This is a genomic window from Azospira sp. I13, assembly GCF_003112695.1.
Taxonomy (GTDB): Bacteria; Pseudomonadota; Gammaproteobacteria; order Burkholderiales; family Rhodocyclaceae; genus Azospira.
Genome location: NZ_BFBP01000010.1, coordinates 194988 through 252475, shown reverse-complemented (window position 1 = coordinate 252475; position 57488 = coordinate 194988). Strand labels below are relative to the sequence as shown.

The following is a 57488-nucleotide window of genomic DNA, read 5'->3' as shown; positions in this document are numbered from 1 at the left end:
GCTGCCGAACACCTGTTCACCGAGAACGGGTTCGAAGGCACCTCCATGCGCATGATTACCGGCGCCGCCGGGGTGAACCTGGCGGCCGTCAATTACCACTTCGGTTCCAAGGAACAGCTGATTCAGGAAGTGTTTCGCCGTCGCCTCACCTGGCTCAACCAGGAGCGCCTGCGCATTCTCGACGAACTGGAAACGGAAGCCGCCGGCAAGCCCATCAAGCCGTCCCTGATCGTCGATGCCTTCTTCGGCACCCTGATCCGCATGGCCGAACATGAAGAACTGGGCGGGCGCACCTTCCTGCGCCTCATTGGCCGCACCATGACCGAGCCCTCCGGCTTTATCCGCGCCTTCTTCGCTGAGGAATACGCCGCCGTGGTCGATCGTTACAAGCAGGCCCTGTTCAAGGCCCTGCCGGATGTGCCCAAGGCGGAAATCGTCTGGCGCTTCCATTTCATGCTGGGGGCCACCTCCTACGCCATTGCCGGCACGGACGCCCTGCGCATCGTCACCGACTGGGGTATCGAGCCCCAGGAAGCGGAAGAGGGGCTGGACAAGCTGCTGCCTCGCCTCATGACCTTCCTGCTCGGTGGCTTGCGTGCCCAGCTGCCCCAGTTTGTAGAACCACCCTCGAAGTAAATCAGTAAGCCAGTCCGTAGCAACGAACAGCACCTACCGGATAACAACTCGAAGAGCCGACAGAAGATTGGCCAAGAGACCATAAAAGGAGACAGCATCCATGAGCATCATCCCTCTGTTGAGTGTGGCAACACTCTTGACGTTAGCCGTGCTGGTCAGCGTCCGCCCCCTGCGTCGGGCCCTGATCAGCCGGCCTCTTTTTTCCATTTACAAACGCATCCTGCCCCAGATGTCCGATACGGAGCGGGAAGCGCTGGAAGCCGGCAGCGTCTGGTGGGAAGGCGAGCTGTTCCGCGGCAAGCCCGACTGGCAGAAGCTCATGGCCTACCCCCAGCCCAAGCTGACGGCCGAAGAGCAGGCCTTCATGGACAACGAAGTCGATCAGGCCTGCGCCATGACCGACGACTGGAAGGTCTCCCACGAGCTGTATGACCTGCCGCCCGACGTCTGGCAGTACATCAAGGACAAGGGCTTCCTCGGCATGATCATCCCGAAGAAGTACGGCGGCCTGGAGTTTTCCGCCTATGCCCATTCCCAGGTGGTGACCAAGCTGTCCACCCGCTCCTCCGCCCTGGCCGTGTCCGTCATGGTGCCTAACTCCCTCGGCCCGGCCGAGCTGCTGCTGCACTACGGCACCGAGGCTCAGAAGAACCATTACCTGCCGCGCCTCGCCAAGGGTATCGACGTACCCGCCTTCGCCCTCACCAGCCCCTGGGCTGGTTCCGATGCCGCCTCCATCCCCGACTACGGCGTGGTCTGCAAGGGCATGTGGCAAGGCAAGGAAGTGCTGGGCATGAAGGTCACCTGGGATAAGCGCTACATCACCCTAGGCCCGGTATGCACCGTGCTCGGCCTGGCCTTCCGTCTTTTTGACCCCCAGGGCCTGCTGGGCAGCAAGAAGGATATCGGCATTACCTGCGCCCTGGTGCCCAACGACCACCCGGGTGTGGAAATCGGCAACCGCCACTTCCCGCTGAATGCCGCGTTCCACAACGGTCCGACCCGGGGCAAGGAAGTGTTCATGCCCCTGGAGTTCATCATCGGCGGCCCGGCCATGGCCGGCCAGGGCTGGCGCATGCTGATGGAGTGCCTGGCTGCCGGCCGCTCCATCTCCCTGCCGTCCTCCAACACCGGCATGGCCAAGCTCACCGCCCGTGCCGTCGGCGCCTACGCCCGGGTCCGCAGCCAGTTCAAGATGGCCGTGGGCAAGTTCGAAGGCGTGGAAGAGGCCCTCACCCGCATCGGCGCCTATACCTACATGATGGATGCCGCCCGGGTGATGACTGCCGGCGCCGTCGATCTCGGCGAAAAGCCCTCCGTGGTTTCCGCCATCGCCAAGTACCACGTCACCGAACGGGCCCGCAAAGTGGTCAATGACGGCATGGACGTCATCGGCGGCAAGGGCATCTGTCTCGGCCCCTCCAACTTCCTTGGGCGCGCCTATCAGCAGATCCCCATCGGCATCACTGTGGAAGGCGCCAACATCCTCACCCGCAGCCTGATCATCTTCGGCCAGGGCGCCATCCGCTGCCATCCCTTCGTCCTGGCGGAGATGCAGGCCGCCCAGAAGAATGACCTGGTGGGCTTCGACAAGGCGCTGTTTGGCCACATGGGCTTCTCCGTCGGCAACGGCATCCGTGCCCTGCTGATGGGCCTCACCGGTTCCCATTTCGTCTCCGTCGGTGCCGACGTAGCGCCCGAAACCCGGCGCTACTACCAGCAGCTGACCCGCTTCTCCTCTGCCTTCGCCTTCCTCTCCGACGTCTCCATGCTGGTCCTGGGCGGCGGTCTGAAGCGCAAGGAAAAGCTCTCCGCCCGTCTCGGCGACATTCTGGCCCAGATGTACCTGATCTCCGCCACCTTGAAGCGCTACGAGGCTGAAGGTCGCCAGCAGGCCGATGCGCCCCTCATGCACTGGTCCATCTGGGATGCCATGTACCAGGCCCAGCAGGCTTTCGACGGGGTGCTGGCCAACTACCCCAACCGTTTCGTCGCCTGGTGCCTGAAGAAGGTCATCTTCCCCTACGGCCACCCCTATGTGGTGCCCTCCGATGATGTGGGTCATCAGGTCGCCAAGGCCCTGATCTCCCCCAATGCCACCCGGGAGCGCCTCACCAGCGGCTGCTTCGTCGCCAAGACCGAGGATGACGCCGTTGGCGCCATCGAGCTGGCCCTGGCCGCCACCCTGGAGGCCGAGCCCATCGAGGCCAAGATCCGGGAAGCGGAAAAGACCGGCAAGTTCGACGGCAACCCCCTCGCCAACGTGCGGGACGTGGCCCAGGCCGCCATGGAGGCCGGCGTGCTGACGGCGGCGGAATACGCCGTGATCAAGCGCCGCAACGAACTGCGTGACATCGTCATTCGCGTCGATGACTTTGCCCCGGACTTCGGCGTCGCCTCGGCCCTCAACAAGCCGGATGTCCGCAAGGCCGCCTGAAACAACGCAACTGCAACACCCGATCCCGGGGCGCCCCGTTGGGGAAGACCCCGGGACAACAACAAGCAGAAACAGCAACAGACAAAACCAAAGGAGAACAGACATGGCCCAGCAGCAAGCGTTTGAGCCGGTCTATGTGGTGGATGGAGCGCGCACCCCGTTCCTCAAGGCGAAGAATGGCCCCGGGCCTTTCTCGGCGGCGGATCTGGCGGTGCAGGCCGGGCGGGCCTTGCTCGCCCGGCAACCTTTCGCGCCCGACGATCTGGACGAGGTGGTACTGGGCTGTGCCAGCCCCAGCCCGGACGAGGTGAATATCGGCCGCGTCGCCGCCCTGCGCCTGGGCTGTGGCAACAAGGTGACGGGCTGGACGGTGATGCGCAACTGCGCCTCCGGCATGCAGGCCCTGGATTCGGCCATGGCCAACATCCAGTCCGGCCGTTCCGAGCTGGTCCTGGCCGGTGGCGTCGATGCTTTATCCCGGGCGCCCCTGCTGTACAACGACGCCATGGTGCTGTGGTTCGCCGGCATGATGCAGATGAAGACCCTGGGCCAGAAGGCCGGGCACTTCCTCAAGCTGCGCCCCAGCGTACTGCTCAACCCGGTGATCGGCCTGATGAAGGGGCTCACCGACCCGGTGGTGGGCCTGCTCATGGGTCAGACGGCAGAAAACCTGGCCTGGCGCTTCGGCATCAGCCGGGAAGAGATGGATGCCTTCTCTGTGCGCTCCCACCAGCGCGTCATGGCTGCCCGGGCCGCCCAGGCTTTCGGCGAGATCGTGCCCCTGGTGGGCAACGACGGCACCGTCTATGCGGAAGACGACGGCGTGCGGGCCGACGCCAGCATGGATGGCATGAAGAAGCTCAAGCCCTTCTTCGACAAGAAATACGGCCGGGTCACCCCCGCCAACAGTTCCCAGATCACCGACGGCGGCGCCTGGCTGCTGCTGGCTTCCGAAAGCGCCGTCAAGCGCTGGAACCTGCAGCCCCTGGGCCGCATCGTGGACGCCCAATGGGCCGGCCTCGATCCTTCCCAGATGGGCCTCGGGCCGGTCCATGCGGTGACCCCCATCCTGCAGCGCCACGGCTTGGGCCTCAACGATGTGGACCTGATGGAAATCAACGAGGCCTTTGCCGCCCAGGTGCTGGGCTGCCTCAAGGCCTGGGAAGATGAGTCCTACTGCCGCGAGGAGCTGGGCTTGCCCGGCGCCCTGGGCAGTCTGGATCAGGACAGGCTCAACGTGGATGGCGGGGCCGTGGCCCAGGGCCACCCGGTGGGGGCCTCCGGTGCCCGCATCGTGCTGCACCTGTTGCATGCCCTCAAGGCCCGGGGCGGCAAGCGCGGCGTGGCCAGCATCTGCATCGGCGGCGGCCAGGGTGGCGCCATGCTGGTGGAAACCTGCTGAGGCCGCCATGCGCATCGGCATCATTGTCGATTCCTGCTGCGACCTGCCCCGGCAGTTCCTCGACGACCACGAGATCGTCGTCATGCCCATCGCCCTGCGCATCGGCGGCGCCCTGATCCACGACCGGCGGGACCCGGAAGAAACCCATCGCTTCTACGCCACCCATGTGGATCGCAAGAGCGAGGATTTTGCCGAATCCATTCCCTATTCGCCGGCCCAGATCGAACAGGTCTTCCTGGATCGCCTGGTGATCGACTACGACTACGTCTTCGTCCTCACCATCACCAGCGAACGCAGCCCCATCTACGACCACGCCATGCAGGCCTCCCGCTCGGTGCTGACCAAGTACAAGGACCCGCGCCGGGAAATCGGCAAGCCGGGCCGCTTCGGCCTGTGCGTGCTGTCCAGCCGCAACCTGTTCACCGGCCAGGCCGTGCTGGCGGCGGAGGCGGTGCGCCTCATCCGTCTCGGCGGCACGCCTAGCGAGATTGGCAACCGTCTGCGTCTGCTGGCCGACCAGATCCACACCTATCTGGTGCCGGCAGACCTGTTCCATATCTACAAGCGGGCAGTGAAGAAGGGCGATACCAGCATCAACTGGGGTACCTACAAGCTTGGCCAGATGCTGGACATGAAGCCCATTCTCCATTGCCACCAGGATGTCACCCGCTCCATCGCCAAGGTGCGTGGCTTTGAGGCCGGCGTGCAGCGCCTATTCGCCAATGCGGCGCGGCAGGTGCGGGCCGGTCTGGAGTCGCCCCATGTCTGCATCAGCTACGGCGGTGACCCCGACAGTGTGCCCAAGTTGCCCGGCTATGCCGAACTGGCGGCCGCCGTGCGCGAGCAGGGGGTCGAAATCCTGATTTCCATGATGAGCAACACCGCTGCGGTGAATGTGGGCACGGGGGCGGTATCCCTGGCCTTCGCCGCCGGCAGCCATGCCTTTCACTGAAGGTAGACCATGAACATGAATACTTCCGCCGCCACCGCCTTCCAGCACTGGCACCTGACCCGCGAGGCCGACGGCCTGGCCTGGCTGTCCCTGGACAAGGCTGGCGAGAGCGCCAATTCCCTTTCCAAGGCCGTGATGGCCGAACTCTCCGGCGTGCTGGACGTGCTGGACAAGCAGCCGCCCAAGGCCCTGATCATCCGCTCCGCCAAGAGCGCCGGCTTCATCGCCGGGGCCGACATCTCCGAGTTCGACGAACTGGGTGATGCCGCCGCGGCCAAGGCAATGGTCGCCCGGGGCTGGGACCTCTTCAACCGCCTAGCCGGCGTCTCCTACCCGACCCTGGCCCTGGTGCGCGGCCACTGCCTGGGCGGTGGCCTGGAGTTGGCCCTGGCCTGCCGCACCCTGCTGGTGGTGGATGAGCCGGGCACCAAGCTGGGCCTGCCCGAAGTCATGCTGGGCATTTTCCCCGGCTGGGGCGGCATGAAACGTCTGCCCGAGCGGGTTGGCCCCGCCGTGGCCCTGGACCTGATGCTGGCCGGCAAGACCGTGGATGCGAAAAAGGCCAAGCGCCTGGGCCTCGCCGATGAATGTGTGCCGCCCCGGGTGATGGAATCCGCCGCCCGCCAGCTGGCCCTCAACCCGCCGACCCGCAAGCCCCTGCCCTTCATGCAGCGCCTCTTCGCCGGTCCCCTCAAGGGCGTAGTGGCCGGCAAGGCCCGCCAGCAGGTGGCCAAGCGGGCCCGCCCCGAACACTACCCGGCACCCTACGCCATCATCGACCTGTGGGCTCAGTACGGTGGCAACGCCCTGGCCGCGCCGGAGATTACCGACCGCATTGTCCGTTCTTCCACCGCCCGTAATCTGGTGCGGGTGTTCCGCCTGCAGGAACGCCTCAAGGGCTTCGGCAAAGACTGCGACTTCACCGCCAAGCGCGTGCACGTGGTGGGCGCCGGCGTCATGGGGGGGGATATCGCCGCCTGGTGTGCCGGCCGCGGCATGACCGTGACCCTGCAGGACCAGACGGTGGCGCGCATCGCCCCCGCCATCCAGCGGGCCCATGCCGGCTTCGCCAAGCGCATCAAGGACAAGCTGCAGCTGCGGGCCATCATGGACCGGCTCATCCCCGATCCGGAAGGCCATGGCGCCGCCCATGCCGACGTGGTTATCGAGGCCATCTTCGAGAACCTGGAAGCCAAGCACAGCCTGCTCAAGGGCCTGGAGGCCCGCATGAAACCGGAGGCGGTGCTCGCCACCAACACCTCCAGCCTGCGCCTGGAAGATATCCGCACCGTGCTGCAAAAGCCGGAGCGCCTGGTGGGCATCCACTTCTTCAATCCGGTGGCGAAGATGCCGTTGGTTGAGGTGGTCACCGCTGCGGGCGGCGATGCCGAGATGACCCGCAAGGCCTGTGCCTTCGTACGCAGCATCGACAAGCTGCCCCTGCCAGTGCAGAGCGCCCCCGGCTTCCTGGTGAACGCTGTGCTTGGCCCCTATCTGCTGGAAGCCATGCGCTGCGTCGATGAAGGCATCGCGCCGGAAACCGTCGATGAAGCCGCCCTGGCCTTCGGCATGCCCATGGGGCCCATCGAGCTGGCGGATACTGTCGGCCTGGATATCGCCATGGCCGCTGGCAAGGCTCTCGCCGGTAGCGGTGTGGAACCCCCCAAGTGCCTGGTGCAACGCTTCGAGCGGGGCGACCTGGGGCGCAAGAGCGGCAAGGGCTTCTACGCCTACCCGGCTGGCAAGATCCAGAAGGGGGCGGCGGGAGCAGTGCCGGCCGGCCTGGCCGAGCGCCTGGTGGCGCCCCTGCTGAAACGCACGCAACAATTGGTGGACGATGGTGTCGTAGGCGATGCCGAGCTGGCGGACGCCGGCGTAATATTCGGCACGGGTTTCGCCCCCTTCACGGGCGGCCCGCTCAACTACGCCAGGAGCCGACATGTCTGATACCCCCGTCCAACTGCCCGAAAAGCAACCCACCCTGCGCCTGATGACCATGCCCTCGGACATGAATCCGAACGGCGACATCTTCGGCGGCTGGGTCATGTCCCAGGTGGACATTGCCGGCGGCGTTGCCGCCATGCGTCGGGCGCGCGGACGGGTCACCACGGTGGCCGTCAATGCCTTCCAGTTCAAGCAGCCCATTTCCATTGGCGACGTGGTGAGTTTCTACACCGAGGTCGTCAAGGTCGGCAAAACCTCCGTCACCCTCAACGTCGAGGTCTATGCCGAGCGTAACTATTTCAAGCCCATCACCGTCAAGGTGACCGAAGCCACGCTGACCTACGTGGCCATCGATGCCAGCGGCAACAAGCGCGACATGCCGCCGGAGGTTTGAGTACAGGTGTTTTACCCGGGAAGCCCGCTTCCCAACCACAACCACAAAAGAGGAGACATCACCAATGTTGAAAACGACCATGAAGTTGCTGCCGTTGTTGGTCTTGGGGGCCTTGTCCGGCAACGCATCGGCCGCCGGCTTCCAGTTGCTGGAGCAGAACGCCACCGGCCTGGGCAATGCCTACGCCGGTTCCGCTGCCAGCGCTGAAAATGCCTCAGCCCAGTATTTCAATGCCGCCAGTCTGTCCAGCCTGCAGGGCCGGCAGTTCTCCGTCGGCGTGAACTACATCGACCTGAATTCCACCTTCGACAACATCAGTTCCCGGGCACCCGCAGGCCACCCGAATCTGGCGAAGAATGGCGTGGAAGGCGGCGATGCGGCTTTCGTCCCCAACTTCTACCTGTCCCTGCCCCTGACTAAGGACCTGACCTTTGGTCTGGGTGCCAACGCCCCCTTCGGCATGCGCACGGACTGGGCCAAGGGCTGGCAGGGCCAGTATTTCGGCACCCTGACCGACGTCAAGGCCGTCAACCTGAATGCCAATCTGGCTTACCGGGTGAATGACGCCTTCTCCATCGGCGGCGGTATCAATTACCAGAAGTTCGATGCCCAGCTCGAAACAGCCCTGAACGGCGCCCCCTTCGGCTCCCGCGACGGCAATTTCATGGTTTCCGGCAACAGCTGGGCCTGGGGTTACAACCTGGGGGTGTTGTTCCGCCCCACCGCCGCCACCCAGTTGGGCGTGTCCTATCGCTCCGCCATCAAGCATGAGCTGGAAGGCAAGTATGCCGTTTCCGGCTTCACTGGTCCCGGTGCCGGCGTAGCCGTTGCCACCTATGGCTTTGCGGGCACCAGCGGCGCGGGCAAGGTCAATATCAAGCTGCCCGATACCCTGATCTTCAGCGCTACTCACCAGCTCAACAGCCAGTGGGAACTGCTGGGCGACGTCAGCCGCACCAGCTGGTCCGACGTGCCGGAACTGCGGGTGCAGTTCGCCAACGGCTCCGCCGACAAGGTCAGCACCTACAACTGGCGTGATACCTGGCGTGTCGCCGTCGGTGCCAACTACCAGGCCACTGACGCCTGGAAGCTGCGCGTCGGTCTGGCCTTTGACCAGTCCCCGGTGAAGGAAGGCCTGCGCACCCCGCGCCTGCCCGACCAGGACCGTATCTGGTACTCCGTCGGCGCCCAGTACAAGCTGAACAACACCAGCAAGCTGGACTTCGGCTACAGCTACGTGAAGGCCAAGGATGCCCGGGGCAACGAAACCAGCGCCAACCCCGCCGTGACCGGCACCATTCTGGGCGACTACAAGAGCTCCGTGCAGGTGCTGGGCGTCCAGTACTCCATGAGTTTCTGAGTCCGGTCCTCGCGACCACTTCCTCTGTGAGAGATGCCCCGGCTGCGGCCGGGGCTTTTTTTGTCTGGCGATGGCGGATGGGATGGAAAAAGTCATGCACCGCCGTATTGGCTATTGACGGGGGAAGGGGATTGCCTATAATTCAAACGTTCGTTTGAATTAAGTGGCACCCATGTTCTGCACCCATCCTCTCTCAGCGTTGTACCCGGTAGGCGCCGGGCGTGCTGCCGGTCCATTTCTTGAAGGCCCGGTGGAATGCGTTGGGGTCCTCGAAGCCCAGCTCCTGGCCGATGACCGCAATGGGCGTGTCACTGGTGGTGAGGCGGCGGATGGCCGTATCCCGGCGCAGTTCGTCCTTGAGGGCCTGGAAGGTGGTGCCTTCGTCCGCCAGACGGCGGGTGAGGGTGCGCAGGGAATGATGCAGGGCCGCCGCCGCTTCGCCGGCCGCTGTCGGGTGCTCCAGCCGGGGCGCCAGGTATTCCCGCAGCCGCTGGCTCACCGGGTGTTCCTCGAAGGAAACGAAGAGCCAGTCGCCCGGCGCCCGGGCGAGGAAGGTGTTGAGGGACTTGCGGTCCTGGCGGATGGGCGTGGCCAGCTGGCCCGCCTCGAAGTAGAGGGCGGACAGGGGCTGCCCGAAATGCACCGGTCCCGGGTAGAGAAAACCATATTCCGAGGCGTGGCGCGGCCGCGGGTAGGCGCAATCCACCCGGGCCAGCAACATGCGATGGCCGGTCAGCCAGGAGGCGACGCCGTGGATCAGCTTGAGCATGATCTCCTGGCCGAAGGTGTTGGCTGGGGCCGCCGGGGTCTGGGGCACCAGGGCCATGCGGATGAGGCCGTCCTGGCGCGCCAGCTCGATGGCGAAGTCGTCCAGCACCAGATGGAAGAAGCGGGTGAAGCGGAACAGGGCGGTTTGCAGGTTGGCCGATTCCATCAGGCTGAGGCAGAGAAACTTGAAGGCGCCGGCCCGCACTGGGCGGGAAAACATGCCCGGCAGTTCGTCGTCCAGCTCCCGCGCCAGCAACTGGTACAGGGTGGCGAACTGCTCCGTGGTGACCCGGGCCGTTTCGGCGCCCAGCAGCGCCGGGGCAATGCCTGCCCGGACCAGGGCGTCGGCCTGACCCGGGTGATCCAGGGGCGTACCGCCGAGGAGGCTATGTACGAAGGACATGGGGACGGTACTGGCGTCGGTAAACGGCATGGTGTGTTGCAGTGCGGGAGAGTATTTGGCCGATTATGCAAGTATTTCGGCGCAAGGGGCCATCGGGACGGGGTGGGGCTGTTCGTAGAATCAGCGACGAAATCCGGATTGTTGATGGATTCAAGCGGCTTGCCGGTCTATGTCGGTTTTTCCGTCGGGCGGATGAATACGGGCATCTGCCGGCGTAAATCGCATGTTGCCATGGGGCAGAAGTCCCCGGCCGGCAGGCAATAAACAGCACGCCAAACAAAAGCGAGGAGACAACCCCCATGCCCCTGCAAAACATCCCGGTCACGCCTTCGGCCTACAGCTACCCCCTGCTCATCAAGCAGCTCCTGCATACCCCCCTGGCCACGGCGCCCGAGCAGGAAATCGTCTATGCCGACAAGCGGCGCCACACCTACGCCGACATGGCCCGCCGCATCCATCAACTGGGCCACGCCCTGACCCGCCTGGGCGCCCAGGCCGGCGAGACGGTGGCGGTGATGGATTGGGACAGCCACCGCTACTTGGAATGCTTCTTCGCCGTGCCCATGCTGGGTACGGTGTTGCAGACGGTGAATGTCCGTCTATCCCCGGATCAGATCCTGTACACCCTGAACCATGCCCAGGCCACGGTGCTGCTGGTCAACCGGGAATTCCTGCCGGTGCTGGAGCAGATCCGCGGCGAGCTGGCCACGGTGAAGCAGTTCATTCTCCTGGACGACGAGGGGGGCGATCTGCCGGCCGGCTTCGCCGGTGAATACGAAGCCCTGTTGGCCGACTGCCCGGACCATTACGACTTCCCCGATTTCGACGAAAACACCCGGGCCACCACCTTCTACACCACTGGCACCACCGGCCTGCCCAAGGGCGTCTATTTCAGCCACCGCCAGCTGGTGCTGCACACCCTGGCCGTCTGTTCCGCCCTGGCTCTGGCGCCCAAGCAGGGGGGCTTCCACCGGGACGACATCTACATGCCCCTGACCCCCATGTTCCATGTGCACGCCTGGGGCATGCCCTACATCGCCACCCTGGCGGGGGTGAAGCAGGTCTATCCGGGGCGCTACCAGCCCGAGGCTATCCTCAAGCTGATCGAGAAGGAGAAGGTCACTTTCTCCCACTGCGTCCCCACCATCCTGCACATGCTGCTGCTGACGCCCTATGGCAAGCAGGTGGACCTTTCCAAGTGGAAGGTCATCATCGGCGGCTCCGCCCTCACCACGGGCCTGGCCAAGACGGCCCTGGAGCGGGGCATCGACGTCTTCACCGGCTATGGCATGTCCGAGACCTGTCCCATCCTCACCCTGGCCCAGATGGAAGATCCGGCGCTGCTGGCCGATGCCGAGGCCAACGTGGCGGTGCGGGTGAAGACCGGCCGACCCGTGCCCCTGGTGGCCCTGCGCACCGTGGATGCCCAAATGGACGATTGCCCGCGGGACGGCAAGAGTGCCGGCGAGGTGGTGGTGCGTACGCCCTGGCTGACTCAGGGCTATCTGCACAACCCGGAGGCTTCTGAGCATCTGTGGGATGGCGGCTGGCTGCATACCCAGGACATTGGCCACATCGACCCCCAGGGATACCTGCAGGTCACCGACCGCATCAAGGACGTGATCAAGACCGGTGGCGAGTGGGTTTCCTCCCTCGAACTGGAGGACCTCATCGGCCGCCACCCGGCGGTGAGCGAAGTGGCCGTCATCGGCGTGCCCGACGAGAAGTGGGGCGAGCGGCCCCTGGCCCTGGTGGTGCTCAAGCCGGGCTTTGCCGGCCAGGTATCGGTCCAAGACATACAGACCCATGTGAAGGTCTTTGCCGACCAGGGCCATATTTCCAAATACGGCGTGCCCGAGAACGTCCGCTTCGTCGAAAGTCTGGCGCGGACCAGTGTGGGCAAGCTCAACAAGCGCGCCATGCGCGAACAACTAGTGAAGTGAAGGAGACCATAAGACCATGAGTGAGAACAGCAAACTGATCGTCCGTCGGGCCGCCGTGCTCGGCGCGGGCGTGATGGGGGCCCAGATCGCCGCCCACCTCGCCAACGCCGATGTGCCGGTGGTGCTTTTCGACCTGCCGGCCAAGGAAGGTGATCCGAATGGGATCGTGAAGAAGGCCCTGGACGGCTTGAAGAAGCTCGACCCGGCCCCCCTGGCCAGCAAGGAGCGCCTGGCCCATATCGATGCCGCCAACTACGAGCAGCACCTGGCCCTCCTGGGCGAGTGCGACCTGGTGATCGAGGCCATCGCCGAGAAGATGGAGTGGAAGGAAGACCTCTACCGCAAGATCGCGCCCCACCTGAAGGCCGGTGCCATCGTCGCCTCCAACACTTCGGGCCTGTCCATCAACAAGCTGTCGGCCACCGTGCCGGCGGAGAAGCGGGCCAACTTCTGCGGCATCCACTTCTTCAACCCGCCCCGCTACATGCCCCTGGTGGAAATCATCGCCACCACCGATTCCGCTCCGGCCATGCTGGACCGCCTGGAAACCTGGCTGGTCTCCCGCCTCGGCAAGAGCGTGGTGCGGGCCAAGGATACCCCCAACTTCGTCGCCAACCGGGTCGGCGTCTTCTCCATCCTGGCGGTGATGCACCACACCCAGCGTCTGGGCATGGGCTTCGACGAGGTGGATGCCCTGACCGGCCCCAAGATCGGCCGTCCCAAGAGCGCCACCTACCGCACCGCCGACGTGGTGGGCCTGGACACCCTGGCCCACGTGGTCAAGACCATGCAGGACACCCTGCCCGGCGACCCGTGGCACAGCCACTTCCAGGCGCCCGCCTGGCTGGCCGCCCTGATCGAGAAGGGCGCCCTGGGCCAGAAGACCAAGGGCGGCATCTTCCGTAAGCAGGGCAAGGAAATCCAGGTGCTGGACCTGGCCCAGCAGGACTACCGCACCTCCGCCGGCGAAATCGCTCCGGAAGTGGCTGAGATTCTCAAGATCCGCAACCCGGCCGAGAAGTTCGCCGCCCTGCGCGCCTCCGGTCACAAGCAGGCCCAGTTCCTCTGGGCCATCTACCGGGACGTCTTCCACTACTGCGCCTTCCACCTGGAATCCATCGCCGACAACGCCCGGGACGTGGATTTCGCCATGCGCTGGGGCTTCGGCTGGGCCATGGGCCCCTTCGAGACCTGGCAGGCCGCCGGCTGGAAAGCTATCGCCGAAGCGGTGCAGACCGACATCGATGCCGGCCTGTCCATGAGCAAGGCGCCCCTGCCGGCCTGGGTCATGGAGCGTGATGGGGTTCATGCCCCCGCCGGCTCCTGGTCCGCCGCCGAGAAGAGCCTCAAGCCCCGTTCCACCCTGCCGGTGTACGGCCGCCAGCTCTATCCCGAGACCGTGCTGGGCGAAGCCCCCGCCGCCCGGGGCGAGACCGTCTGGGAAAACAGCGGGGTGCGTCTGTGGACCCACGCCCAGGACCCGAAGATCGCCATCCTCTCCATCACCTCCAAGATGCACGCGATCGGCGACGAAGTGCTGGACGGGGTGCTGGAGTCCGTGGCCCGGGCCGAGCGGGAATTCGACGGCCTGGTGGTATGGCACGAAGCCCCCTTCGCCGTCGGCGCCAACCTGCAACAGGTGGGCGAAGCCTGCGCCAAGGGTGAATTCGACCTGCTTGAAAAGACCGTGGCCAAGTTCCAGCATGCCTCCATGGCCTTGAAGCACGCCAACGTGCCCACCGTGGCGGCTGTGCAGGGCATGGCCCTGGGCGGCGGTTGCGAGTTCGTCATGCATGCGGCCCATCGCGTCATGGCCCTGGAAAGCTACGTCGGTCTGGTGGAAGCGGGCGTCGGCCTGATTCCTGCCGGCGGTGGCTGCAAGGAATTCGCCATCCGCGCCGCCCAGTTCGGTGCCCGCCAGGCCGGCGGCGAACTGTTCCCCTTCCTGCAGAACGTCTTCCAGACCATCGCCATGGCCAAGGTGGCCAAGAGCGCCCTGGAGGTGCAGGAGATGGGCTTCGGCAAGGAGTCGGACGACATCGTCTTCAATGCCCAGGAGTTGCTGTTCGTCGCCATCGCCCGCGCCCGGGCCATGGCTGCCGCCGGCTACCGTCCGCCCCTGCGGGCCCGCAACATCCCGGTGGCCGGCCGTCCCGGCATCGCCACCCTGGAGATGATGCTGGTGAACATGAAGGAGGGCGGTTTCATTTCCGCCCACGATTACCGGGTGGCCCGCTCCGCCGCCATCGCCCTGTGCGGCGGCGACGTGGAGCAGGGCAGCCGGGTGGACGACGAATGGCTGCTCACCGTGGAGCGCCGCGAATTCGTCGAACTGCTCAAGACCCCGGAAACCCAGGCCCGCATCAAGCACATGCTTGAGACCGGCAAGCCCCTGCGCAACTAAGGGGAAGGAGACAAACAATGACCAAACAAGTACAAGACGCCTACATCGTCGCCGCCACCCGCCTGCCGGTGGCCAAGCGCAACGGCATGTTCAAGACCACCCGTCCCGACGACATGCTGGCCCACGCCCTCAAGTCCGTCATGGCCCAGGTGCCCCAGCTGGACCCGGCCCTGGTGGAAGACGTGATCGTCGGTTGCGCCATGCCGGAAGCCGAGCAGGGCATGAATGTGGCCCGCATCGGCCTGCTGCTGGCCGGCCTGCCGGACACCGTGCCGGGCATCACCATCAACCGCTTCTGTTCCTCCGGCGTGCAGGCCGTGGCCGATGCCGCCGCCCGCATCCGCCTGGGCGAGGCCGACGTTATGCTGGCCGCCGGCACTGAGACCATGAGCCTGATGTCCCAGATGATGGGCAACAAGGTGTCCCTCAACCCGGCCATTTTCGAGAAGGACGAGAACGTGGCCATCGCCTACGGCATGGGCCTCACCGCCGAGAAGGTGGCCCAGAAGTGGGGTATCAGCCGTGACGACCAGGATGCCTTCGCCGTGGCCTCCCACCAGAAGGCCGTGGCCGCCATCGCCGCCGGCAAGTTCAAGGACGAAATCAGCCCCTACACCGTGCGCGCCCACCTGCCGGACTTGAAGAGCGGCACCGTGCGCATCGTCGAGAAGGTCTGCGACACCGACGAAGGCCCCCGGCTTGATTCCAGCCTGCAGGGCCTGGCCAAGCTGAAGCCCGTGTTCAACGCCCGGGGCAGCGTCACCGCCGGCAACTCCTCCCAGATGTCCGACGGTGCCGGTGCCGTGCTGCTGGTCTCCGAGAAGATCCTCAAGCAGTTCAACCTGCAGCCCCTGGCCCGCTTCGCCGGCTTCTCCGTGGCCGGCGTGCCGCCGGAGATCATGGGTATCGGCCCCATTGCCGCCATTCCCAAGGTCCTGGCCCAGGCCGGCATCAAGCAGGACGACCTGGACTGGATCGAGCTGAATGAGGCTTTCGCCGCCCAGGCCCTGGCGGTGACCCGGGAACTGGGTCTGGACCCGGCCAAGATCAATCCCCAGGGCGGCGCCATCGCCCTCGGCCATCCCCTGGGTGCTACCGGCGCCATCCGCACCGCCACTCTGGTGCACGGCATGCGGCGGGAAAACAAGAAGTGGGGCATGGTCACCATGTGCATCGGCACCGGCATGGGCGCCGCCGGTCTGTTCGAAGCGATGTAAGCTGTTGTACAGCCCCGGCTGGTGCCGGTCTCCCGCGGGAGACTGCGCCGGTCGGGGCTTTTTGCCGTCAACGCCACGGGCTATTGCCCGATGTCGTTGGCGGGTGCCCGTGCGTGGTGCCCGCAGCCGGTGTCATGGCCCTGTCATTGCCCGGCCCTAAAACAGAACCGCGGGACGCTGGCCGTCACCGCTGTCCCTATCCCCAAGGAGAACGCCATGCTGCCCAAATGGTGGAAAAAACTGCCGCCCACCTGGCGCCCCGCCTTCCTGCGCTGGGGCTTCAACTGGTTTCCTGCCTGGCGCGCTACCGGCGGCCGGGTCATCCACGTTTCCGCCGATCTCAAGCGTATCGTGGTCAAGCTGCCTCTCAACCGGGGGACGCGCAATGCCGTCGGCACCATTTTTGGTGGGGCCCTGTTTGCCACCACCGATGGCCTTCATCCCACCTTGCTGGCCCTGCAGCTGGGGCCCGACTACATCATCTGGGACAAGGCCGGCAGCATTCGCTACCGCAAGCCGGGACGGGCGCCCCTGTTCGCCGAGTTCCACATCAACGACGAGGAGGTCGCCGAGGTGCGCAGCATCGTCGCCCGCCTGGGGGAGTGCGAGCGTACCTACCTGGTGGATCTGAAGGATCGGCACGGCGTGTTGCATACCCAGGTGGCGCGGACCGTCTATATCGCCAGCAAGGATTTCTACCGCAGCAAGATGGCGGCCTGAGCCGCCTGGCAACCCGGCTGTTAAGAGTCCCGCCGGGCGGGAGCCCTCTGGCATAATACGTGCCCATGACTGCACAAGCCCTTCCCACACCATGAATTTCGACGCTTGGCTGGCCTCGGCCGGTCTCGGCTGGCGGGAAGCCGTTGTGGGGCTGATCGCCCTGCTCGGGCTGTACATCCTCATCGTCATGCTACGCCTGAAACGCCTGGGCCGGCGCAAGGGCGAGGAGGGGGCCAAGGTGCCTCCTGCCGCCCCCCAGCTCGATACGACGGATGCTGAGGCGGGGGATGAGCATCCTGAGCCCATCTATGCCCGCCCGGAAGAAAAACCCTCCTTCGCCTGGAACGAGCCGCCTGCCGCCAAGGTCTTTGCCGAAGAGCAGTATTTCAAGGCGGTGGAAGTGGAACTGGGCCAGTTGCGGGAAGAAGTTGCTGTGCTGCGCCATGAATTTGCCAAGCTGCGCGAGGAAATGCGCGGCCAGGTCGGCCAGATCAAGGCTTCCCAGAACATGTCGCCCCTCTACAGTGATGCCATGCAGATGGCCATGCTGGGGCACGATGCGGAAACCATTGCCGAGCGTTGCGGCATTGCCCGGGCAGAAGCCGATCTGGTGGTGGCCCTGGCCCGCAATCAGGGGGAGTGAGCGGGCGATGTGCGGACCGAAGAACACCAGGAAAGGGTGACCATGGCAGAAAAGAAAGCGGCGGCCCGACCGGCTGCGGCCAAGGTGGCCTCCAAGCAAAAGGCTGCTGCAGCAACGGATCCCCAGGCGGAAATCAAGCAGCGCCTGGGGCGTCGCATGGCCTTTGCTGGCGTCATGATCGCCGTACTGCTGGCGGCCCTGGCCCTGTTTGACCACCTTTCGAAGCCCCATGAGGAAGAGGAAGTGACGGCGGTGGAGCCGGCTCCTGCCCCCAAGGAAGTGGCTCAGCCGGTGACGCCCGTGGAATCCCTGCCGCCACCGCCGGCTCCGGCGGAGAAAGCTGCGGAAGCGCCGGCCGAGCCGGAGTTGTCTGCCGCGCCGGCGGACAAGGGCAAGCCGGCCCCTGATCTGCCGCCGCCGCCCCAGGTGGCGGCGCAGCCGGCCGCAGCGCCCCGCGCTGCCGCTTCCCGGGCCACGCCCTTTGTGCCTCAGCCGGCCGCCAGCGGGGCCGTGCGCGCTGCCGTGCCGGCCCCCCGTGGGGTGGCGACGGCACCATCGGCTGCGGCACCGGCTGTTGCGCCCTCGCCCGTAACCCATGGAGCGGTGACGCCACCTGCCCATGTGCCAGCGCAGGCTCCGGCCCAGGCGCCGGCCTCGGTACAACCCTTGCCCATTGGTCCCCGTCCTCAGCCCGCGCCGCCCCGGCTGTTCTCGGGCTTTGTCGTGCAGGCGGGGGTTTTCAGCAGTACGGAGCGAGCGGAGGAGCTGCATGCCAAGCTGCAGCTCAACGGTATTGCCTCGAGCATCGAATCCCGGGTCAATGTGGGGCCCTTCAAATCCAGGGAAGAGGCTGAGGCTGCCCGGGCCAAGTTGAAGAGCCTGGGCCTGGAGTCCGTCCTGGTGCCGCCTCCCGGCGTCCGCCGCTGAGCGGCTTGCCGGGCATGGTTTCCGAGTGAGGTAGGAAAGGCGGGGTGTAGTGCCGTTCAGGCGGGCGGCGAGTCCGGCTGTCCAGTGAGGTCGGCCAGGGGCCAGCGCGGCTTGATGGCGATGGCGCCGGCGGGCTTGGCGGGGTTGCCGGCGGCCAGGCGCAGGGCGCCGGCCAGGGCGATCATGGCGCCGTTGTCGGTACAGAATTCCAGTTCCGGGTAATACACCTGCACCCGGGCCTTCACTGCTTTGGCGTTCAGGCGCTGCCGCAGTTCCCGGTTGGCGCCGACGCCACCGGCCACCACCAGTTGCTTCATGCCGGTCTTCTTGATGGCGGCCATGGCTTTGGCCACCAGTACATCGACAATCGCATCCTGCACGGCCCGGGCAACGTCGGCCCGGGTCTGTTCATCCAGTTCCTTGCCCCGCACATGGGTCAGCACCGCCGTCTTGAGGCCGGAGAAGGAAAAGTCCAGATCGCCGGAATGCAGCATGGGGCGGGGGAAGGTGACGGCCTCCGGGCGACCGCTGGCGGCCAGCTGGGCCAGGGCCGGGCCGCCGGGGTAGCCCAGGCCGAGCAGTTTGGCTGTCTTGTCGAAGGCCTCGCCGGCGGCATCGTCCAAGGTTTCGCCCAGCAGTTCGTAGTGGCCGACGCCGCTGACCCGCATGATCTGGGTGTGGCCGCCGGAAACCAGCAGGGCGATGAAGGGGAAGCTGGGCGGCGAAGCCGAGAGCAGCGGCGAAAGCAGGTGCCCTTCCAGGTGGTGCAGCGGCACCGTGGGTTTGCCCAGGGCTGTGGCCAGGCCTTCGGCGAAGGCGGCGCCCACCAGCAGGGCGCCGGCCAGGCCGGGGCCCTGGGTGTAGGCGACGGCATCCACATCGGCCAAGCTCTTGCCACTATCCACCAGGGCCTGGCGGAGGAGCGGCACGACGCGGCGGATGTGGTCCCGGGAGGCGAGTTCGGGGACGACCCCGCCGTACTCCCGATGCATGGCGATCTGGGAGTGCAGGGCGTGGCCGAGGAGGGCGCCGCGACCGTTTTCGCCCATTTCATAGAGGGCGATACCGGTTTCGTCGCAGGAGGATTCGATGCCGAGAACAAGCATGGGCGCCATTCTAACTCAGGGTGACGAGAAAATTCTTGTAAACCCCTTGGTAAACCGTTGACCTTTAGATAGAATTGCCGGCTTTCTCTCACCGTTGTTTGGGACTGAATTCAATGCCTGCTATTCGCGTCAAGGAAAACGAGCCCTTCGAAGTTGCGATTCGCCGCTTCAAGCGCACTGTTGAAAAAACTGGTCTGCTGACCGAACTTCGCGCCCGCGAGTTCTACGAAAAGCCCACCGCCGAGCGCAAGCGCAAGCTGGCTGCTGCGGTCAAGCGTCACCACAAGCGGATCCGCAGCCAGACCCTGCCCCCGAAGCTGTTCTAAGCTTCCCAGGTTTTCCTGACGCTGCAAGAGCCGTCCATCGCCAGGTGGGCGGCTTTTGGTGTTTATGGGCCGGCGCTTTGGTGTCCCTGCCGCTACGGGCGATTCGATACCGCTGAAGTGCCAAGACTTCGCCAAAATTTCTCAGGATCCTTTTCCATGACGCTCAAGGAACGCATCTCCGAAGACATGAAGGCCGCTATGAAGGCCAAGGAAACGGCCCGTCTGGCCGCCATTCGCCTGTTGCTGGCCGCCATCAAGCAAAAAGAGGTGGATGAGCAGGTGGTGCTGGACGATGCCGCTATTGCCGCTGTCATCGACAAGATGCTGAAGCAGCGCAAGGATTCCATCACCCAGTACGAGGCCGCAGGCCGCCAGGACCTGGCTGATGCCGAAAAGGCCGAAGTGACCGTGCTCTCCGCCTACAAGCCGGCCGGCTTGTCCGAGGCCGAAATCGCCGCTGCAGTGGACGCGGCGGTGGCTGAGAGCGGTGCCGCTTCCGCCGCCGACATGGGCAAGGTGATGGCCATCCTCAAGCCCGCCCTGGCTGGCAAGGCCGACATGGCGGAAGTCTCCAAGCTGGTCAAGGCCAAGCTTTCCGCTTGATTCCGGCTGCCTGCCGGCCGTCTGCGCCGTGATTCCCGAGTCCTTCATCCAGGATCTGTTGCATCGGGTCGACATCGTCGACCTGATCGACGGGTATGTGCCGCTGAAGAAGGCGGGGGCCAACTACGCCGCCTGTTGCCCTTTTCACAACGAAAAATCGCCCTCTTTCACTGTCAGCCCGACCAAGCAGTTCTATCACTGCTTCGGCTGCGGCGCCCATGGCACGGCCATTCGCTTTCTCATGGAGTATTCCGGCCAGGGCTTTGTGGATGCGGTAAAGGACCTGGCCGGCCGGATGGGGATGACGGTGCCGGAGGAGGCCGGGCGGCAGCGCCATGATGGGCCGCGCACCACGGAGCTAACCGAGGTCATGGGCAAGGCCGCCCAGTATTTCTTCGACCAGCTCAAGCAGTCGGACAAGGCCAAGGACTATCTCAAGCGGCGCGGCCTCACCGGCGAGATCGCCCTCAAGTTCCGCATCGGTTATGCCCCGGATGGCTGGCAGAACCTGCAGGCTTCCTTCCCCAACTACAACGCTCCCGAATTGCTGACGGCTGGCCTGGTCATCGAGAACGACCAGGGGCGGCGCTATGACCGTTTCCGCGACCGGGTGATGTTCCCCATCATCAACCAAAAGGGGGAGGTCATTGCCTTTGGCGGTCGGGTCATCGACCAGGGGGAGCCAAAGTACCTCAATTCACCGGAAACGCCCCTCTTCGAAAAGGGGCGCGAGCTGTTTGGCCTGCCCCAGGCCCGCCAGGCCCTGCGGGAAAAGAACACGGTGATCGTGGTGGAGGGCTACATGGATGTGGTGGCCCTGGCCCAGCATGGAGTCGGCAATGCGGTGGCGACTCTGGGTACCGCCACCACCGCCACCCACGTGCAGAAACTGCTGCGCCAGGTGGATCGCATTGTCTATTGCTTCGACGGGGATGCGGCCGGCCGCAAGGCCGCCTGGCGTGGGCTGGAGAACAGCCTGGAGACCCTGGCGGACAACAAGAGCATCGGATTTGTCTTTCTGCCGCCGGAGCATGATCCCGACAGCTATGTGCGGGAGTTGGGGCGGGAGGCCTTCGAGAGCATGATCGACCGGGCCATGCCCCTCTCCGACTTCCTGCTCAAGGAATTGGCGAGCCACTGCGATTTGACCACCTCCGAGGGCAAGTCCAAGCTGGTGTACGAGGCCAAGCCCCTGATCCAGCGCCTGTCCACGCCGCTGCTGCGCTTGCAGCTGGTGAAGCGCCTGGCGGAGGCGAGCGGCTTTTCCCAGGGGGAAGTGGAGCGGCTCTGTGATCTCAAGCCGGTGGCCCGGGCGGCTCCGGCTCGGGCGCCGCGGCAGGCGCCCTCCCTGGCCCGCACCCTGCTGCGCCTGGTCTTGCACCGGCCGGACCTGGCATCCCGTCTGCCATTGAACTGGCTGCCGGCGGACAGTGTCGAAACGCGCACCCTCCGTCGGCTTTGCGAGCAGATCGGGCGCGAAGCCTCTCTACCCAGTAGCACCCTGCTGTTAGAGCGGCTGTACGGTAGCGACGACGATGCGGTGCTGAAGGCTGCGGCAGCCAGCCTGCTGCAGCGCCCGCTCGGCGATGAAGAGGCGGAACTGGAGTTTTCCGGCGCCCTGGCTCGACTGGAAGTGAACTGGGTGGAACAGGAGTTCCGACGTTTGCAACAAAAGGCTGCCAGTATTGGTCTGGATGCCGAAGAAAAGCACGAATTCGTGCATCTGTTGCAGGAGCGCGAACGTTTGCGCAAGGCCGGCCTTGCCGCCGGGAGCGGTGATTGATCCCCGGAGCCAAGGCTCGGGGGAAATGAGCCAAGTTGTGGTAGAATAAGCGGTTTTTCCAAGATTATCGGGACACGGTCATGGCAAAGGCAAAAGACGCAGCCAAGGAAATCCTCAAGGCCAAGGCCTCTAAGGCCAAGGAGAAGGCGCTGCTGGAGGCCTCCGGTGCAACTGAGGCGGCGGCTCCGGTGGATGCAGAAACCCGCAAGACGCGCCTCAAGTCGCTGATCAAGCTCGGCAAGGAACGGGGCTTCCTGACCTATGCCGAAATCAACGACCACCTGCCTGACGACGTGGTGGATGCCGAGCAGATCGAATCCATCATCACCACCTTCAACGACATGGGCATCCAGGTCTTCGATGAGGCACCTGCCGCCGAAGACCTGCTCATGTCCGATACCGCCCCTGCGGTTGCCGACGACGAGGAAGTGGAAGAGGAGGCCGAAGCCGCCCTGTCCACCGTGGATTCCGAATTCGGCCGCACCACCGACCCGGTGCGCATGTACATGCGCGAAATGGGTACCGTCGAACTGCTCACCCGCGAAGGCGAAATCGAAATCGCCAAGCGCATCGAAGACGGCCTGAAGCACATGATCCAGGCCATTTCCGCCTGTCCTTCCACCATTGCCGAGATTCTCGAAATGGCCGAGAAGGTGGAAAAGGAAGAGATGCGCATTGATGAGCTGGTGGACGGCCTCATCGACCCCAATGCTGCCGAGGAAGAGCTGGCTGCCGAAGAAGCCGAAGTCGAGAGCGACGAGGAAGAGGACGAAGAAGAGGATGATGACGGTGGTGAAGGTGGTGCCGTTTCCGCCTCCCTGCTGCAGCTCAAGGCCGACGCCCTGGAGCGCTTTGCCGTCATCAAGGGCCTCTATGCCAAGGCTGCCAAGGCCCTGGCCTCCAAGGGTTCCCAGGACAAGACTTACCTCAAGCTGCAACAGCAGATTTCCGCCGAGCTGATGAACATTCGCTTCACCTCCAAGGTGATCGAGCGCTTGTGCGACAGCGTGCGCAGCATGGTCGATTCCGTACGCGAACGGGAGCGCAAGATTCAGGAACTGTGCGTGCGCAAGGTCGGCATGCCGCGTCCCCACTTCATCAAGTCTTTCCCGGGCAATGAAATCAACCTGGAGTGGGTCGAGAAGGAAATCGCTGTGGCCAAGGGGTACGGCCCCATCCTGACTCGCCAGGCACCGAATATTCAGGAAGAGCAGCGCAAACTGCTGGCCCTGCAGGATCACATCGGCATCCCGCTGAAGGACCTCAAGGACATCAACAAGCAGATGTCCACCGGCGAAGCCAAGGCCCGCCGCGCCAAGCGCGAAATGACCGAGGCCAATCTGCGTCTGGTGATCTCCATCGCCAAGAAGTACACCAACCGTGGCCTGCAGTTCCTCGACCTGATCCAGGAAGGCAACATCGGTCTGATGAAGGCGGTGGACAAGTTCGAATACCGCCGTGGCTACAAATTCTCCACCTACGCCACCTGGTGGATCCGTCAGGCCATCACCCGCTCCATCGCTGACCAGGCGCGCACCATCCGTATTCCGGTGCACATGATCGAGACCATCAACAAGATGAACCGGATTTCCCGCCAGATCCTGCAGGAAACCGGTGCCGAGCCCGATCCCGCCACCCTGGCCGTGAAGATGGAAATGCCCGAGGAGAAGATTCGCAAGATCCTGAAGATCTCCAAGGAGCCCATCTCCATGGAAACCCCCATCGGCGACGATGACGACTCCCACCTGGGCGACTTCATCGAGGACACCGCTACCACCGCCCCGGTGGATGCGGCCCTCTACTCCGGCCTGCGGGAAGTGACCAAGGAAATCCTGGATACCCTGACCCCGAGGGAAGCCAAGGTGCTGCGTATGCGCTTCGGCATCGAAATGAATACGGACCACACCCTGGAAGAAGTCGGCAAGCAGTTCGACGTCACCCGGGAACGCATTCGCCAGATCGAGGCCAAGGCCCTGCGCAAGCTGCGCCACCCCTCCCGTTCCGACAAGCTGCGCAGCTTCCTCGACAACAACGGCAGCTAAGGCGTCCGCAGTTATAGCGGGCCTCTAGCTCATGCTTGGTTAGAGCAGCGGACTCATAATCCGTTGGTGCCGGGTTCGACTCCCGGGGGGCCCACCAAACGAACCCCAACCCTTGCCGGTTGGGGTTTTTCTTATAGGCTTGCCATCATGTCCGATACGCTCCGCATTGCCGCCGTTGATTTTCGCGAACCGTCCCAGGCCGAGGCATTCATGGCTCTGCTCGAGCACTACGCGGCTGACCCCATGGGCGGTGGCCAGGGCCTTGCGGCGGAGGTGCGGGCTGCCTTGGTGCCGGCCCTGCAAGAGCTCCCCCATTACCACGGTGCCCTGGCCTGGCTGGGTGAGCGGCCGGTGGGGCTGATCAACTGCTTTAGCGGCTTTTCCACCTTTGCCGCCCGGCCCCTGCTTAATATCCACGACATCGTGGTGTTGCGGGACCTGCGCCAGGGCGGCATCGGCCAGGCACTCCTGGCCTGGGCCGCGCAACGGGCCCGGGAGCTGGGCTGCTGCAAGCTCACCCTGGAAGTGCTTGCCAACAACCGGCGCGCTCTGGCTTCCTACGAGCGGGCCGGCTTTGCCCCCTATGTGCTGGACCCGGCCGCCGGCCAGGCCCTGTTCCTGCAAAAGCTGCTCTAGCCGCTGGATGGTCGGGGCGAGCCCGCCTGGGTCTTACGTTTCCGTGCCGGCCATTGCCCATCCGCCATTGCTGAGCAATCCACGAGAACTATCGCCATGCTCCTGCCTCCCCTGACCGAAGGGCGCCTGCTGCGGCGCTACCAGCGATTCCTGGCCGATGTGGAACTGGCTGATGGCACCACCGTCACCGCCCATTGTCCGAATACCGGATCCATGCAGGGCTGCAAGGATCCCGGTAGCCGGGTCTGGCTGTCGGCCAGCGACAACCCCAAGCGCAAGCTTCCCTGGACCTGGGAAATCGTCGAGGCCGATGGCGTGCTGGTGGGTCTCCATACCGGACGGACCAACGGCCTGGTGCGGGAGGCTATCGAGGCCGGTGCGGTGCCGCAGTTGGCCGGCTATGAACGCTTGCGGGGCGAGGTGCCCTACGGCGGCCCCGATGGCCGGCGCAGCCGCATCGACCTGTTGCTGGAGGCCGACGACCGTCCGCCTTGCTATGTCGAAGTAAAAAACGTCACCGCTGCCGTCGCCGGCGGCCTGGGCTTCTTTCCCGATGCCGTGACCGAGCGGGGCACCAAGCACCTGCGGGAAATGGCCGAGGAAGTCGCCCGGGGGCATCGGGCGGTCCTCTTCTTCTGCGTCCAGCGGGACGATGTGCGGGAAGTGCGGCCGGCAGACCATATCGACCCGGAATATGGTCGTACCCTGCGCCAAGTGCTGGCCGCCGGGGTGGAGGTGCTGGCCTACGGTGCCGAGGTGCTGCCGAGTGGCATCCGCCTGCTGCATCCTTTGCCGGTGGTCTGCCCGGACTGATCGATCCCGGCCTGCCAAGCCAATACCTGCTTGCGCCGGCGCCGGACGTGGGGCGCCCGGTATGGGCTTAGCCCGGGTCCTTTCCCGCCTGGCTGACAATCCACTCCAGCAGGTTGTCCACCACGCCCCAGGCCGCCGCGGCCTGGGGGCCGCTGGCCATGACCACCACGGCCCAGCGTCGCCCCTGTAGATCATTGACATAACCGGCCCAGGCCCGCACGCCCTCGATGGAGCCGGTTTTCAGATGGGCGCGGCCGGCCGCCGTGCCGCTGCCGAAGCGGCGTTTCAGGGTGCCGTCGCGGCCGGCGACGGGCAAGGAGGCAACAAATTCCGGCATCACCGGACTGCGCCAGGCCGTCACCAGCAATTGCAGCAGGCTGCGGGCAGCAATGCGATCGCCACGGGCCAGGCCCGAGCCGTTTTCCACCACCAGCTCCGGGAAGTTCAGGTTCCGCTCCGCCAACAGTCGCTGCAGGCCCCGCCGGGCGCCGGCCGGGGTGGCGCTGCCAGCGCTGTCGTCGAGGGCGAGGAAGAGATGGCGGGCCATCACATTGCTGCTGTACTTGTTGGTATCCCGCACCAGCTCGGCCAGGCTTGGAGATTCCCAGCGGGCCAGCAGGCCGGCATCGGCCGGTACGGCGCCTTCCCTGACCTGGCCGGTGAAACTGCCGCCCAGTTCCCGCCACAGCGGGCGGAAGAGGGCGTTGAGATAGCGGTCACCCGAGAACAGGGCCAGGTGCAGGGGCTTCTCGCCGCAGCTGCGGGGGAAGGTGCCGCCCAGTTCCAGGCGGCCTCGGGGGCCATCGAAGCGTACGCTCAGCTTCTCCCGCCAGTCGCCGCATTCGCCGTTGCCGGCCACGATCTGGTTGCTGACCGTCAGCCCTTCCTGGGGCACTTCCTGGATGAGGCGAACGGTATTGCCCTGCGTATCGGCCAAGAGGGTGAAGCGCAGGGCGCCGTAGTTCACCAGTAGTGCATCCGCATTGGCGTTGTAGGCGCGCAGAGGCTCGTTGTCGAAGGCGGCCGGGTCGAAGGGAGGTAATTGGTAGGCGCGACGATCCGTCACCAGATCACCGTTGATCTGCCGCAGATCCCCCCGCTCCCGCCACTGGCGGAGAAACAGCCAGAAGCGCTCCAGGGTCATGGCCGGGTCGCCGCTGCCGCGCAGGTAGAGGTTGCCCGTCAGTCGGCCGTCGCGGGGCTGCCCGTCGGCCAGGAGGTCGGTCTTCCAGGTGTAGGCGGGCCCTAGTTTTTCCAGGGCAGCGTAAGTGGTCACCAGCTTCATGACGGAAGCCGGATTCTGCGGCCGGCTGGCGTTGTGCAGCAGTCGGGGTGAAGGCGCGTCGACGGCTTGCAGGGCAATGGCTACCTGGCTGGCCGGCAGGCCGGCGCTGCCCAGGGCACGGACGATTTCGGGGGGTAGGGGAGCGCCTTCCCGGGGTAAGCGGTCGGCGGCTGGTGCGGCCAGGGGAAGCAGCGGCAGCAGAAGTGCGAGGAGGCGGCAGAGACGCCGCAGATGACAAGAAAAGAAAACAAAAGTGCGCATAATTAGGCGTTGGAGGCCACAGGTTGCGGGGATAATAGCGCGTTCCGCCGGCTCTCCGCGCGCCCAGTCGTCTGCCCGGCCGATCCCCTTCCATCGTCGAGTCCAGCCCATGCAAGATAAGCGCCGTCACGTTCGCATCCGTTTTGCCAAGCCCTTGCCTGCCTATGTGGGGATCAAGGGACAAAACGTGCGGGCCGAACTGCATAACATTTCCCTCGGCGGCGCCCTGCTCAGCACGGATCTGGCCCTGGCCATGGGGGATCGCTTCGGCATGGAATTCGCCCTGCAGGGCATGGGTATCGATACGGTACCGACGGTGGTCAGCCGGGTCGGGGAGATGGTGGGGATTCGCTTTGACCTCGGTCCGGCGACGGAAATCCAGCTGGAAGGCGCCATTGCGGATTCCCTGCGCAACGGCATTGCTTCCGTGCTCTCCATGCATACCATTGGCGGCCGCAAGGTGATGCGTATCGCCGGCGCCCTCAACCAGTCCCTGCGGAACGACTTCCATCATGCCCTGGACAAGATGGGGGTGGCGGAAATCGATCTTTCCGAAGTCTCCGTCGCCGATGCCGAGGGTCTGGCCCTATGCCGCATGGCAGCAGAGAAGCGCGGGGTTGTCGTCGAACGCCTGTCCCCCGCCATCGCGCTGCTCTGGAAGGCGGCCTGAGGCCTGCCGACTCCCCTGAAGGGGTGCCGTACCGGGGCTTCCCGGTCTAGAATGACGCTTTCATCCCCGGAGCGCCTTCTCCCATGTTTTCCCGTCTATTCCGCGCCCTCAGCGGCGATAACGGCGCCACCGAGACGAACCCGGCCACCGGGGCCGCTGCGTCGGAAATCTCCGATGCCCCCGTAACCCCATCTGCCGCTGTTCCGGCCGCTGGCACGCCGGCTGGAACTACCGTCGGGCGTCCGGCCTTGGCCTCCCATTCCTTTGTCCGCCGGGAACCGGTGGTCAATCGACAGCAACGGGTAGCCGGTTATGAATTTTCCCTCGAGTCCCGCCTGGCGGCCCGTCTGGCCGGCCGTGGGGGGCTCAGTCAGCGCAACCTGCAGGACACCCTGTTTCAGGAACTGGCCAATGCTGCCGGTGAAGGCGGGGTGCTGGGCCAGCGTCAGGCCTTCGTTCCGGTGACGCCGGAAGGTCTCGAATCCGCCTACCTGACCCGCCTGCCGCGCCAAAACACCGTGCTGATGCTGTCCCTGCCGGCGGATGCCGGGGGCGATAGCCTGCCGCCGCCGGCCTTGCTGGCCCGTTTGCGCCAGGAAGGCTTTTCCCTCGGCATGTATGTGCCGCCGGACAAGGCACCCCTGGCCACCCTGCGTCCCCACCTGGATTACGTGGCCATCGACGTCGCGGCCTTCGATGGCGAACGTCTGCGCAATCTGGCCTACGCCCTGAAAACGGTGGATGGCCATACGGTGCAGATCATTGCCGACAACGTGCAGACGGTGGATGAGTTCAATCTCTGTTTCCAGCGCGGCTTCGATTTTTTCCAGGGGCCGGCCGTTTCCCTCAAGGAGGCCTGGGCGCCGACCAAGGGGGCCGCTTCCCGCATGCGCATCGTCCAGCTGCTCAACCAGTTGCGCAACGAGGCGGAAACCCGGGAGTTGGCCGCCTCCCTCAAGCAGGATCCGCTGCTCTCCTTCCGCATCCTGCGCTACATCAATTCACCGGGCATCGGCCTGACCTCGCCGGTGACCTCCATCGAACATGCCCTGGTGGTGCTGGGCCAGGTGCGTTTCTACCGCTGGCTCTCCCTGCTGCTCTTCGCTCCCCAGGGCGGGGGCTTCGGCGAATGGTTGATTGTCGAACTGGCCCTGACCCGGGGGCGCCTCATGGAGCTGCTGGGGGCCGACCGCTTTCCTGTCGTCGAGCATGACGCCCTGTTCCTCTGCGGCGCCTTTTCCCTGCTTGACCGCTTGCTGCAGCAGCCCCTGGCGGAGCTGGTAGGGCAGCTAACCCTGCCGGCGGCTGTGAAAGAGGCACTGCTGACTCGGCAGGGACCCTACGGCCAGTTGCTCGACCTGGCGGAAGCCTGTGAGAGCCTCGATGCCGAGCGTATCGAAGCCGCTGCCGCCAAGGCTGGCTTCGAATCCGATGTTACCAATCGGGCACTGCTGGCCTCCATGGCCTGGGCCCATGAAGTGGGCGAGCTGGGCGGCGAATAAGGTCCGGCCGCATCCGGTGCGGCCCGTCCCATGCAGGCAGGGGCCACGGCATGGCTGTCGTGGTTGTGCTGGTTTGGGTCGTTACGCGCTAGGCCTTGCCGCCAGGCCGGCTGTTCTTGTCCTTCTTTTTCTCCGTCTTCTGTGGCCCCGGGCCTGACCCGGGTGTCTGTCCGCCACCGGTACTGCCAGTAGCACGCCGTAGTTGGCGCACCTTCCCCTACCGAATTCCACAAACCGAGTTTGCCGGGCTTGCCAGATGCTGATCGGTGCCGTCGTCATGGCGGTGGCTGAATTGCACCGGGCTCGCCCAGGCGGGGGCTGGGACTCGGTGCCCACCAAAGAAAAAAGCCCGGGGCATGCCCCGGGCTGTGAAGGTGGGTCGGTTCTTCTGATTAGTGGGAGGAGGCCGCTGCGGCGCCAATGCCGGTTTCGGAGCGGATTTCCTGATCCAGGTAAGCCACACGTTCCTTGGCGGCCTGCTCGCTGCGATCCATCAGGGAGAACAGCCAGATACCGATGAAGCCGGCAGCCATGGAGAACAGGGCGGGAGAGGCGTAGGGGAAGACCTCGGTCTTGTTGCCCAGGATGTCGACCCAGATGGACTTGGAGAGGACGGTCAGGACAACAGCGGTGATCAGGCCCAGGAAGCCGCCGTAGAAGGCGCCCTTGGTGGTGCAATCCTTCCACAGCACGGACATGAAGAGCACCGGGAAGTTGGCGGATGCGGCGATGGCGAAGGCCAGGGACACCATGAAGGCGATGTTCTGCTTTTCGAAGGCGATACCCAGCACCACCGCGATGATGCCCAGGACGATGGTGGTCATCTTGGACACGCGCATTTCCGTGGCGCTATCCACGTTGCCATGACGGAACACGGAAGCGTAGAGGTCATGGGACACGGCGGAAGCACCGGACAGGGTCAGACCGGCAACCACAGCCAGGATGGTGGCGAAGGCCACGGCAGAGATGAAGCCGAGGAACACGTTGCCGCCCACGGCGCTGGCCAGGTGGATAGCCGCCATGTTGCCGCCGCCCTTCAGCACGCCCTTGGCATCCAGGAACTCGGGGTTGGTACCGACGAGCACGATGGCGCCGAAACCGATGATGAAGGTCAGGATGTAGAAGTAACCGATCCAGGTGGTGGCCCAGAACACGGACTTACGAGCTTCCTTGGCATCCGGCACGGTGAAGAAGCGCATCAGGATGTGGGGCAGACCGGCGGTACCGAACATCAGGGCCATACCGAAGGAGATGGCGGAGATGGGGTCCTTGATGAAGGAGCCCGGGCCCATGATGGACTGACCCTTGGCGGCAGCAGCAGCGGCGACCGTCTGGGCAGTGGCATTGGGATCGGTTTCCAGCGCCTTGGCCAGCAGGCCCTTGGCAGCCAGGTCGGTCTTGATGCGCACGGCGTCGGCGAACAGGGCTTCAGGGGAGAAACCGTACTTGGCCAGCACCATGAACACCATGAAGGAAGCGCCGGAGAGCAGCAGCACGGCCTTGATGATCTGCACCCAGGTGGTGGCCGTCATGCCGCCGAAGAGCACGTAGACCATCATCAGGATACCGACCAGTACCACGGCCATCCAGTAGTCGAGGCCGAACAGCAGCTTGATCAGCTGGCCGGCACCCACCATCTGGGCGATCAGGTAGAAGGCCACCACCACCAGGGTACCGGAAGCCGCCAGAGCGCGGATCGGGGTAGCCTGGAAGCGATAGGCAGCCACGTCGGCAAAGGTGAACTTGCCCAGGTTCCGCAGGCGCTCGGCCATGAGGAACATGATGATGGGCCAGCCGACCAGGAAGCCGATGGAGTAGATCAGGCCGTCGTAACCGTTGGCGAACACGGCGGCAGAAATACCCAGGAAGGAAGCGGCAGACATGTAGTCGCCAGCGATGGCCAGGCCATTCTGGAAACCGGTGATGCCGCCGCCGGCGGTGTAGAAGTCGGCTGCGGTCTTGGTCTTGGAGGCCGCCCACTTGGTGATGAACAGGGTGCCAACCACGAAGGCGCCGAACATCAGGATGGCGGTCCAGTTGGTGGCCTGTTTTTCAGCCTGGCCTTCCAGCGCCGCGGCAAACACCGGGGAGCTGAGCAGGCCCAGCACGGCGAGCGCGAGGGAGTGGGTCAGTTTTTTCATTTCTTCATTTCCTCCTGGACGATCTGCTCGGTCAGGGCGTCGAATTCGCCGTTGGCGCGGCGTACGTAGAGGCCGGTGATCGCGATGGTGAACAGGATCAGGCCGACACCGACGGGAATGCCGACAGTCATCACACCGGTTTCCGACAGCTTCTGAGCCAGCAGCGCCTTGTCGAAGGCGATGATGGCGATGTAGCCGTAGTAGGCCAGCAGCATGATGAGGGTCAGCGTCCATCCGAAGACGTTGCGCTTGCTTTTCAGCTCGTGGAATTTCGGGTTGGCCCGAATTCGCTTTGTCAGCTCTTGTTGACTCATTTTTCTCCTCCTAAAAAACCTCCGCGGTCAGCCGAAGGACTGACCATGGGACCGAACTATGTCGTCCGAGACTTACAGTTCCCTTACTTAAGTGAGAAGTTTTTGCGTCGCCGATGTAAAAATTTGCGCGGCTAACTCAATGATTTATTGAGATAAAAAATGCTGCGCTGCGCCATTGGCGGTGGCGTGGTGGCGTGCTTGTTCGCCTTGATTCACAAAATATGAAATCAGTTTCTTATTAGTGAATTTGCGAAAGACATGTTTTTACATGGATTTTTCATAAATCCACGGGGCTGCCCGCCGAGGTGGTGAAACTCGGCGGGGGAGGGGAAGGAGGCGTGGGGGAAGGTGCGGGTGCGGAAAACGAACGATAGGCACGACGGTGCCGGGCGGGTTCAGCCCAGGAGGCGCTGCCGATCCTTGAAAAGCTGACGGGCATCGACGTGGGCGTTATCCAGGGTTCGCAGGCCCGGGTCTTCGTCGTGGGGGCAGAAATACTCCTGATCCTGGGCAGCCATGACCAGGGCGATGGCGTCCTCGTCCTCCAGGTTGTATTTTTCCGTAATCAGTGTTGTCACTTCGTCCAGGTATTCTTCGTAGGTCATGGTCTTGGCAGGCTCGAGGGGGATTTCATCCGTCATGGATGGAGCGCCATATTCTATAACCCATGGCATACTTTGAAACTCGGAAGGTGCAGGATTTTCCATAGTCACCGATCCCCTCCAGCCATCACCAGCAGGTAATAACAACATGGCCGCCCTCGATACTCCCGTCCTGCCTCCTGAGGCGCCCCTGCGCCGGCTTTCCGCCTATCTGCGCGACCACCTGGCCCTCGCCCTGGGCGAAGGCGTCGGCTTTCTGGTGCTGCTGCTGGGGGTCCATCTGACCTCCCATTACAACTACCTGCTGTTTCACAGCATGGCCGAGTTGTTCAGCATCTTCATCGCGGTCACCCTGTTCATCATCGCCCTCAACTGCGGCGCCTCCATCCGCAATCAGTACGTCCTCTTCATCGGCATTGCCTACCTCTTCGTCGGCGCCATCGATCTGCTCCATACCCTCTCCTTCAAGGGTATGCCGATTTTCACGGATTACGATTACTACGCCCCCCAGTTCTGGATCGCCGCCCGCTATATGGAGTCCATCAGCATGCTCATGGGCTTCTGGTTTCTCGGCACCCGTCGCCAGGTGCATGTGCCGCTGGTGCTCACCGTCTATGCCCTGGTGACCACGCTGGTCATTGCCTCGATCCTCTATTTCAAGGTATTTCCCGTCTGTTTCGTTGCGGGGGAGGGGCTGACGCCTTTTAAGGTCTATAGCGAGTATCTGGTCTGTACCCTGCTGCTGGCCGGCGCCGTACTGCTTTACCTACGGCGGCACCTGTTCGACGAACGCGTCTATCACTGCATCCAGTGGTCCCTGGTGTTGATGATCGGCACCGAGCTGTGTTTCACCATGTACGTCAGCGACGCCATGAGTGACGCCTTCAACGAACTGGGGCACATCCTCAAGATTGGCGCCTTTTTCCTCATTTACCGGGCGGTCGTCGTCACCGGCCTGCGGGATCCGATCAACCTGCTCTTCCGCGATCTCAAAATTAGCGAAGCTAGCCTGCGGGAAGCCCAGCAACTGGCTCGCCTGGGGCGCTGGGAATGGATGCCGGGGCCCAACGCTTGGCGCTGGCGTGGCGATGCCTTCAAGTTATTTGGCCTCAATGAATCCGGTTTGCTGGCCTTGCCCGACCTGCTGGCCCTGATCGACCAGGGGGATCGGGCAGCCTTGCAGGCGGCTTTTGACGACTGTCTGCGCAACGGCGGCAGTTTTGAACTGCTGCTGCGCAGCGGCGGGGCATCGGGCGTGCGCTTTGCCCAGATGCGGGGCGAGGCGAGCGTAGACAAGCGGGGCCAGGTGGAACGTATCGTCGGCACCTGGCAGGACGTCACCGAACAGCAGCAGATGCTGGAGGCACTGAAGCAGGCCAAGGCCATGGCGGATACCGCCAATGCGGCGAAGAGTGCCTTCCTGGCCAACATGAGCCACGAAATCCGCACCCCTATGAACGCCATCGTCGGCCTGGCCCACCTGATGCGGCGGGACGCCATCCTGCCACGCCAGTTCGAGCAACTGGACAAGATCTCCGACGCCGCCCAGCACCTGCTGGGGATCATCAACGACATCCTGGATTTTTCCAAGATCGAGGCCGGAAGACTACGCCTGGAAATGGCCGACTTCAGCCTGGAAAGCGTCTTTCACAGCCTCCACTCCATGGTTTGCGACAAGGCCGAGGCCAAAGGTGTGGAAGTCATCAGCCGTATCGACCCCGCCCTGCCGCCCCTGTTGCGGGGTGACCGCATGCGCCTGGGCCAGGTGCTGGTGAATTTTGCCAACAACGCCGTCAAGTTCACCGAGCACGGCGCCATCACCCTGCGGGCCCGCCAGGTCAGTCGTGACGACACTGCGGTGCGGATACGCTTTGAAGTCAGCGACACCGGTGTTGGCCTCAGCCCCGAACAGCAGTCCCGCCTCTTTCAGCCCTTCGAACAGGCCGATGTCTCCACCACCCGGAAGTACGGCGGTACCGGCCTCGGTCTTGCCATCAGCAAGCGCCTGGCCGATCTCATGGGTGGCAGCGTCGGCGTGGAGAGTACCCTGGGCCTGGGAAGTACCTTCTGGCTGGAAGTGAGCTTTGCCCCTGGGGCTGACGAAATCCCGGTTGCCGCCCCCCGCTCCCTGGAGCGGGAGCTGGAAGTGCTGGTGGTGGATGATCTGGAAGAAGCCCGGGAAACCCTGGGTGACATGCTGCGCCCCCTCAACTGCCGGCCCACCCTGGTGGATTCCGGCGCCGCCGCCCTGGCTGCCCTGGAGCAGGCCAGCGCCGCCGGCCGGCCCTATGACCTGGTACTGCTGGATTGGAAAATGCCGGAAATGGACGGTACCGAAGTGGCCCGGGAAATCCGCAAGCGTTACCCGGTGCCACCCCCGGGCATCGTCCTGGTCACCGCCTACGGCCGGGAGTGCCAGGAGGAAATGCTGGCCAAGACCGGCATCGCCTTTGCCCTGCCCAAGCCCGTGACCCCTTCGGCCCTGCTCGACGCCATCGTCGAGAGCGTTACCGGCGAACACCTGCGGCCGACGCTGCGGCCCGCCATCGGCCACGACCTGACGCCCCTGCGGGGCCGCCACGTGCTGCTGGCCGAAGACAATCTGGTGAACCAGGAAGTAGCCCTGGAACTGTTGCGCAACGTCGGCCTGATCGTTGACGTGGCGGATGACGGCCAGGTGGCCGTGGATCTGGCCCGGCAGAATGCCTATGACATCATCCTCATGGATATTCAGATGCCGAGGTTGGACGGTCTGGGCGCCTGCGCCGAGATCCGTCGCCTGCCTGGCCGGCAGAGCGTGCCCATTCTCGCCATGACGGCCAATGCCTACGACGAGGATCGTCAGGCCTGCCTGGCCTCCGGCATGAACGACCACATCGCCAAGCCGGTGGACCCGGAAGGGCTGTTCGCCACTTTGCTGCGCTGGTTGCCCGCCACGCCGGCGGCCGCCCACGCCGCCCCGGTGCCCCCTGTGGCCGGAGAAGGTGGCGACGACGCCGCCCGTCGCGCCCGTCTCGCCGCCATTTCCCAACTGGATGTGGCGGCCGGGCTTAAGGTGGTTTGCGGCAAGTGGCCCACCTACCTTCGGGTGCTCGGCCTCTATGCTGGCAGCCACGGCGATGATGCCGCCCGCCTGCAGGATTTGGTGACCCGGGGACAGTTCCAGGAGGCGCGCCAGTTAGCTCACGCCCTCAAGGGCGCCTCTGCCAATATTGGTGCCACCACCATCCGCCACCACGCCCATGCCATCGAAGTCGCCATGGAGCATGGTCAGGCCGGGGCGGCAGAGTCCGCCCTGACTGCCCTCGCCGCCGATCTGCCATTGCTCGTGACGGGGCTGCGCCAGGCCCTGCAGAGCGCCAGCCCTGGCGATGACGCACAGCCCCTGCAGCCGCCGTCTGCCGATATCCTGCGAGAACTGCAGCAACTGGCCGAGCTCCTCGCCAGCGACGACCTGGAGGCCCGCCGCCTGTTTCGCAACTTGCGTCCTCGGCTGAGCGGCGTCTTCCCCCATGCCGTCCAGGAGTCCCTGGCGGCCGCCATCGAACATTTCGCCTACGGCGACGCCCTGAAACTGTTGAAGCAGCACCATGAGCCCACGTACTGACACCGTTCTCATCGTCGACGATCAAGCCGAAAACCTTGCTATCCTCGGCGACCTGCTCGAGCCCCACTACCGCATCCGCGTCGCCGATTCAGGGGAGCGGGCCCTCAAGGCCGCTGCCTCCGACCCCAGGCCGGACCTCATCCTCCTCGATGTGATGATGCCGGACCTGGACGGCTATGCCGTGCTCTCCCGCCTGCGCGCCAACGCCACCACCCGGGATATCCCGGTGATCTTCGTCACCGCCCGGGATGCGGCCGAGGACGAGGAGCGAGGCTTCGTCCTCGGTGCCGTCGACTACATCGTCAAACCCATCAAGCCCCTGGTGGTGCTCGCCCGGGTGCGCACCCATCTGGAGAACAAGCGGGCCCGGGACTGGCTGGCGGACCAGAACAAGTTCCTCGAGTCGGAAATCGTGCACCGCATGCACGACAACGAGATCGTGCAGAGCGCCAGCCTGGCGGCCCTGGCCATCCTGGCGGAAGTTCGGGATACGGATACGGGCAACCACATCTACCGCACCCAGGGCTATGTGGAGGTGTTGGCCCGGGCCCTGGCCAACCGTCCCGAATACGCCGAGGCCCTGACGGCCGACCAGCTCTCCAAGCTGGTCAAGGCGGCCCCCCTGCACGACCTGGGCAAGGTCGGGGTGCCCGACAAGATCCTGCTCAAGCCCGGCGCCCTGAGCGAGGAAGAATTCGCCGTCATGCGCGGCCACACCATCATCGGCAGCGATGCCATCGCCCGGGCCATGGCCCAGGTACAGGCGGCCGACAGTTCCATCTATCGTAGCGATTCCCGCCCTCTGGCCTTCCTCGAGGTGGCCCGCTGCATTGCCCGTTCCCACCACGAACGCTGGGACGGCCGTGGCTATCCAGATGGCACCGCCGGGCGAGACACCCCTCTGGCGGCCCGCATCATGGCCCTGGCCGATGTCTTCGACGCCCTCATCAGCCGGCGGGTGTACAAGGCTCCCATGCCCATCGAGCAGGCCACCGAGATCATCGTTGCCGAACGGGGCAAGCATTTCGACCCCGACATCGTCGATGCCTTCCTCCAGGAAAAGGAACAGTTCATCCGCATCGCCCAGCGCTTCGCCGATACCTGAGGCGCCGGGTCGGGATGCACCGAAACGGGGCGGCTTCGCCCCGGCTTGCCCCATCTGAATCACGGCGACCTTGCGCGCCGACAGCCTTTCCCCGCATCGGCCTTCCCATCCGCTTCGCCTTTCACCTCCGTCCCACCCTCCCACCGCTACCGCCGGCCTTTCTTGATGCCCGTTACTGAGGGCTGCCGGGAGCCGCGGGCTGCCGATTTTTTCGCCCCGCCACCACGACCACCACCTCCTCGCCTTGCCGTTGCACGGCTCTTGCTTGAAGGCTGTCGGGAGCGCCCCGTCCGGCGGCGCCCCGGCCTACGGGAAGGAAAGGTGCATGAGAACGGCGTTTGGTTATCTGGTGGCGGCACGGCGCTGCGAAATTCGCGAGCTGGAGCAACTCGCCCGTACCTGCGAACTGGTACGGGGCGTCGCCGAGCTGGTGCACCGCCTGCAATGCGAGCGGGGGGCTGCCAACGTCTTTCTCGCCTCCGGCGGCCGCCATTTCGGTGACCTGTGGGAGGCCCGGGCCGCCGATAGCGAGGGCGCCCAGGCCCGGGTGCGCGACTGGCTCGACCGTCTGGAACTGAGCGAGAGCCTGGCGGGCGCCGCCCGATTGTTCAGCCGTATTGCCATGGCCCTGGGCGCCCTTGATGAGCTGCCCGCCATCCGTGCTGCCGTGCGGGGCCAATGCTGCAGCCCTGCCCAGGCGACGGAACGCTACAGCCGTCTGGTGGGCGCCCTGCTGGCCCTGGTCTTCGAAGCGGCGGATATTGCGGCTGATCCCGCCGCCTCCCGGCTGCTGGTGGCCCTCTTCAATCTCATGCAGGGCAAGGAATTCGCCGGCCAGGAGCGGGCGGCGGGCGCTGCCGCCTTCGCCGCCGGCCAGTCCACCGCCGAGACGGTGGCCACCCTGCAACACCTCATCGATTTGCAGGAACAGTGCTTCGCCCGCTTCGCCTCCTTCTGCGACGAGGGGCTGGCGGCCCGCTGGCAGGAAGCCCAGCAGGCCATGCCCATGGCCGAGATTGAGCGTTTGCGGCGCAAGCTCATGCATCTCCAGGGGCACCTCGATGCCGCCCTGGCGGATGACTGGTTCGCCTGCTGTTCCCGCCGCATGGACGACATCCACCGCATCGAGGGCCAGCTCGCCACCCGCCTGCAACAGGCCTGCGAGCGCCAGGTGGCGCGCAAGCAGCTGGAACTGGAGGATCACCAGGCCACCCTGGCCGCCCTGCCGCCCGACATGGCGCCGCCGGCGGCCCTGTCCCTCTTCGTCACCGGCCTGGAGGGCGTGCCCGGCAGCGACGATGAACTGGCTGGCGGCGCCATGGGGCCGCGCCTGGCCCGGGCCATCGTCGAGGCCCTGCAGGCCCAGTCCCGGCATTTGCAGGCGGTCAGCGACGAACTGGCCGCCGCCCGGGCTTCCCTCGATGAACGCAAGCTGGTGGAGCGGGCCAAAGGCCTGCTGATGACCCACCAGGGCCTGGACGAAGGGGCGGCCTACCAGTTACTGCGGCAGCAGGCCATGAACCGCAACTGTCGCCTGGCGGAAGTGGCCCAGGCCGTGCTCGCCATGGCCGACTTCCTCCCCGGCCGGCGCTGAGCCGCAGCGGGGTTTCCTGGTGCAGCCCCGGGGAGCGGCGCACCTTGCTGGTGCCCCGTTGCGGGGCGGGGAGGGCTGGGGGGATTCGGGGGCTTTATGAATTTTCAATGTAATTCAATGGGTTGGCGCAGGTTCGCAAGGTTGGCACGGATTCCGCTATAAGGCAGTCAACGGTCGGGGCAATGGCGCTCCGGCCTTGCAGAACATCATGCAATCGGACAACGGCGTCCGTCGCGCTTCGGGATTTATCCCAGAGGTGCGACGGGCGCCGTTTTTTTTGTTCTCTCGCTTTGTGGAGCCGTCATGAAAAAACCGAAACTCGTGCTCGTCGGCAACGGCATGGCCGGGGTGAGAACCCTCGAGGAATTGCTCAAGCTGGCGCCAGATCTTTACGACATCACCGTCTTCGGCGCCGAACCCCACGGCAACTACAACCGCATCCTGCTCTCGCCGGTGCTGGCCGGGGAAATGACCCTGCCGGAGATCATGCTCAACGACCTGGCCTGGTACCGGGACAACGGCATCACCCTCCACGCCGGCCAGCCGGTGACGCGCATCGACCGGGTGCATCGCCGGGTGATCGCCGCCGACGGCCGGGAGGCGGAATACGACCGCCTGCTGCTGGCCACCGGCGCCGTGCCCTTCATGCCGCCGATCCCCGGCAACGAACTGCCCGGTGTACTCAGCTACCGCGACATTGCCGACACCCAGGCCATGATCGACGCCGCCGGCACCTATCGTCACGCGGTGGTCATCGGCGCCGGCCTGCTCGGCCTGGAGGCCGCCAACGGCCTGATGCTGCGGGGCATGGACGTGACCGTGGTGCACCTGGCCGAGTGGATCATGGAACGCCAGCTCGACCGCACCTCGGCGGAAATGCTGCAAGCCTCCCTCGAAGCCAAGGGCATGAAATTCCTCCTCGGCCGCAGCACCGAGGCCCTACTGCCCGCCGATTCCGGCCGTGTCGGCTCCGCCCGTTTCAAGGACGGCATGGAAATTCCCGCCGACCTGGTGGTGGTGGCCGCCGGCATCCGCCCCAACTACGCCCTGGCCGAGCGCGCCGGCCTGTTCTGCGGCAGCGGCCGGGTGCGCGGCATCCACGTCACCGACACCCTGCAGACCATCACCGACCCCAGCGTCTACGCCGTCGGCGAGTGCGTGGTGCATCGCGGCGTGGCCTACGGCCTGGTGGCGCCCCTGTTCGAGCAGGGCAAGGTGTGCGCCAATCACCTGGCCAACTTCGGTATCGGCCGCTACCAGGGCTCGGTAACGTCCACCAAGCTCAAGGTCACCGGGGTGGATGTCTTCTCCGCCGGCGACTTCAGCGGCGGGCCGGATACCGAGGACATCCTCCTGCACGACCGCCAGGGCGGCGTGTACAAGCGCCTGGTGGTGAAGCAGGACCGTATCGTCGGCGCCGTGCTCTACGGCGACACCAGCGACGGTGCCTGGCACTTCCAGCTGATGAAGGATGGCCAGGACATCCACGAGATCCGCAGCCAGCTGATGTTCGGCCAGAACCACCTGGGAGATGCGGGCCACAAGGGCGAGAACCGGGCCGCGGCGATGCCCGACAGCGCCGAGGTGTGCGGCTGCAACGGCGTGTGCAAGGGCACCATCGTCAAGGCCATCAAGGAAAAGGGCCTATTCACCCTGGACGAGGTGAAGAAGCACACCAAGGCCGCCTCCTCCTGCGGCTCCTGTTCCGGCCTGGTGGAGCAGATCCTGGCCTCCACCGTGGGTGGTGCCTATACCCCGGCGGCGGCCGACAGCAAGCCGGTCTGCGGCTGCACCGAGCATTCCCACAAGGCGGTGCGGGAGGCCATCGCCACCCGCCACCTGACCTGCAAGGAAGCGGTCTTCGCCGCCCTGCAATGGAAGACCTCCAACGGCTGCGAGAAGTGCCGCCCGGCCATCAACTACTACCTCCTTTCGACCTTCCCCCGGGAGGCCCGGGATGATCCCCAGTCCCGCTACATCAACGAGCGGGCCCACGCCAACATTCAGAAGGACGGCACCTATTCCGTGGTGCCCCGCATGTGGGGCGGCCTGACCACGCCGGCGGAGCTGCGGGCCATCGCCGATGCGGCAGAGAAGTTCCAGGTGCCGACGGTGAAGGTCACCGGCGGCCAGCGCATCGACCTGTTGGGGGTGAAGAAGGAAGACCTGCCGGCCATGTGGGCCGACCTCAACGCCGCCGGCATGGTCTCGGGCCACGCCTACGGCAAATCCATCCGCACCGTGAAGACCTGCGTCGGCTCCGAGCACTGCCGCTTCGGCACCCAGCGTTCCATGGACATGGGGGTGCAGCTGGAAAAGATGCTCTTCGACATGTACGCCCCCCACAAGGTGAAGCTGGCCGTCTCCGGCTGCCCGCGCAACTGCGCCGAGGCCGGCATCAAAGACGTGGGCGTGATCGGCGTCGATTCCGGCTACGAGCTGTATGTGGGCGGCAACGGCGGCATCAAGACCGAGGTGGCCCAGTTCCTCTGCAAGGTGAAGAGCGACGCCGAGGTCATGGAATACGCCGGGGCCTTCCTGCAGCTTTACCGGGAGGAGGGCTGGTACCTGGAGCGGACCTGCCATTACCTGGAGCGGGTGGGCCTGGATTACGTGAAGAAGCGCGTGCTGGAAGACCCGGAGGGCCGACGTGCCCTGCACCAGCGCCTGCTCGACGCCCTGGCCGATGCCCGGGACCCCTGGGAAACCTCCCGGGAGGAAGCCCCCTTGCGGCAGTTTATCCCCATCCGGGTCGAGGCCTGAGATTCATCCTGAGGAGAAAAACATCATGAGTACCCCAAACGCTCACCCCACCCCGGCCGCGGCAGACGAGTGGCTGCTGATCTGCCCCCTGGAACACATCCCGCCCCTCGGCTCCCGGGTGGTGCAGCGGCGCAGCGGCGGCGACATCGCCATCTTCCGCAATGCCGAAGACGGCGTCTTCGCCCTTCACGACAAGTGCCCCCACAAGGGCGGGCCGCTGTCCCAGGGCATCGTCCATGGCAACAAGGTCACCTGCCCCCTGCACGGCTGGAATGTCGGCCTGGCCGACGGCCAGGCCCAGGCCCCCGACGTGGGCCATTGCGACAGCTTCCGGGTGAAGGTGGAGAACGGCCAGGTCTTCCTGGCCCTGTGATCCCGCCGCCATTGCCCGCGACCCATTCATTACCAATGCAACGCTGACAGCACAACGCTTTCACTATCAACCTGACAAGGGGAATGTCATGTCCTATCTCGTACCTTCGGAATTCGTCACCAAAATGGTCGATGCCGGTGAGGCCAAAATCTGCATGGCCACCCGGGATGCCCTGATCCGTGCCTACATGGCCGGCGCCATCCTGGCCCTGGCCGCTGTTTTCGCCATCACCGCCTCGGTGCAGACCGGTTCGCCCCTGGTGGGCGCCATCCTCTTCCCGGTGGGCTTCTGCATGCTCTACCTGCTGGGCTTCGACCTGCTCACCGGCGTCTTCGTCCTGACGCCCCTGGCCTTGATCGACAAGCGGCCCGGCGTCACCGTCAAGGCGGTGCTGAAGAACTGGGGCATCGTTTTCCTCGGCAATTTCCTCGGCGCCCTCACCGTGGCGGCGATGATGGCCTTCGTCTTCACCTACGGCTTCTCCACCGCCCCCAACGAAATCGGCACCAAGATCGGCCACATCGGCGAAGCCCGCACCCTGGGCTACGCCAAGTACGGCTTGGCCGGCTGGTTCACCATTTTCCTGCGCGGCATGTTGTGCAACTGGATGGTGTCCACCGGCGTGGTCGGTGCCATGATCTCCACCTCCGTCAGCGGCAAGGTCATCGCCATGTGGATGCCCATCATGCTGTTCTTCGCCATGACCTTCGAGCACTCCGTGGTGAACATGTTCCTCTTCCCCTCGGGCCTGATGATGGGCGGCAACTTCTCCATCGTCGATTACTTCATCTGGAATGAAATCCCCGTGGTCCTCGGCAACCTGGTGGGCGGCCTGGCCTTCACCGGCCTGACCCTCTACACCACCCACGTGAAGACCGCCCCCAAGCGGGTCTTCAACTAATCCCACCCACCCCTCTCGAGGAGCGCGGCCCCGCGCCCGCCACGGCGGGGCGGGGCCGCGGCCATGGACCATGGACAGTCAACTCCGCATCACCGCCGGCCAGTATTCCGACAAGGGGCGCAAGGCCTGCAACCAGGATTTTCACGGCCTCTGCGTGCCCGGCGAGCCCCTGCTGGGAACCAAGGGCATCGCCGTGGCCCTGGCCGACGGCATCAGCAGCAGCGACGTCAGCCAGGTGGCCAGCCAATCCGCCGTCACCGGGTTTTTCGAGGATTACTACGCCACGCCGGATTCCTGGTCGGTGAAGACGGCAGCGGAGCGGGTGCTCAGCGCCACCAACTCCTGGCTCCACGCCCAGACCCAGCAGAGCCGCCACCGCCACGACAAGGATCGGGGCTACGTCTGCACTTTCAGCGCCCTGGTGCTCAAATCCACCACGGCCCATCTCTTCCACGTCGGCGACGCCCGCATCTACCGCTGGCGTGATGGCCAGCTGGAGGCGCTGACGGAGGACCACCGGGTCTGGGTTTCCGCCGAGCAGAGCTACCTGGCCCGGGCCCTGGGCATCGACCGGCGCCTGGAGGTGGATTACCGCAGCCTGCCCCTGGCCGTGGGGGATGTCTTCCTCCTCGCCACCGATGGCGTCTATGAATACCTGGAGGCCCGCGACGTGGCCGCGGCCCTCGAGGCCGCCGGCGACGACCTGGACGGCGCTGCGGCCGCCCTGGCCCGCCAGGCCTATGCCCGGGGCAGTAGCGACAACCTGACCCTGCAGATCGTGCGGCTGGAGCAACTGCCGGCGCCGGAGGCCAACGAGCTATACCGCCAGCTCCAGGCCCTGCCCCTGCCGCCGCCCCTGGAAGCCCGCATGGTCTTCGATGGCTACCGCATTCTGCGGGAGCTGCGGGTAGGCGCCCGCAGCCACATCCACCTGGCAGTGGACGAAGCCAGCGGCGAACGGGTGGTGATCAAGACACCGGCCATGGGCCAGCGCGACGACCCGGCGGTGCTGGAGCGCTTCCTGCTCGAAGAGTGGGTGGCCCGGCGCCTCAACAGCCCCCACGTGCTCAAGCCCCAGGCCCGGCCACGCCCGCGCCAGGCCCTCTACGTGGTCACCGAATACGTGGAGGGCCAGACCCTGGCCCAATGGATGGTGGACCACCCGGCCCCCGACCTGGCCGCCCTGCGGCACTGGCTGGAACAGGCCGCCCGGGGCCTGCGGGCCTTCCACCGGCTGGAAATGGTGCACCAGGACCTGAAGCCGGACAATCTCATGATGGATGCCGCCGGCACCGTGAAAATCATCGACTTCGGCGCCACCCGGGTGGCCGGGGTGGAGGAGCAGGACAGCCCCATCGCCCAGCTCAACCTCCTCGGCACCTCCCAATACGCGGCGCCGGAATACTTCCTCGGCGAGGCCGGCAGCCCCCGGGCCGACATCTATTCCCTCGGTGTCATCGCCTACGAAATGCTCTCCGGCCGGCTACCCTACGGCATGGCCGTGGTTTCGGCCCGCAGCCCCAAGGCCCAGAAGCGCCTGACCTACTGCTCCCTGGTGGCGGCCGGGGTGCCGCCGTGGATCGACGGTGCCATCCGCAAGGCGGTGGCCGTGGACCCGGCCCAGCGTTATGGGGACGTGGATGAATTCATCTACGACCTCAAACGGCCCAACCCCGCGTTGGCGCACACCCGACCGGTGCCCCTGCTGGCCCGCAACCCCTTACGCTTCTGGCAGGGCGTCTCCCTGGTACTGGCGGTCCTGCTGGTGCTGGTCTCGGGCTGGCAGACGGTTCTGCGCTGAGCTTGCGGGTGGGGGGCTGTCGGAGCCAAGACCCTGCCATCCACCCCGTCCGTCTTGCTGAGACCCTGGCTGAGGGTTCGTCCGGCCTGCTTTTCTTAACCGCCGCTAATCCCAGGCCAGGGCGCCGCCGGTCTGGTACTCGGTGACCCGGGTTTCGAAGAAATTTTTCTCCTTGCGCATATTGGCCTGCTCGTCCAGCCAGGGCAGCACGTTCTCGGCCCCCGGGAAGGGCTCCGCCAGGCCCAGCTGGCGGGCGCGGCGGTTGGCGATGAAGCGGAACTGGCCCCGATGCAGGTCGGCGTTGTAGCCCAGGATGGGCTCCCGCAGGATGTAGCCGGCGTAGGCCGCTTCGGCGGCTTCCGCCTCTTCCCACAGGGCCTTCACGGCGGCCGGGTCCAGGGTCAGGTTCTCCTCCTGCAAGAGCTGGCGCACCACCCGGATGCCGAAGGCGCAGTGCAGCACCTCGTCGCGCATGATGTATTGCAGCTGCTCAGCGGTGCCCTTCATCAGGCCCCGGCGCTGCAGGGCGAAGATGGGGGTGAAGCCGTTGTAGAACCAGCAGCCTTCGAAGATGCCGGCGAAGAAGAGGTAGGAGAGGGCGAATTCGTGCAGGTTGTCCCGGTCCGTCAGGTCGAAGTCGGAACGCATCACCCGTTCCAGGCGGCGGTTGGCCAGGGCGATCTTGCCGTGGATTTCCGGCACCACCCGGTAGCGGTTGTAGATTTCCTGCTGGTTGAGGCCGAGGCTTTCGATGCAGTGCTGGTAGGTCCAGGTGTGCAGGGCTTCTTCATAGACCTGGCGCGCCTGGTAGATCTGCAGTTCCGGGGCACTCATCTTCTCCATCACCGCCAGGCCGATGTTGCGCATGGCCAGGATGTCGGAGGTGGTGAGGTAGGCCAGCACGTTTTCGAAGACGTGGCGTTCCGCCGGACTCAATTTGTGGTGGTAATCGTGCACGTCCTGGGCCATGGAAATTTCCAGGGGCGTCCAGTGGTTGCGGTTGGCGTTGAGGAAGAACTCCCAGGCCCAGGGGTACTTGAAGGGCGCCAGCTGGTTGATGTCGGCCTTGCCGTTTACCACCCGCTTGTCTTCCGGGTTGATGGGGGCCAGCGCCGCACCTGCCCGGAGCGGCAAGCTGGGCGCGGCTTGGGCCTGGGGTGCCGCGGAGATCGGCGCCCCGCTTGCCTGTGCAGGCAGTGGGGTGGAAGACTGGCTCTGGGCGGGCGTGGCAGCCGGGGTGGCTGGGGTGTTGAGGGAGGCAGAGGCGGCGAGGGGGGCATCGTCCCAGTCGTCGAAGCGGAGTTGGCTCATTGGCAGGCCTCGCAATCGGGGTTGTCGATGGCGCAGAACTTGGGCTCCGCCACGGGGGCGGCGGCCCGCTCTGCGGGGGAGAGGGGAGCGCCGGTCTTTTCCATGGCGGTGGCGCCCAGGGTGCGCAGGTAGTAGGTGGTCTTCAGGCCCTGGGTCCAGGCCAGCTTGTAGAGTTCGTCCAGCTTCTTGCCGGAGGGGGCGGCCACGTAGAGGTTGAGGGACTGGGCCTGGTCGATCCACTTCTGGCGGCGGGCGGCGGCCCGTACCAGCCAGGTCGGGTCGATCTCGAAGGCGGTGGCGTAGCGGGCCTTGATTTCGTCCGGGATGCGGTCGATGGGGCCCAGGGAACCGTCGAAGTACTTCAGGTCAGAGATCATCACCTCGTCCCACAGGCCCAGGGCCTTGAGGTCCTGCACCAGGGATTCGCTTACCACCGTGAATTCGCCAGAGAGGTTGGATTTGACGTAGAGGTTCTGATACTCCGGCTCGATGGCGGCGGAGACGCCGATGATGTTGGAGATGGTGGCCGTCGGCGCAATGGCGACGCAGTTGGAGTTGCGCATCCCCACCTGGGCGATGCGCTCGCGCAGGGCGTCCCAGTCCAGGGTGGTGCTGCGGTCCACTTCCACATAGCCGCCCCGGGCGTCCTCCAGCAGTTGCAGGGAGTCGATGGGCAGGATGCCTTTATCCCACAGGCTGCCCTTGAAGCTGGAGTAGCGGCCCCGCTCCTCGGCCAGGTCGGTGGAGGCCCAGTAGGCGTGGTAGCAGACGGCTTCCATGGAGCGGTCGGCGAATTCCACGGCAGCCTCGGCGGCGTAGGGCAGGCCCAGGCGGTGCAGGCAGTCGGAGAAGCCCATGATGCCCAGACCCACGGGGCGGTGCCGCACGTTGGCGTTGCGCGCCTTGGGGGTGGCGTAGAAGTTGATGTCCACCACGTTGTCCAGCAGGCGCATGGCGGTGCGGATGGTGCGTTGCAGCTTGGCCTGGTCCAACACCAGTTGGCCGTCCACCCGGATCAGGTGGGCCGGCAGGTTCACCGAGCCCAGGTTGCACACGGCGGTTTCAGTGTCGGAGGTGTTGAGGGTGATCTCGGTGCACAGGTTGGAGCTATGCACCACGCCCACGTGCTGCTGGGGGGAACGCAGGTTGCAGGCATCCTTGAAGGTGATCCAGGGGTGGCCGGTCTCGAACAGCATGGTTAGCATCTTGCGCCACAGCTGCACGGCGGGAATGCGCTTGAAGAGCTTGATCTCACCCCGGTCAGCCTTGGCCTCGTAGGCAGTGTAGGCAGCCGCGAAGTCCTGGCCGAACTTCTCGTGCAGGTCGGGCACGTCGTGGGGGGAGAAGAGGGTCCATTCCTGGTTGGCCATCACCCGCTGCATGAACAGGTCGGGAATCCAGTTGGCCGTGTTCATGTCGTGGGTGCGGCGGCGCTCGTCGCCGGTGTTCTTGCGCAGTTCGAGGAATTCCTCGATGTCCAGGTGCCAGGATTCCAGATAGGCGCAGACGGCGCCCTTGCGCTTGCCGCCCTGGTTCACCGCCACGGCGGTGTCATTCACCACCTTGAGGAAGGGGATGACGCCCTGGCTCTTGCCGTTGGTGCCCTTGATGCGGGCGCCCAGGGAACGCACCGGGGTCCAGTCGTTGCCGAGGCCGCCGGCGTATTTCTGCAGCAGGGCGTTTTCCTTGATGGACTGGTAGATGCCTTCCAGGTCGTCGGAGACGGTGGTGAGGTAGCAGGAGGAGAGCTGGGAGTGCCGGGTGCCGCTGTTGAACAGGGTCGGCGTGCTGCTCATGAAGTCGAAGGAGGAGAGCAGGTGATAGAACTCGATGGCCCGGGCTTCCCGGTCGATCTCGTTGAGGGCCAGGCCCATGGCCACGCGCATGAAGAAGGTCTGGGGCAGCTCGATGCGACGCTCGTCCACGTGCAGGAAGTAGCGGTCGTAGAGGGTCTGCAGGCCCAGGTAGTCGAACTGCAGGTCTCGCCCGGCCTGGAGGGCGGCGGCCAGCTTTTCCAGGTCGTAGTCCTTGAGGCGGGCATCCAGCAGCTCGGCCTCCACGCCGGTGCGGATGAGGCCGGGGAAAGCTTCGGCGTAGCGGGCGGCCATGGCCTCCTGGGTGGCTTCTTCCCCCAGCACTTCCAGGCGCACGCTGTTCAGCAGCAGGCGGGCGGCCACCTTGCTGTAGGCCGGTTCCCGCTCGATCAGGGTGCGGGCGGAGAGCACCAGGGACTGGCGCACGGCGGCGGCGGGAACGCCGTCGTAGAGGTTGTGCAGGGCGTGCTCCAGCACGGTCTCGGCCGACACGTCGGCCAGGCCCAGGCAGGCTTCCCGGCACTGGTTGAGCAGGGCTGCCCGATCCAGGGGATAGCGCTGGTCGCCGTCGATCACGTGCAGCAGGGGGCCATCGACGGCGGCAGGGGCCGCAGCCGCCTGGGCAGCCCGCTCGGCAGCCCGCTTTTCCCGGTACAGCACGTAGGCCCGGGCCACGTCGTGCTCGCCGGAACGCATCAGGGCCAGTTCCACCTGATCCTGGATGTCCTCGATATGCACCGTGCCGCCACCGGGCAGGCGCCGGGTCAGCGCCTGGACGACGCTGGCGGTGAGGCGGGCCACCAGATCCCGCAGGCGGGCCGAGGCGGCGCCCTGGCTGCCGTGCACGGCGAGGAAGGCCTTATTTACGGCGACGGAGATTTTCTCCGCATTGAAAGACACCACCGCACCGTTGCGGCGGATGACTTCCAGGGCGCGGGCCCGGCCGGCCAGCTCGTCTGCATCCGCCGTATCGGGCAGGGCCGTGTCGGGCCTGGCGGCAGGCGGGTGGGCGGCGGTAGCGTGGTGAGGGGTGAAGAGACCGGCTTGCATGTGAGACTCCCGTGGGCAGCGGAACGGGGAGTCGCGGGCAGCGGGCCGGCGGTGCCAGGAGGGCTGGCACCCGGGGCAGGCGGCGGCTCCCGCAGGGGAGGCGCAACGACGCACCGGCGCTATCCACCGAGGAGGCACCCCGCCCCTGGTCAGACAGAAAAATGGCGGCGGCAGGTCTCCTGGCTCGCGGGTCGTCACCGGATATCGGCCTTCCCGGGCCTGGGCCCAGTGGCGTGTGTGATATCCGGCTCGCCGCTTACAGTTGCGGGGGCAGCTCCGGCATACGCAGATCGGGCAAGGCCCTGATGGACCTCGTTCCTGCCTGCACCGGATTCCCTTTTCATCCCGAGGGGGAACCGTCGAAGGCCTGCATGGTAACCACAAGGCCCCGGAGCTGGCAAGCATCAGGGCTACTATAGGTAGTGGGTTATCTGTTGTTTTTGACTATATACGGTGTTTTTTGCCGAACAAAGGCACCGGGAAGCCGCCTTGCCGGCCACACTCCCGGTGCCTTTGCGGGCCGTCTGGTTTAGCCCAGCCGCCGTCCCAGGGGGCGGGCGATCGGCACCGGCCGCCCGTCATAGCCGACGGCCACCATGGTGAAGCGGCCCCGGGTGCACAGGCGGCGCTGGCCCGTGAGCAGGGCTTCGGCATGCATCAGCACCTCCACGGTCATGGCGCTGTTGCCGACGGCCACCACCCGGGCCGCCAGATCGGCGATTTCGCCTTCCAGCACCGGGGCGTGGAAATCCACCCGCTCGGAGGCCGCCATAACCACCGGCAGGCGGCAGTGGCGGCTGGCCGCCACCATGGCCGCCTTGCCGAGCCAGGCCAGGGCCTGGCCGCCGAACAGGGTGCCGTGATGGTTGGTGTGGCCGGGGAAAACCATTTCCACCATGTGGGTGATGTCACCGATGCCGGCGAGAGCGGCAAAGCTCTCGTCATCGGGTGGGGCGATCGTGGCCGGCCCTTCCACCGCTACCAGCACAAAGCGGGCGCTGGCGCTGGTTTCCTTTACGCCGGAGGTGAGGTCCTCCGCCGTCAGGTCCACCTGGACCTCGACGGAGCGCCGGCCCCGGCGCAGCACCTGGCCCGACAGTTCCACCAGCCGCCCCTGGGGAATGGGGTGGTGGAAATCGATACGGCCGCTGCTGGCCGTCACCATGGGGCAGCGGGTCTCCCGCGTGGCGACGAGGAAGGCCAGCTTGTCCATGAGGGCCAGGGCGGCCCCGCCGAAGAGGGTGCCGTGGTGGTTCATCTGCTCGGGGAAAACCACATCCACCATGAGGGTGGGGGCGGTGTTTGAGGGGGAGACGGCCGTCCCCTCGACGGCGGCGTGTTCCATGGCTTCCATACGCATGTACAACTCCTGGGAGTAGGCGGAGCGGGAGCCACGGAGAAGGGCGGATGTCGGCGGACGCAACAAGGCGGCCTCCGGCGGCAGGCAGCCGAGAAGCGAGACAGCGATCGTCAGGGAATGCGCGCATTTACCTTCCTCAGGGGACACCCCGCCCCAATCTGGATTGATATGAAGTAATGCCGCGGCAGGTCTCCTGACTTGCGGGTCGTCACGTTGCGCCAGCCTTCCCGGCAGTATCGCCAGTGGCAAAGAGTGGAGCGCAACGCTCGCCGCTTACAGTTGCGGGGGCAGTTCCGGAATGGAGTCGGGGCGTCGCCGCCTGTTCTCGCACCGGATTCCCTTTTCATCCCCTGGGAAGGGGAACCGAAGCGCCGCCAGTCTAACCCATGGCCGGGGCCAGCGTGAACACCGGCGGGAAGGTTGGCTTTCAGGAAGGATCGTGCGGCCGAAGCCTAGGTCGCCAGCCGGTAGCCGACGCCGGATTCGGTGAGGATGTGGCGCGGCATGGCCGGGTCGTCCTCCAGCTTGCGCCGCAGGCCGGCCATGTACACCCGCAGGTAATGGGCGTGCTCGACGTGGCTGGGCCCCCACACCTCCCGCAGCAGCTGGCGGTGGGTGAGGACCCGGCCGGCGTTGGCCACCAGCTGGGTCAGCAGCCGGTATTCGATGGGGGTCAGATGCACCGCTTCGCCGTGGCGGCTGACCTGGCGCCGGGCCAGGTCCACCTCCACCGGGCCGAAGGCGAACACCGGCGGCATGTCGCCGCCCCGGCCGGCGCGGCGCAGCAGGGCCCGCACCCGGGCCAGCAGCTCGGGAATGCCGAAGGGCTTGGTCAGGTAGTCGTCGCCGCCCGCATCCAGGGCCGCCACCTTGTCGCTCTCGTCGCTGCGGGCCGACAGCACCAGCACCGGCACGCCGGACCAGTTGCGCAGGTCCCGGATCAGGTCCACGCCGTCGCCGTCGGGCAGGCCCAGGTCCAGCACCAGCAGGTCGGGCTTGCGGGTGCCGGCCTCGATCAGGCCCCGGGCGGCGGTGTCCGCTTCCCACACGGTGCAGCCTTCCGACTCCAGGGCAGCGCGGACGAAACGGCGGATCTGGGGCTCGTCCTCGATGATCACCACCACCGGGGCGGGGCGGTCCTGGCTGGGGGCGGAATTCATAGCAACTCCGTCGGCAGGGCCGGGGGCTGGCCCAGGGGCAGGGTGAACACGAAACGGGCGCCGGGGCCATCGCTACGGTTTTCTGCCCACACCTTGCCCTTGTGGGCATCCATGATGGCGCGGACGATGGCCAGACCGAGGCCGACGCCGGGAATGGCCGATTCGTCCTGGCCCCGGGTGAATTTCTCGAACAAGCCCGCCTCCTTGCCCGGCGGCAGGCCTGGCCCGTTGTCGCTGACGCTCACCAGCACCCGCTCCGCCTCCCGGCGGGCGCCGATCTCGATGAGGCTGCCCGGCGGCGTGTACTTGGCGGCATTTTCGATGAGGTTGCAGAACACCCGTTCCATCAGCACGGCGTCGAACTCCAGCAGGGGCAGGTCGGCGGGCAGGTCCACCCGTACCCGGTGTTGGGCCAGGACCGAGGCCCGGGCCTGGAGCGCCGCCCCCACCACTTCCTCCAGGGGCTGCCACTCCTTCTTCAGGGTCACCTGGCCCGACTGCAGCCGGGCCATGTCCAGCAGATTATGCACCAGGGCGCTGGTGCGCATGGCCTCGCCCCGGATGGCCTGGGCCAGCTCGGCTTGGGCCGGCGGCAGGGCGCCGCCCAGGCTGAGGGAGTCGGCCAGCCCCACCAGGGCCGTGAGGGGGGTGCGCAGGTCGTGGGAGAGGGCGGCCAGCAGGCCGTTGCGCAGACGCTCCGACTCCATCTGCACCAGGGCTTCCTGGGCCACCTCGATGTAATGCACCCGCTCCACGGCGATGGCCACCAGGGTGGCGCAGGTCTCCAGCAGCCGCTCCTGTTCCGGCGAAGGCAGCCAGGGCTGTTCCCGGGGCAGCACCGCCAGCACGCCCCGGGTGCGCATCGGCGCCTTCAGGGGCAGGTAGCGCATGGGGGCCGAGGGCAGGGTGTCGGTGGACAGGCCGGCGGCCTCGCCGTGATCCGCCGCCCATTGGGCGATGCCCAGGTCCACCGGCAGGTCGGCCGGCAGCCCTGCGGGCAGGCTCAGGCGCTCCTGCTGGCCGGGCACCAGCAACAGGGCCCGGGCCTGGAAGCCCTGCTGCACGAAGCGCCGGGTGATGTCGTCGATCTGCTCCACGGTGAGGGCCGCCGACAGCTCCCGGGCCATCTCGTAGAGGGCGCCGCTGCGCCGTTCCCGGCTCTGGGCAACATCTACCTGAAAGCGCAGGCCGGCGGTGAGCTGGGCGGTGATGAGGGCCACCGCCAGCATCACGGCGAAGGTCAGCAGGTACTGCACGTCGCTGACGGCGAAGGAGAGGCGCGGCGAGACGAAAAAGAAGTCGAAGGCGGCGACGGAAAGGAAGGCGGCCAGGATGGCCGGGTTGCGCCCCAGTTTGACCGCGGCGAAGAGCACCGCCAGGAGAAACAGCATGACGATGTTGGCCAGGTCCAGGGCACCGTGCAGGGGCGTCGCCACCAGGGTGACGGCGGCCACGGCGGCGGCGGCCAGGCCATAGCCCCGCACATCCACGGCAGCGGGCCGGGCCGGGCCGTCCGGGAGCGGCGGCGCTTCCCCGTCCACGCCATCGCTGGCCACCTGCATCACATCCAGGTCCGGCGCCTGGCGAGCCAGGCGCCGCGCCAGGGAAGTGCGCCAGGGCAGCCAGCGGCGCCAGTCCCCGGGCAGTTCCCGGCCCAGCAGGACCTTGCCCAGATTGTGTTCCCGGGCGTACTGGATGGCTGCCGCGGCGGCATCCTGGCCCGGCCGGTTGGCCGTCTCGGCCCCCAGCTCCTGGGCCAGGCGCAAGCTCTTCAGCACCCGCCCCCGCTCCCCTTCGGGCAGCCGCTGGTAGCGGGGGGTCTCCACATAGAGGGCGTGCCAGGGCACCTCCAGCCGGGCCGCCAGGCGGGCGGCGCTGCGCACCAGGCGCTCGCTGCCCGGGCCGGGGCCGATGCACACCAGCAGGGATTCCCGGGTCGGCCAGACGGTGCTCACCGACTGGTCGCGGCGGTAGGCCCGCACGTCGTCGTCCACCCGGTCGGCGGTGCGGCGCAGGGCCAGTTCCCGCAGGGCCAGCAGATTGCCCTTGCGGAAGAAATTGGCCATGGCCCGCTCGGCCTGCTGGGGCACGTACACCTTGCCGGCCTTGAGCCGGGTCAGCAGCTCCTCCGGCGGCAGGTCCACCAGCACTACCTCGTCGGCGGCGTCGAAGAGGCGGTCGGGCACCGTCTCCCACACCCGGGCGCCGGTGATGCGGCCCACCACGTCGTTGAGGCTTTCCAGGTGCTGCACATTGACCGTGGTGAACACGTCGATGCCGGCGCCCAGGAGTTCCTCCACGTCCTGCCAGCGCTTGGGGTGGCGGCTGCCGGGAGCGTTGGTATGGGCCAGCTCGTCCACCAGCACCAGGTCCGGCGCCCGTTGTAGGGCGCCATCCAGGTCGAATTCCTGCAGGCTGCGGCCCCGGTGCTCGACGCGCCGGCCGGGCAGCAGTTCCAGGCCCTGGACCAGCTCGGCGGTTTCCCGCCGGCCGTGGGTTTCCACCACGCCCACGGTGACGTCCACACCCTGGGATTGCAGGGTGCGGGCGGCGGCCAGCATGGCGTAGGTCTTGCCGACGCCGGGGCTGGCGCCGAAGAAGATTTTCAGGCGGCCGCGCCGGGCCTGGATTTCCTCCGCCTCCAGGCGGGCCAGGAGGGCGTCGGGATCGGGACGTTGCGGGGTGTCGGACATGGGCGGAGTTTATTCCTTGGCTATGCCTTGGCAGAAGCGCGCAGGGCCAGCTCGGCGAGGATGCGTTGCCGCACCTGCCGGCGCAGCCGGTGTTTGCATTGGGGGCCGCAGGTCAGCTGGCGGCCGTAGGCGAAGGGATGCTCGACGGCACTGATGGGGTGGCGGGTGCCGCAGACGGGGCAGATGTGGATGGGCATGGCCGCCGCCTCACAGCCGTTGCTCGGCGTAGCGGGCCAGGGCTGCCGGCTGGCTGGCGATGCTGGCGGCCACCAGATAGACCTCCCGGCCCGGTTCGTTGCCCAGGGCCACTGCCAGGGCAATGCCGCCGCCCCCCTCGGTGCAGGCGGCTACAGCCAGGCGCAACGGCGCCTTCCAGGCCGCCAGGTAACTGGCCAGGGCGCGCCGGCCGACGCCGTCGCCGGAGAAGGACACCTGGCCGAGGGCGCGGCCCTGCTGGCGGGCAGCCAGTTGCAGCTGCGCACCGTCGATACGGATTCCGATACAGACATGGGGATTCATAAGGCACCTGGGGCGTTGGGGTGGCGGGGCACCCGATGTCCGCAGCGTAGAAAAGGGGCCGTTGCAATGGGGTCAAAAATAGCCGAAGGCGTATCAAGATGGTGTTAAGAAACACCGCTGCCTTGCGGAGAAAAAAAGGCCGGCCCGGGCAAGGCCGGGGCCGGCGCAAGAAACGGCTTCCCCTGGGGAGAGGCAAGCCGTTGTCGGAAAGTCTGGTGCTTTAGAAAGTGCGACCCACCTGGAGGACGAGGCGGTCCTTGTTCAACTCCCGGGTTTCGCCATTGGCTGCGGAAAGGCCGCCCACCGGAGGCCGGTAGAAACGGTCGTTGGTGGCGCCGACCCAGGCGCCGGAGAGGCTCCAGCCGCCGCTGAAGGTCTGGGTCAGGCCGAGGCGGTAGTCGGTGTAGTCGGCGCTGATGCCGCCGTAGGTGGCCTTCACGTCGGTACGCCCCAGGTGCAGGTTGAGGGTCAGGTTCTCGGCCAGGGGCACGTTGGCACTGAGGTCATGATAGAGGCTGCCCTTGGTATCACTGCTGTAGCCGGTCCTGGTGTTGGCGCCGAAATAGTCGGTGAGGGACACGGAGAGTTTGTAGCTGAGCCAGCGCCAGGAGACACCGCCGTTCAGCTCGAAATTGTTGAAGCTTTGTCCCGGCAGGGCGCAGGGGCTGGCCCAGGCGGCGGAGGGGCAGGCGGCCTTGTTGACGTTGGCGCCGGGATACCAGTAGCCATAGCCGCCAACGGTATAGCCCCAATCGTCGTCCAGCTTGCCGTTGTAGCCGGCGTAGTAGTCCACCTCCAGGTTGCCGCCCGGGTAGGAATTGCCGGAGACGTTGGAGGCCCACAGGCCGGCATAGAGGCCGTTGCGGTGGGCCAGGTCCACGCCGCCCTGGAGGGCCGGGCCGCCCCAGGTCTGGTCGATGCCGCGGAAGCGGTATTCGCTGACCAGATTGAGGTTGCTGCTGATGGTGATGTCCGATTCTGCCGGCCCATCGGCCTGGGCGGCCCCGGCCAGTAGCAGGGGAAGGAAGGCAAGCAGGCGCGGGGCACGGCGGTACGGTGAGGTTGGTTTCACGGGTTTTTCCTGGTTTTTGAGGGAAGGGAGGCGGCTGGCGGACGATGCCGCAGCAGCCAGCCGGCAAAGGCGATGGGGCCGAAGATGGCCAGCAGGGCCAGCAACAGGTGGCAGGCGTCCCAGAAGGGATCGTTCATGGTGCCACCCGGTCCAGGGCCCGGTTGAGGGTCAGTACATTGACCCGGGGCTCACCCAGGAAGCCCCATTGGCGGCCTTCCGTGTGGCGCTCCAGCAGGGCCAGCACCTGGACTTCCGGCAGGCCCCGCAGGCGGGCCACCCGGGGCGCCTGCCAGCGGGCGGCGGCGGGGCTGATGTGGGGATCGAGGCCGCTGGCGGAGGCCGTCACCAGATCCACCGGGATGGGGGCCTGCTGGCCCGGGTCCGCCGCCTTGAGGGCGTTGATGCGTTCCTGCACTGCCGCTTCCAGGGCCGGGTTGAGGGGCCCCAGGTTGGCGCCGCCGGAGCTGCCGCCGTTGTAAGGCATGGGGGCGGTGGCGGAGGGGCGGCCCCAGAAGTAGCGAGGCTCGGAGAAGGGCTGGCCGATGAGGCGGGAGCCCACGGCCTGGCCGTTTTCTTTGAGCAGGCTGCCGTTGGCCTGGTCGGGCAGGGTGGCCTGGGCCAGACCGGTGACCAGGGCCGGGTAGGCGGCGCCGGTGAGGGCGCTGAGCAGCACCAGGAGGATCAGGGCGGGTTTCAGTTCCTTGAGCATGACAGTCTCCTTAGGCCAGATGCAGGCCGACAAGCATGAGGTCGATGGCCTTGATGCCGGCGAAGGGCACCACCAGGCCGCCCAGGCCGTAGACCAGCAGGTTGCGGCGCAGGATGGCGGCGGCGCCCTGGGGCCGGTAGGCCACGCCCTTCAAGGCCAGGGGGATGAGGGCGACGATCACCAGGGCGTTGAAGATCACCGCCGAGAGGATGGCCGAGGCCGGCGTCGCCAGGCCCATGACGTTGAGCACGCCCAAGGCCGGATAGGTGGCGGCGAAGGCGGCCGGGATGATGGCGAAGTACTTGGCCACGTCGTTGGCGATGGAAAAGGTGGTGAGGGCGCCCCGGGTCATCAGCATCTGCTTGCCCGTCTCGACGATCTCGATCAGCTTGGTGGGGTTGGAATCCAGATCCACCATGTTGCCGGCCTCCTTGGCCGCCTGGGTGCCGCTGTTCATGGCCACCGCCACGTCGGCCTGGGCCAGGGCCGGGGCGTCGTTGGTGCCGTCGCCGGTCATGGCCACCAGGCGGCCGTCCTGCTGGTGCTGGCGGATCAGCTTGAGCTTGGCCTCCGGCGTGGCTTCGGCCAGGAAGTCGTCCACCCCGGCCTCGGCGGCAATGGCGGCGGCGGTGAGGGAGTTGTCGCCGGTGATCATCACCGTCTTGATGCCCATGCGGCGCAGTTCGGCAAAGCGCTCCTTGATGCCGCCCTTGACGATGTCCTTGAGTTCCACCACCCCTAGCACCCGGGCGGCGCCGGCGCTGGATTCGGCCACCGCCAGGGGCGTGGCGCCGCGGCGGGCGATGTCGTCCACCGCCTGCTGCATGGCGGCGGACCATTCACCGCCCAGGGCCAGGATGTGGGCCTTGACCGCATCGGCGGCGCCCTTGCGGATGCTGCGCCCCTGCCAGTCGATGCCGCTCATGCGGGTCTGGGCGGTGAAGTGCACGAAGCTGGCGCCGTCGGCGTGGATGTCCCGGCCCCGCTGGTGCAGGCGCTCCTTGGCCAGGGTGACGATGGAGCGGCCTTCCGGCGTTTCGTCGGCGAGGGAGGCGAGCAGGGCCGCTTCGGCCAGTTCCTTCTCGCTGACGCCGGCGGCGGGGGCGAAGGCGGCGGCCTGGCGGTTGCCCAGGGTGATGGTGCCGGTCTTGTCCAGCAGCAGCACATCCACGTCGCCGGCGGCTTCCACCGCCTTGCCGGAGGTGGCGATGACGTTCTTTTCCATCATCCGCCCCATGCCGGCGACGCCGATGGCCGAGAGCAGGCCGCCGATGGTGGTGGGGATGAGGCACACCAGCAGGGCCACCAGCACCGTCACCGTCACCGGGCTGCCGCTGCCGGCGACGCCGACGCTGTAGATGGAGAAGGGCAGCAGGGTCGCCGTAGCCAGTAGGAAGGTCAGGGTCAGGGCCACCAGCAGGA

45 protein-coding genes, 1 tRNA gene and 2 riboswitches (2 of these 48 cut by a window edge) are annotated in these 57488 nt (G+C 66.0%); of the genes, 29 read left to right on the top strand and 17 right to left on the bottom strand.

The annotated features are described in order from the left end of the window. The 7 genes from AZSI13_RS09890 to AZSI13_RS09860 all read left to right on the top strand — a co-directional run. On the top strand, positions 1 to 636 hold the 3' portion of the coding sequence (locus AZSI13_RS09890; RefSeq protein ID WP_109041002.1) for a TetR/AcrR family transcriptional regulator. The gene continues 75 nt to the left of window position 1, outside the view; only the last 636 of its 711 coding nucleotides appear in the window; the start codon falls outside the window, past its left edge; the stop codon is at positions 634 to 636. Between the two features lie 100 nt (positions 637 to 736). Next, complete coding sequence (locus tag AZSI13_RS09885) at positions 737 to 3073, top strand: acyl-CoA dehydrogenase (protein ID WP_109041001.1); 2337 nt, start codon at positions 737 to 739, stop codon at positions 3071 to 3073. Between the two features lie 103 nt (positions 3074 to 3176). Then, positions 3177 to 4475 (top strand): acetyl-CoA C-acetyltransferase, encoded by a 1299-nt coding sequence (locus AZSI13_RS09880; RefSeq protein WP_109041000.1) that lies wholly within the window; start codon positions 3177 to 3179, stop codon positions 4473 to 4475. Between the two features lie 7 nt (positions 4476 to 4482). Continuing rightward, positions 4483 to 5427, top strand: a complete 945-nt coding sequence (locus AZSI13_RS09875) for a DegV family protein (protein WP_109040999.1) — start codon at positions 4483 to 4485, stop codon at positions 5425 to 5427. Positions 5428 to 5442: 15 nt separating this feature from the next. Next, positions 5443 to 7374 (top strand): 3-hydroxyacyl-CoA dehydrogenase NAD-binding domain-containing protein, encoded by a 1932-nt coding sequence (locus AZSI13_RS09870; RefSeq protein WP_109041041.1) that lies wholly within the window; start codon positions 5443 to 5445, stop codon positions 7372 to 7374. Next, positions 7367 to 7765 carry an acyl-CoA thioesterase gene (locus AZSI13_RS09865; protein WP_109040998.1) on the top strand — a complete coding sequence of 133 codons (399 nt, stop codon included), beginning with the start codon at positions 7367 to 7369 and terminating at the stop codon, positions 7763 to 7765. Before AZSI13_RS09870 ends, AZSI13_RS09865 begins: the two co-directional genes overlap by 8 nt. A gap of 64 nt (positions 7766 to 7829) precedes the next feature. Next, on the top strand, positions 7830 to 9125 hold the full coding sequence (locus AZSI13_RS09860) for an OmpP1/FadL family transporter (RefSeq protein WP_165833442.1): 1296 nt from the start codon (positions 7830 to 7832) through the stop codon (positions 9123 to 9125). 193 nt (positions 9126 to 9318) lie between these two features. Here AZSI13_RS09860 and AZSI13_RS09855 read toward each other — a convergent pair whose 3' ends face one another. Next, positions 9319 to 10326 (bottom strand): AraC family transcriptional regulator, encoded by a 1008-nt coding sequence (locus AZSI13_RS09855; protein WP_109040996.1) that lies wholly within the window; start codon positions 10324 to 10326, stop codon positions 9319 to 9321. Positions 10327 to 10595: 269 nt separating this feature from the next. Between AZSI13_RS09855 and AZSI13_RS09850 the strand changes: the two genes are divergently transcribed. The 6 genes from AZSI13_RS09850 (at position 10596) to AZSI13_RS18200 (ending at position 18150) form a co-directional block, all read left to right on the top strand. Beyond that, on the top strand, positions 10596 to 12239 hold the full coding sequence (locus AZSI13_RS09850) for a fatty acid--CoA ligase (protein WP_109040995.1): 1644 nt from the start codon (positions 10596 to 10598) through the stop codon (positions 12237 to 12239). A 16-nt stretch (positions 12240 to 12255) separates the two neighbouring features. Then, positions 12256 to 14643 (top strand): 3-hydroxyacyl-CoA dehydrogenase/enoyl-CoA hydratase family protein, encoded by a 2388-nt coding sequence (locus AZSI13_RS09845; protein ID WP_109040994.1) that lies wholly within the window; start codon positions 12256 to 12258, stop codon positions 14641 to 14643. Between the two features lie 17 nt (positions 14644 to 14660). Continuing rightward, positions 14661 to 15860 (top strand): acetyl-CoA C-acyltransferase, encoded by a 1200-nt coding sequence (locus tag AZSI13_RS09840; RefSeq protein ID WP_109040993.1) that lies wholly within the window; start codon positions 14661 to 14663, stop codon positions 15858 to 15860. Positions 15861 to 16076: 216 nt separating this feature from the next. Next, on the top strand, positions 16077 to 16580 hold the full coding sequence (locus tag AZSI13_RS09835; RefSeq protein WP_109040992.1) for a DUF4442 domain-containing protein: 504 nt from the start codon (positions 16077 to 16079) through the stop codon (positions 16578 to 16580). Between the two features lie 91 nt (positions 16581 to 16671). Then, positions 16672 to 17223 (top strand): DUF2802 domain-containing protein, encoded by a 552-nt coding sequence (locus tag AZSI13_RS09830; RefSeq protein WP_109040991.1) that lies wholly within the window; start codon positions 16672 to 16674, stop codon positions 17221 to 17223. Positions 17224 to 17265: 42 nt separating this feature from the next. Then, positions 17266 to 18150: an SPOR domain-containing protein gene (locus AZSI13_RS18200; protein ID WP_109040990.1), complete on the top strand. Its 885-nt coding sequence runs from the start codon at positions 17266 to 17268 to the stop codon at positions 18148 to 18150. A 56-nt stretch (positions 18151 to 18206) separates the two neighbouring features. Here AZSI13_RS18200 and tsaD read toward each other — a convergent pair whose 3' ends face one another. Further along, positions 18207 to 19256, bottom strand: a complete 1050-nt coding sequence (tsaD, locus tag AZSI13_RS09820) for a tRNA (adenosine(37)-N6)-threonylcarbamoyltransferase complex transferase subunit TsaD (RefSeq protein ID WP_109041040.1) — start codon at positions 19254 to 19256, stop codon at positions 18207 to 18209. A 113-nt stretch (positions 19257 to 19369) separates the two neighbouring features. On the opposite strand from tsaD, the gene rpsU reads away from it, so the two are divergent. The 7 genes from rpsU (at position 19370) to sfsA (ending at position 25459) form a co-directional block, all read left to right on the top strand. Continuing rightward, entirely contained in the window at positions 19370 to 19582 is a 213-nt protein-coding gene (rpsU, locus tag AZSI13_RS09815) for a 30S ribosomal protein S21 (RefSeq protein ID WP_109040989.1), read from the top strand. Between the two features lie 156 nt (positions 19583 to 19738). After that, complete coding sequence (locus tag AZSI13_RS09810; protein ID WP_109040988.1) at positions 19739 to 20185, top strand: GatB/YqeY domain-containing protein; 447 nt, start codon at positions 19739 to 19741, stop codon at positions 20183 to 20185. A 28-nt stretch (positions 20186 to 20213) separates the two neighbouring features. Next, on the top strand, positions 20214 to 21968 hold the full coding sequence (gene dnaG / locus AZSI13_RS09805; protein ID WP_109040987.1) for a DNA primase: 1755 nt from the start codon (positions 20214 to 20216) through the stop codon (positions 21966 to 21968). A gap of 80 nt (positions 21969 to 22048) precedes the next feature. Next, entirely contained in the window at positions 22049 to 24010 is a 1962-nt protein-coding gene (gene rpoD, locus AZSI13_RS09800) for an RNA polymerase sigma factor RpoD (protein WP_109040986.1), read from the top strand. Positions 24011 to 24028: 18 nt separating this feature from the next. Further along, a tRNA-Ile gene (locus AZSI13_RS09795) sits at positions 24029 to 24107 on the top strand. Between the two features lie 50 nt (positions 24108 to 24157). After that, positions 24158 to 24646, top strand: a complete 489-nt coding sequence (locus AZSI13_RS09790; protein ID WP_109040985.1) for an N-acetyltransferase — start codon at positions 24158 to 24160, stop codon at positions 24644 to 24646. Between the two features lie 96 nt (positions 24647 to 24742). Beyond that, positions 24743 to 25459 carry a DNA/RNA nuclease SfsA gene (gene sfsA / locus AZSI13_RS09785; protein WP_109040984.1) on the top strand — a complete coding sequence of 239 codons (717 nt, stop codon included), beginning with the start codon at positions 24743 to 24745 and terminating at the stop codon, positions 25457 to 25459. A 67-nt stretch (positions 25460 to 25526) separates the two neighbouring features. On the opposite strand, the gene dacB is transcribed toward sfsA, so the two are convergent. Then, complete coding sequence (dacB, locus tag AZSI13_RS09780; protein WP_109040983.1) at positions 25527 to 27005, bottom strand: D-alanyl-D-alanine carboxypeptidase/D-alanyl-D-alanine-endopeptidase; 1479 nt, start codon at positions 27003 to 27005, stop codon at positions 25527 to 25529. 109 nt (positions 27006 to 27114) lie between these two features. Here dacB and AZSI13_RS09775 point away from each other — a divergent pair, with 109 nt between their 5' ends. Together AZSI13_RS09775 and AZSI13_RS09770 are read left to right on the top strand one after the other, a co-directional pair. Then, positions 27115 to 27675, top strand: coding sequence for a PilZ domain-containing protein (locus AZSI13_RS09775; protein WP_109040982.1), 561 nt, complete (start codon positions 27115 to 27117; stop codon positions 27673 to 27675). 83 nt (positions 27676 to 27758) lie between these two features. After that, positions 27759 to 29177 carry an EAL and HDOD domain-containing protein gene (locus AZSI13_RS09770; RefSeq protein WP_109040981.1) on the top strand — a complete coding sequence of 473 codons (1419 nt, stop codon included), beginning with the start codon at positions 27759 to 27761 and terminating at the stop codon, positions 29175 to 29177. Positions 29178 to 29569: 392 nt separating this feature from the next. Here the strand turns inward: AZSI13_RS09770 and AZSI13_RS09765 are convergent, their stop codons facing one another. The 3 genes from AZSI13_RS09765 to AZSI13_RS09755 all read right to left on the bottom strand — a co-directional run bounded on the left by AZSI13_RS09765 (position 29570) and on the right by AZSI13_RS09755 (position 32273). Then, positions 29570 to 31318, bottom strand: coding sequence for a cation acetate symporter (locus tag AZSI13_RS09765; RefSeq protein WP_109040980.1), 1749 nt, complete (start codon positions 31316 to 31318; stop codon positions 29570 to 29572). Continuing rightward, positions 31315 to 31632, bottom strand: a complete 318-nt coding sequence (locus AZSI13_RS09760; RefSeq protein ID WP_109040979.1) for a DUF485 domain-containing protein — start codon at positions 31630 to 31632, stop codon at positions 31315 to 31317. The genes AZSI13_RS09765 and AZSI13_RS09760 overlap by 4 nt, the downstream gene beginning before the upstream one ends. Before the next feature lie 395 nt (positions 31633 to 32027). Next, positions 32028 to 32273: a hypothetical protein gene (locus tag AZSI13_RS09755; protein ID WP_235609724.1), complete on the bottom strand. Its 246-nt coding sequence runs from the start codon at positions 32271 to 32273 to the stop codon at positions 32028 to 32030. Between the two features lie 109 nt (positions 32274 to 32382). Between AZSI13_RS09755 and AZSI13_RS09750 the strand changes: the two genes are divergently transcribed. The 7 genes from AZSI13_RS09750 (at position 32383) to AZSI13_RS09720 (ending at position 44378) form a co-directional block, all read left to right on the top strand. Further along, on the top strand, positions 32383 to 35841 hold the full coding sequence (locus tag AZSI13_RS09750) for an MASE3 domain-containing protein (protein ID WP_109040978.1): 3459 nt from the start codon (positions 32383 to 32385) through the stop codon (positions 35839 to 35841). Beyond that, positions 35825 to 36946 (top strand): two-component system response regulator, encoded by a 1122-nt coding sequence (locus tag AZSI13_RS09745; protein WP_109040977.1) that lies wholly within the window; start codon positions 35825 to 35827, stop codon positions 36944 to 36946. The genes AZSI13_RS09750 and AZSI13_RS09745 overlap by 17 nt, the downstream gene beginning before the upstream one ends. A gap of 325 nt (positions 36947 to 37271) precedes the next feature. Beyond that, a complete protein-coding gene (locus AZSI13_RS09740; RefSeq protein ID WP_109040976.1) occupies positions 37272 to 38540 on the top strand; it encodes a nitrate regulatory protein in 1269 nt (422 codons plus the stop codon). 303 nt (positions 38541 to 38843) lie between these two features. After that, positions 38844 to 41303 carry a nitrite reductase large subunit NirB gene (gene nirB / locus AZSI13_RS09735; protein ID WP_109040975.1) on the top strand — a complete coding sequence of 820 codons (2460 nt, stop codon included), beginning with the start codon at positions 38844 to 38846 and terminating at the stop codon, positions 41301 to 41303. A gap of 25 nt (positions 41304 to 41328) precedes the next feature. Beyond that, positions 41329 to 41676, top strand: a complete 348-nt coding sequence (nirD, locus tag AZSI13_RS09730) for a nitrite reductase small subunit NirD (protein WP_109040974.1) — start codon at positions 41329 to 41331, stop codon at positions 41674 to 41676. A gap of 88 nt (positions 41677 to 41764) precedes the next feature. Beyond that, entirely contained in the window at positions 41765 to 42577 is an 813-nt protein-coding gene (locus AZSI13_RS09725; RefSeq protein ID WP_109040973.1) for a formate/nitrite transporter family protein, read from the top strand. Positions 42578 to 42647: 70 nt separating this feature from the next. Next, positions 42648 to 44378 carry a bifunctional protein-serine/threonine kinase/phosphatase gene (locus AZSI13_RS09720; RefSeq protein ID WP_109040972.1) on the top strand — a complete coding sequence of 577 codons (1731 nt, stop codon included), beginning with the start codon at positions 42648 to 42650 and terminating at the stop codon, positions 44376 to 44378. Between the two features lie 105 nt (positions 44379 to 44483). Here AZSI13_RS09720 and AZSI13_RS09715 read toward each other — a convergent pair whose 3' ends face one another. The 11 genes from AZSI13_RS09715 to kdpB all read right to left on the bottom strand — a co-directional run. Further along, a complete protein-coding gene (locus AZSI13_RS09715) occupies positions 44484 to 45689 on the bottom strand; it encodes a ribonucleotide-diphosphate reductase subunit beta (protein ID WP_109040971.1) in 1206 nt (401 codons plus the stop codon). Continuing rightward, on the bottom strand, positions 45686 to 48553 hold the full coding sequence (locus AZSI13_RS09710; RefSeq protein ID WP_235609723.1) for a ribonucleoside-diphosphate reductase subunit alpha: 2868 nt from the start codon (positions 48551 to 48553) through the stop codon (positions 45686 to 45688). Before AZSI13_RS09710 ends, AZSI13_RS09715 begins: the two co-directional genes overlap by 4 nt. A gap of 151 nt (positions 48554 to 48704) precedes the next feature. Further along, a riboswitch (cobalamin riboswitch) is annotated at positions 48705 to 48929 on the bottom strand. 153 nt (positions 48930 to 49082) lie between these two features. Beyond that, positions 49083 to 49913: an acyl-CoA thioesterase gene (locus AZSI13_RS09705; protein ID WP_201262349.1), complete on the bottom strand. Its 831-nt coding sequence runs from the start codon at positions 49911 to 49913 to the stop codon at positions 49083 to 49085. 165 nt (positions 49914 to 50078) lie between these two features. After that, positions 50079 to 50296, bottom strand: a riboswitch (cobalamin riboswitch). 69 nt (positions 50297 to 50365) lie between these two features. Further along, the gene (kdpE, locus tag AZSI13_RS09700) at positions 50366 to 51073 is read right to left on the bottom strand and encodes a two-component system response regulator KdpE (RefSeq protein WP_109040970.1); all 708 of its coding nucleotides are present in this window, start codon (positions 51071 to 51073) and stop codon (positions 50366 to 50368) included. Beyond that, complete coding sequence (gene kdpD, locus AZSI13_RS09695) at positions 51070 to 53766, bottom strand: two-component system sensor histidine kinase KdpD (protein WP_109040969.1); 2697 nt, start codon at positions 53764 to 53766, stop codon at positions 51070 to 51072. The genes kdpE and kdpD overlap by 4 nt, the downstream gene beginning before the upstream one ends. Positions 53767 to 53786: 20 nt before the next feature. Then, positions 53787 to 53963 (bottom strand): hypothetical protein, encoded by a 177-nt coding sequence (locus tag AZSI13_RS17570; protein ID WP_165833440.1) that lies wholly within the window; start codon positions 53961 to 53963, stop codon positions 53787 to 53789. A gap of 10 nt (positions 53964 to 53973) precedes the next feature. Continuing rightward, the gene (locus tag AZSI13_RS09690) at positions 53974 to 54285 is read right to left on the bottom strand and encodes a hypothetical protein (protein WP_109040968.1); all 312 of its coding nucleotides are present in this window, start codon (positions 54283 to 54285) and stop codon (positions 53974 to 53976) included. Positions 54286 to 54505: 220 nt separating this feature from the next. Continuing rightward, positions 54506 to 55357: a TorF family putative porin gene (locus AZSI13_RS09685; RefSeq protein ID WP_165833438.1), complete on the bottom strand. Its 852-nt coding sequence runs from the start codon at positions 55355 to 55357 to the stop codon at positions 54506 to 54508. Beyond that, on the bottom strand, positions 55354 to 55494 hold the full coding sequence (locus AZSI13_RS17565; protein ID WP_165833436.1) for a hypothetical protein: 141 nt from the start codon (positions 55492 to 55494) through the stop codon (positions 55354 to 55356). The genes AZSI13_RS09685 and AZSI13_RS17565 overlap by 4 nt, the downstream gene beginning before the upstream one ends. Beyond that, positions 55491 to 56066, bottom strand: a complete 576-nt coding sequence (kdpC, locus tag AZSI13_RS09680) for a potassium-transporting ATPase subunit KdpC (RefSeq protein WP_109040966.1) — start codon at positions 56064 to 56066, stop codon at positions 55491 to 55493. The genes AZSI13_RS17565 and kdpC overlap by 4 nt, the downstream gene beginning before the upstream one ends. Before the next feature lie 10 nt (positions 56067 to 56076). Continuing rightward, a protein-coding gene (gene kdpB / locus AZSI13_RS09675) for a potassium-transporting ATPase subunit KdpB (protein WP_109040965.1) crosses the window boundary here: on the bottom strand, positions 56077 to 57488 show its 3' portion. Its footprint extends 667 nt past the window's final position; only the last 1412 of its 2079 coding nucleotides appear in the window; the start codon falls outside the window, past its right edge — the gene reads right to left on this strand; the stop codon is at positions 56077 to 56079.

Bases quoted from the DNA above. Each gene is read 5' to 3' on its own strand.
- AZSI13_RS09885 (WP_109041001.1), top strand. From the start codon at position 737: ATGAGCATCATCCCTCTGTTGAGTGTGGCAACACTCTTGACGTTAGCC.
- AZSI13_RS09880 (WP_109041000.1), top strand. From the start codon at position 3,177: ATGGCCCAGCAGCAAGCGTTTGAGCCGGTCTATGTGGTGGATGGAGCG.
- AZSI13_RS09875 (WP_109040999.1), top strand. From the start codon at position 4,483: ATGCGCATCGGCATCATTGTCGATTCCTGCTGCGACCTGCCCCGGCAG.
- AZSI13_RS09870 (WP_109041041.1), top strand. From the start codon at position 5,443: ATGAATACTTCCGCCGCCACCGCCTTCCAGCACTGGCACCTGACCCGC.
- AZSI13_RS09865 (WP_109040998.1), top strand. From the start codon at position 7,367: ATGTCTGATACCCCCGTCCAACTGCCCGAAAAGCAACCCACCCTGCGC.
- AZSI13_RS09860 (WP_165833442.1), top strand. From the start codon at position 7,830: ATGTTGAAAACGACCATGAAGTTGCTGCCGTTGTTGGTCTTGGGGGCC.
- AZSI13_RS09855 (WP_109040996.1), bottom strand. From the start codon at position 10,326: ATGCCGTTTACCGACGCCAGTACCGTCCCCATGTCCTTCGTACATAGC.
- AZSI13_RS09850 (WP_109040995.1), top strand. From the start codon at position 10,596: ATGCCCCTGCAAAACATCCCGGTCACGCCTTCGGCCTACAGCTACCCC.
- AZSI13_RS09845 (WP_109040994.1), top strand. From the start codon at position 12,256: ATGAGTGAGAACAGCAAACTGATCGTCCGTCGGGCCGCCGTGCTCGGC.
- AZSI13_RS09840 (WP_109040993.1), top strand. From the start codon at position 14,661: ATGACCAAACAAGTACAAGACGCCTACATCGTCGCCGCCACCCGCCTG.
- AZSI13_RS09835 (WP_109040992.1), top strand. From the start codon at position 16,077: ATGCTGCCCAAATGGTGGAAAAAACTGCCGCCCACCTGGCGCCCCGCC.
- AZSI13_RS09830 (WP_109040991.1), top strand. From the start codon at position 16,672: ATGAATTTCGACGCTTGGCTGGCCTCGGCCGGTCTCGGCTGGCGGGAA.
- AZSI13_RS18200 (WP_109040990.1), top strand. From the start codon at position 17,266: ATGGCAGAAAAGAAAGCGGCGGCCCGACCGGCTGCGGCCAAGGTGGCC.
- tsaD (WP_109041040.1), bottom strand. From the start codon at position 19,256: ATGCTTGTTCTCGGCATCGAATCCTCCTGCGACGAAACCGGTATCGCC.
- rpsU (WP_109040989.1), top strand. From the start codon at position 19,370: ATGCCTGCTATTCGCGTCAAGGAAAACGAGCCCTTCGAAGTTGCGATT.
- AZSI13_RS09810 (WP_109040988.1), top strand. From the start codon at position 19,739: ATGACGCTCAAGGAACGCATCTCCGAAGACATGAAGGCCGCTATGAAG.
- rpoD (WP_109040986.1), top strand. From the start codon at position 22,049: ATGGCAAAGGCAAAAGACGCAGCCAAGGAAATCCTCAAGGCCAAGGCC.
- AZSI13_RS09790 (WP_109040985.1), top strand. From the start codon at position 24,158: ATGTCCGATACGCTCCGCATTGCCGCCGTTGATTTTCGCGAACCGTCC.
- sfsA (WP_109040984.1), top strand. From the start codon at position 24,743: ATGCTCCTGCCTCCCCTGACCGAAGGGCGCCTGCTGCGGCGCTACCAG.
- dacB (WP_109040983.1), bottom strand. From the start codon at position 27,005: ATGCGCACTTTTGTTTTCTTTTCTTGTCATCTGCGGCGTCTCTGCCGC.
- AZSI13_RS09775 (WP_109040982.1), top strand. From the start codon at position 27,115: ATGCAAGATAAGCGCCGTCACGTTCGCATCCGTTTTGCCAAGCCCTTG.
- AZSI13_RS09770 (WP_109040981.1), top strand. From the start codon at position 27,759: ATGTTTTCCCGTCTATTCCGCGCCCTCAGCGGCGATAACGGCGCCACC.
- AZSI13_RS09765 (WP_109040980.1), bottom strand. From the start codon at position 31,318: ATGAAAAAACTGACCCACTCCCTCGCGCTCGCCGTGCTGGGCCTGCTC.
- AZSI13_RS09760 (WP_109040979.1), bottom strand. From the start codon at position 31,632: ATGAGTCAACAAGAGCTGACAAAGCGAATTCGGGCCAACCCGAAATTC.
- AZSI13_RS09755 (WP_235609724.1), bottom strand. From the start codon at position 32,273: ATGACGGATGAAATCCCCCTCGAGCCTGCCAAGACCATGACCTACGAA.
- AZSI13_RS09750 (WP_109040978.1), top strand. From the start codon at position 32,383: ATGGCCGCCCTCGATACTCCCGTCCTGCCTCCTGAGGCGCCCCTGCGC.
- AZSI13_RS09745 (WP_109040977.1), top strand. From the start codon at position 35,825: ATGAGCCCACGTACTGACACCGTTCTCATCGTCGACGATCAAGCCGAA.
- AZSI13_RS09740 (WP_109040976.1), top strand. From the start codon at position 37,272: ATGAGAACGGCGTTTGGTTATCTGGTGGCGGCACGGCGCTGCGAAATT.
- nirB (WP_109040975.1), top strand. From the start codon at position 38,844: ATGAAAAAACCGAAACTCGTGCTCGTCGGCAACGGCATGGCCGGGGTG.
- nirD (WP_109040974.1), top strand. From the start codon at position 41,329: ATGAGTACCCCAAACGCTCACCCCACCCCGGCCGCGGCAGACGAGTGG.
- AZSI13_RS09725 (WP_109040973.1), top strand. From the start codon at position 41,765: ATGTCCTATCTCGTACCTTCGGAATTCGTCACCAAAATGGTCGATGCC.
- AZSI13_RS09720 (WP_109040972.1), top strand. From the start codon at position 42,648: ATGGACAGTCAACTCCGCATCACCGCCGGCCAGTATTCCGACAAGGGG.
- AZSI13_RS09715 (WP_109040971.1), bottom strand. From the start codon at position 45,689: ATGAGCCAACTCCGCTTCGACGACTGGGACGATGCCCCCCTCGCCGCC.
- AZSI13_RS09710 (WP_235609723.1), bottom strand. From the start codon at position 48,553: ATGCAAGCCGGTCTCTTCACCCCTCACCACGCTACCGCCGCCCACCCG.
- AZSI13_RS09705 (WP_201262349.1), bottom strand. From the start codon at position 49,913: ATGCGTATGGAAGCCATGGAACACGCCGCCGTCGAGGGGACGGCCGTC.
- kdpE (WP_109040970.1), bottom strand. From the start codon at position 51,073: ATGAATTCCGCCCCCAGCCAGGACCGCCCCGCCCCGGTGGTGGTGATC.
- kdpD (WP_109040969.1), bottom strand. From the start codon at position 53,766: ATGTCCGACACCCCGCAACGTCCCGATCCCGACGCCCTCCTGGCCCGC.
- AZSI13_RS17570 (WP_165833440.1), bottom strand. From the start codon at position 53,963: ATGCCCATCCACATCTGCCCCGTCTGCGGCACCCGCCACCCCATCAGT.
- AZSI13_RS09690 (WP_109040968.1), bottom strand. From the start codon at position 54,285: ATGAATCCCCATGTCTGTATCGGAATCCGTATCGACGGTGCGCAGCTG.
- AZSI13_RS17565 (WP_165833436.1), bottom strand. From the start codon at position 55,494: ATGAACGATCCCTTCTGGGACGCCTGCCACCTGTTGCTGGCCCTGCTG.
- kdpC (WP_109040966.1), bottom strand. From the start codon at position 56,066: ATGCTCAAGGAACTGAAACCCGCCCTGATCCTCCTGGTGCTGCTCAGC.